The sequence below is a fragment of the Streptomyces sp. NPDC111656 genome (assembly GCF_055656965.1).
The window spans coordinates 56,655-114,325 of the sequence record NZ_JBVKCA010000021.1 but is presented as its reverse complement, the minus strand read 5'-3'; the positions used below and the strand labels follow the sequence as shown (position 1 = coordinate 114,325).

At 70.9% G+C, this 57,671-nt stretch carries 47 protein-coding genes (1 of these 47 only partly in view); 28 read left to right on the top strand and 19 right to left on the bottom strand.

Annotated features, from left to right (window positions below; translation table 11 throughout):
• The 3 genes from ACZ7M3_RS42240 to ACZ7M3_RS42230 form a co-directional block, all read left to right on the top strand.
• Positions 1-5,190 carry the 3' portion of an amino acid adenylation domain-containing protein gene (locus tag ACZ7M3_RS42240; RefSeq protein WP_472070870.1) on the top strand. 777 nt of this gene lie to the left of the window's left edge, so the window shows 5,190 of its 5,967 coding nt (coding positions 778-5,967); its start codon lies beyond the left edge, outside the window; its stop codon occupies positions 5,188-5,190.
• Positions 5,191-5,300: 110 nt separating this feature from the next.
• Complete coding sequence (gene serA, locus ACZ7M3_RS42235; RefSeq protein WP_472070868.1) at positions 5,301-6,923, top strand: phosphoglycerate dehydrogenase; 1,623 nt, start codon at positions 5,301-5,303, stop codon at positions 6,921-6,923.
• Positions 6,920-7,480 carry a YbaK/EbsC family protein gene (locus ACZ7M3_RS42230; protein ID WP_472070866.1) on the top strand — a complete coding sequence of 187 codons (561 nt, stop codon included), beginning with the start codon at positions 6,920-6,922 and terminating at the stop codon, positions 7,478-7,480. Before serA ends, ACZ7M3_RS42230 begins: the two co-directional genes overlap by 4 nt.
• Positions 7,481-7,507: 27 nt before the next feature.
• On the opposite strand, the gene ACZ7M3_RS42225 is transcribed toward ACZ7M3_RS42230, so the two are convergent.
• Positions 7,508-9,361 carry an AfsR/SARP family transcriptional regulator gene (locus tag ACZ7M3_RS42225; RefSeq protein WP_472070864.1) on the bottom strand — a complete coding sequence of 618 codons (1,854 nt, stop codon included), beginning with the start codon at positions 9,359-9,361 and terminating at the stop codon, positions 7,508-7,510.
• A 245-nt stretch (positions 9,362-9,606) separates the two neighbouring features.
• Between ACZ7M3_RS42225 and ACZ7M3_RS42220 the strand changes: the two genes are divergently transcribed.
• Positions 9,607-9,789 carry a hypothetical protein gene (locus ACZ7M3_RS42220; RefSeq protein WP_388533205.1) on the top strand — a complete coding sequence of 61 codons (183 nt, stop codon included), beginning with the start codon at positions 9,607-9,609 and terminating at the stop codon, positions 9,787-9,789.
• Positions 9,790-9,864: 75 nt separating this feature from the next.
• On the opposite strand, the gene ACZ7M3_RS42215 is transcribed toward ACZ7M3_RS42220, so the two are convergent.
• On the bottom strand, positions 9,865-12,861 hold the full coding sequence (locus ACZ7M3_RS42215; RefSeq protein ID WP_472070862.1) for an AfsR/SARP family transcriptional regulator: 2,997 nt from the start codon (positions 12,859-12,861) through the stop codon (positions 9,865-9,867).
• 257 nt (positions 12,862-13,118) lie between these two features.
• Between ACZ7M3_RS42215 and ACZ7M3_RS42210 the strand changes: the two genes are divergently transcribed.
• Positions 13,119-13,316 carry an MbtH family protein gene (locus ACZ7M3_RS42210; RefSeq protein ID WP_095853337.1) on the top strand — a complete coding sequence of 66 codons (198 nt, stop codon included), beginning with the start codon at positions 13,119-13,121 and terminating at the stop codon, positions 13,314-13,316.
• A gap of 199 nt (positions 13,317-13,515) precedes the next feature.
• On the opposite strand, the gene ACZ7M3_RS42205 is transcribed toward ACZ7M3_RS42210, so the two are convergent.
• Positions 13,516-14,979: an MFS transporter gene (locus ACZ7M3_RS42205; RefSeq protein WP_472070860.1), complete on the bottom strand. Its 1,464-nt coding sequence runs from the start codon at positions 14,977-14,979 to the stop codon at positions 13,516-13,518.
• Positions 14,980-15,235: 256 nt separating this feature from the next.
• Between ACZ7M3_RS42205 and ACZ7M3_RS42200 the strand changes: the two genes are divergently transcribed.
• From ACZ7M3_RS42200 to ACZ7M3_RS42175, 6 genes are all read left to right on the top strand, one after another.
• The gene (locus ACZ7M3_RS42200; RefSeq protein ID WP_388533196.1) at positions 15,236-15,703 is read left to right on the top strand and encodes a MarR family winged helix-turn-helix transcriptional regulator; all 468 of its coding nucleotides are present in this window, start codon (positions 15,236-15,238) and stop codon (positions 15,701-15,703) included.
• 533 nt (positions 15,704-16,236) lie between these two features.
• Entirely contained in the window at positions 16,237-16,992 is a 756-nt protein-coding gene (locus ACZ7M3_RS42195) for an NPP1 family protein (protein WP_472070858.1), read from the top strand.
• Between the two features lie 127 nt (positions 16,993-17,119).
• Complete coding sequence (locus ACZ7M3_RS42190; protein WP_472070856.1) at positions 17,120-17,416, top strand: hypothetical protein; 297 nt, start codon at positions 17,120-17,122, stop codon at positions 17,414-17,416.
• Positions 17,417-17,620: 204 nt separating this feature from the next.
• The gene (locus tag ACZ7M3_RS42185) at positions 17,621-18,067 is read left to right on the top strand and encodes a DUF3052 domain-containing protein (RefSeq protein WP_472070854.1); all 447 of its coding nucleotides are present in this window, start codon (positions 17,621-17,623) and stop codon (positions 18,065-18,067) included.
• Positions 18,068-18,208: 141 nt separating this feature from the next.
• On the top strand, positions 18,209-19,066 hold the full coding sequence (locus tag ACZ7M3_RS42180) for a glycosyltransferase family 2 protein (protein WP_373559069.1): 858 nt from the start codon (positions 18,209-18,211) through the stop codon (positions 19,064-19,066).
• A 348-nt stretch (positions 19,067-19,414) separates the two neighbouring features.
• Positions 19,415-22,609 (top strand): AfsR/SARP family transcriptional regulator, encoded by a 3,195-nt coding sequence (locus ACZ7M3_RS42175; protein ID WP_472070852.1) that lies wholly within the window; start codon positions 19,415-19,417, stop codon positions 22,607-22,609.
• 50 nt (positions 22,610-22,659) lie between these two features.
• Here the strand turns inward: ACZ7M3_RS42175 and ACZ7M3_RS42170 are convergent, their stop codons facing one another.
• Together ACZ7M3_RS42170 and ACZ7M3_RS42165 are read right to left on the bottom strand one after the other, a co-directional pair.
• Positions 22,660-24,351 (bottom strand): bifunctional 3'-5' exonuclease/DNA polymerase, encoded by a 1,692-nt coding sequence (locus ACZ7M3_RS42170; protein ID WP_472070850.1) that lies wholly within the window; start codon positions 24,349-24,351, stop codon positions 22,660-22,662.
• 47 nt (positions 24,352-24,398) lie between these two features.
• Positions 24,399-25,148: a Clp protease N-terminal domain-containing protein gene (locus ACZ7M3_RS42165; RefSeq protein WP_472070848.1), complete on the bottom strand. Its 750-nt coding sequence runs from the start codon at positions 25,146-25,148 to the stop codon at positions 24,399-24,401.
• 144 nt (positions 25,149-25,292) lie between these two features.
• On the opposite strand from ACZ7M3_RS42165, the gene ACZ7M3_RS42160 reads away from it, so the two are divergent.
• Complete coding sequence (locus ACZ7M3_RS42160) at positions 25,293-26,441, top strand: DUF2786 domain-containing protein (protein ID WP_472070846.1); 1,149 nt, start codon at positions 25,293-25,295, stop codon at positions 26,439-26,441.
• 52 nt (positions 26,442-26,493) lie between these two features.
• On the opposite strand, the gene ACZ7M3_RS42155 is transcribed toward ACZ7M3_RS42160, so the two are convergent.
• Both ACZ7M3_RS42155 and ACZ7M3_RS42150 read right to left on the bottom strand, forming a co-directional pair.
• Positions 26,494-27,045, bottom strand: coding sequence for a DUF4232 domain-containing protein (locus tag ACZ7M3_RS42155; RefSeq protein WP_472070844.1), 552 nt, complete (start codon positions 27,043-27,045; stop codon positions 26,494-26,496).
• 259 nt (positions 27,046-27,304) lie between these two features.
• On the bottom strand, positions 27,305-27,775 hold the full coding sequence (locus ACZ7M3_RS42150; RefSeq protein WP_351310120.1) for a hypothetical protein: 471 nt from the start codon (positions 27,773-27,775) through the stop codon (positions 27,305-27,307).
• Positions 27,776-28,691: 916 nt separating this feature from the next.
• Here ACZ7M3_RS42150 and ACZ7M3_RS42145 point away from each other — a divergent pair.
• On the top strand, positions 28,692-28,961 hold the full coding sequence (locus ACZ7M3_RS42145) for a DUF397 domain-containing protein (RefSeq protein WP_472070842.1): 270 nt from the start codon (positions 28,692-28,694) through the stop codon (positions 28,959-28,961).
• Between the two features lie 124 nt (positions 28,962-29,085).
• On the opposite strand, the gene ACZ7M3_RS42140 is transcribed toward ACZ7M3_RS42145, so the two are convergent.
• Positions 29,086-29,604 (bottom strand): ATP-binding protein, encoded by a 519-nt coding sequence (locus tag ACZ7M3_RS42140; protein WP_179436476.1) that lies wholly within the window; start codon positions 29,602-29,604, stop codon positions 29,086-29,088.
• A gap of 337 nt (positions 29,605-29,941) precedes the next feature.
• Between ACZ7M3_RS42140 and ACZ7M3_RS42135 the strand changes: the two genes are divergently transcribed.
• The 5 genes from ACZ7M3_RS42135 (at position 29,942) to ACZ7M3_RS42115 (ending at position 33,723) form a co-directional block, all read left to right on the top strand.
• Complete coding sequence (locus tag ACZ7M3_RS42135; protein ID WP_054237466.1) at positions 29,942-30,766, top strand: helix-turn-helix domain-containing protein; 825 nt, start codon at positions 29,942-29,944, stop codon at positions 30,764-30,766.
• A gap of 188 nt (positions 30,767-30,954) precedes the next feature.
• Entirely contained in the window at positions 30,955-32,415 is a 1,461-nt protein-coding gene (locus ACZ7M3_RS42130; RefSeq protein WP_351700210.1) for an aldehyde dehydrogenase family protein, read from the top strand.
• 54 nt (positions 32,416-32,469) lie between these two features.
• Positions 32,470-32,730, top strand: coding sequence for a type II toxin-antitoxin system prevent-host-death family antitoxin (locus ACZ7M3_RS42125; protein ID WP_472070881.1), 261 nt, complete (start codon positions 32,470-32,472; stop codon positions 32,728-32,730).
• Positions 32,727-32,978, top strand: a complete 252-nt coding sequence (locus ACZ7M3_RS42120; protein WP_472070840.1) for a type II toxin-antitoxin system RelE family toxin — start codon at positions 32,727-32,729, stop codon at positions 32,976-32,978. Before ACZ7M3_RS42125 ends, ACZ7M3_RS42120 begins: the two co-directional genes overlap by 4 nt.
• A 103-nt stretch (positions 32,979-33,081) precedes the next feature.
• Positions 33,082-33,723 (top strand): PadR family transcriptional regulator, encoded by a 642-nt coding sequence (locus ACZ7M3_RS42115; RefSeq protein ID WP_472070838.1) that lies wholly within the window; start codon positions 33,082-33,084, stop codon positions 33,721-33,723.
• A gap of 23 nt (positions 33,724-33,746) precedes the next feature.
• Here ACZ7M3_RS42115 and ACZ7M3_RS42110 read toward each other — a convergent pair whose 3' ends face one another.
• A complete protein-coding gene (locus ACZ7M3_RS42110; RefSeq protein ID WP_472070836.1) occupies positions 33,747-35,153 on the bottom strand; it encodes a glutamate decarboxylase in 1,407 nt (468 codons plus the stop codon).
• Between the two features lie 137 nt (positions 35,154-35,290).
• Positions 35,291-36,556, bottom strand: coding sequence for an ion channel protein (locus tag ACZ7M3_RS42105; protein ID WP_472070834.1), 1,266 nt, complete (start codon positions 36,554-36,556; stop codon positions 35,291-35,293).
• Positions 36,557-36,685: 129 nt separating this feature from the next.
• Between ACZ7M3_RS42105 and ACZ7M3_RS42100 the strand changes: the two genes are divergently transcribed.
• On the top strand, positions 36,686-37,453 hold the full coding sequence (locus tag ACZ7M3_RS42100; RefSeq protein WP_472070832.1) for a MerR family transcriptional regulator: 768 nt from the start codon (positions 36,686-36,688) through the stop codon (positions 37,451-37,453).
• A 73-nt stretch (positions 37,454-37,526) separates the two neighbouring features.
• On the opposite strand, the gene ACZ7M3_RS42095 is transcribed toward ACZ7M3_RS42100, so the two are convergent.
• Positions 37,527-37,892 (bottom strand): YbjQ family protein, encoded by a 366-nt coding sequence (locus ACZ7M3_RS42095; RefSeq protein WP_452974045.1) that lies wholly within the window; start codon positions 37,890-37,892, stop codon positions 37,527-37,529.
• Positions 37,893-38,058: 166 nt separating this feature from the next.
• Between ACZ7M3_RS42095 and ACZ7M3_RS42090 the strand changes: the two genes are divergently transcribed.
• Positions 38,059-39,075 (top strand): DedA family protein, encoded by a 1,017-nt coding sequence (locus ACZ7M3_RS42090; protein ID WP_472070830.1) that lies wholly within the window; start codon positions 38,059-38,061, stop codon positions 39,073-39,075.
• Between the two features lie 120 nt (positions 39,076-39,195).
• On the opposite strand, the gene ACZ7M3_RS42085 is transcribed toward ACZ7M3_RS42090, so the two are convergent.
• Positions 39,196-40,836 carry a threonine/serine exporter family protein gene (locus ACZ7M3_RS42085; protein WP_472070828.1) on the bottom strand — a complete coding sequence of 547 codons (1,641 nt, stop codon included), beginning with the start codon at positions 40,834-40,836 and terminating at the stop codon, positions 39,196-39,198.
• A gap of 118 nt (positions 40,837-40,954) precedes the next feature.
• Complete coding sequence (locus ACZ7M3_RS42080; RefSeq protein WP_054237475.1) at positions 40,955-41,446, bottom strand: inorganic diphosphatase; 492 nt, start codon at positions 41,444-41,446, stop codon at positions 40,955-40,957.
• Between the two features lie 79 nt (positions 41,447-41,525).
• Here ACZ7M3_RS42080 and dacB point away from each other — a divergent pair, with 79 nt between their 5' ends.
• The 6 genes from dacB (at position 41,526) to folE (ending at position 49,280) form a co-directional block, all read left to right on the top strand.
• Complete coding sequence (gene dacB / locus ACZ7M3_RS42075; protein ID WP_472070826.1) at positions 41,526-43,139, top strand: D-alanyl-D-alanine carboxypeptidase/D-alanyl-D-alanine endopeptidase; 1,614 nt, start codon at positions 41,526-41,528, stop codon at positions 43,137-43,139.
• Between the two features lie 121 nt (positions 43,140-43,260).
• A complete protein-coding gene (locus ACZ7M3_RS42070; RefSeq protein WP_472070824.1) occupies positions 43,261-44,385 on the top strand; it encodes a zinc-dependent metalloprotease in 1,125 nt (374 codons plus the stop codon).
• Between the two features lie 192 nt (positions 44,386-44,577).
• Positions 44,578-45,585, top strand: a complete 1,008-nt coding sequence (gene tilS / locus ACZ7M3_RS42065) for a tRNA lysidine(34) synthetase TilS (RefSeq protein ID WP_388305054.1) — start codon at positions 44,578-44,580, stop codon at positions 45,583-45,585.
• A gap of 158 nt (positions 45,586-45,743) precedes the next feature.
• Positions 45,744-46,304, top strand: a complete 561-nt coding sequence (gene hpt, locus ACZ7M3_RS42060; RefSeq protein ID WP_472070822.1) for a hypoxanthine phosphoribosyltransferase — start codon at positions 45,744-45,746, stop codon at positions 46,302-46,304.
• 198 nt (positions 46,305-46,502) lie between these two features.
• The gene (ftsH, locus tag ACZ7M3_RS42055) at positions 46,503-48,530 is read left to right on the top strand and encodes an ATP-dependent zinc metalloprotease FtsH (RefSeq protein WP_393023593.1); all 2,028 of its coding nucleotides are present in this window, start codon (positions 46,503-46,505) and stop codon (positions 48,528-48,530) included.
• 144 nt (positions 48,531-48,674) lie between these two features.
• Positions 48,675-49,280 (top strand): GTP cyclohydrolase I FolE, encoded by a 606-nt coding sequence (gene folE / locus ACZ7M3_RS42050; protein WP_472070820.1) that lies wholly within the window; start codon positions 48,675-48,677, stop codon positions 49,278-49,280.
• A gap of 36 nt (positions 49,281-49,316) precedes the next feature.
• Here folE and ACZ7M3_RS42045 read toward each other — a convergent pair whose 3' ends face one another.
• From ACZ7M3_RS42045 to ACZ7M3_RS42020, 6 genes are all read right to left on the bottom strand, one after another.
• Entirely contained in the window at positions 49,317-49,805 is a 489-nt protein-coding gene (locus ACZ7M3_RS42045) for a DUF3180 domain-containing protein (protein WP_054237482.1), read from the bottom strand.
• 56 nt (positions 49,806-49,861) lie between these two features.
• Entirely contained in the window at positions 49,862-50,473 is a 612-nt protein-coding gene (gene folK / locus ACZ7M3_RS42040) for a 2-amino-4-hydroxy-6-hydroxymethyldihydropteridine diphosphokinase (protein ID WP_452974021.1), read from the bottom strand.
• Positions 50,470-50,829 (bottom strand): dihydroneopterin aldolase, encoded by a 360-nt coding sequence (folB, locus tag ACZ7M3_RS42035; protein ID WP_054237484.1) that lies wholly within the window; start codon positions 50,827-50,829, stop codon positions 50,470-50,472. Before folB ends, folK begins: the two co-directional genes overlap by 4 nt.
• Positions 50,830-51,120: 291 nt before the next feature.
• Positions 51,121-51,615, bottom strand: a complete 495-nt coding sequence (locus tag ACZ7M3_RS42030) for a nuclear transport factor 2 family protein (RefSeq protein ID WP_351310078.1) — start codon at positions 51,613-51,615, stop codon at positions 51,121-51,123.
• Positions 51,612-52,472, bottom strand: coding sequence for a dihydropteroate synthase (gene folP / locus ACZ7M3_RS42025; protein WP_351310076.1), 861 nt, complete (start codon positions 52,470-52,472; stop codon positions 51,612-51,614). The genes ACZ7M3_RS42030 and folP overlap by 4 nt, the downstream gene beginning before the upstream one ends.
• Positions 52,473-52,729: 257 nt before the next feature.
• Positions 52,730-54,535 (bottom strand): phosphatidylglycerol lysyltransferase domain-containing protein, encoded by a 1,806-nt coding sequence (locus ACZ7M3_RS42020; RefSeq protein WP_472070817.1) that lies wholly within the window; start codon positions 54,533-54,535, stop codon positions 52,730-52,732.
• Between the two features lie 223 nt (positions 54,536-54,758).
• On the opposite strand from ACZ7M3_RS42020, the gene ACZ7M3_RS42015 reads away from it, so the two are divergent.
• Entirely contained in the window at positions 54,759-55,889 is a 1,131-nt protein-coding gene (locus tag ACZ7M3_RS42015) for an alpha/beta hydrolase (protein WP_472070815.1), read from the top strand.
• A gap of 257 nt (positions 55,890-56,146) precedes the next feature.
• Complete coding sequence (locus tag ACZ7M3_RS42010) at positions 56,147-57,616, top strand: coiled-coil domain-containing protein (protein WP_472070813.1); 1,470 nt, start codon at positions 56,147-56,149, stop codon at positions 57,614-57,616.
• The last annotated feature ends 55 nt before the right edge of the window (positions 57,617-57,671 follow it).

Here is a 57,671-nt window from a genome sequence, read left to right as displayed (position 1 = left end):
CCGCAGGACGAGGTCAGGGCGCAGCTCACCGCCGCGGTCGCCGACCGGCTCGCCGAGCACGGCCGCCCGCACGGCGTCACCGCCAACACGGTGGTCCAGTTCGCCTGGGGCCTGCTGCTCGGCCGGCTCACCGGCCGTGACGACATCGTCCTCGGCGGCACGGTCTCCGGCCGTCCGGCGCAGCTCGCGGGAGCGGAACGGATGGTGGGGATGCTCCTCAACACCGTCCCGGTCCGGATCCGGTTCCATGAGGACGAGCCGGCCCTGACCGCGCTCGCCCGGCTCCAGGCCGAACAGGCCGAACTGCTCGACCACCACCACCTCGGCCTCGTGAGCGTTCAGCGGGCCGCCGGGCACGGCACCCTCTTCGACACCACCACCGTCTTCCAGAACTTCCCGCTCGACCACACGGCCCTCGACGGCCTGCTCTCGCGCGGCGGGCTCCGCCTCACCGGCTACGGCATCGGTGACGCCACGCACTACCCGCTGCGGCTCGCCGTCACCCCCGGCGACGGGCTCGACCTCCGCCTCGGCCACCGCACCGACGTCGTCGGCGCCGCCGAGGCGACGACCCTGCTCGACCGGCTCATCCGTGTCCTGGAGGCCATCGCCGCCGAGCCCACCCGCCCGGTCGGCGCCATCGACGTACTGTCCGAGGAGGAGCGGCACCGGCTGCTCACCACCTGGAACGCCACCGAGGGCCCGAGGCCCACCGCCACGCTCATCGAGCGCTTCGAGGCGCAGGCCGACCGCACGCCCGAGGCTACCGCCGTCGTCTTCGGCGACACCTCGCTCACCTACCGCGAACTCGACGTCCGGGCCAACCAGCTGGCCCGGTTGCTGATCGCCGACGGGGCGGGCCCCGACCGGCTCGTCGCGGTCGCCGTGCGGCGCTCCCTCGAACTGGTCGTCGCCTTGTACGCCGTGCTGAAGGCGGGCGCCGCCTATCTGCCCGTCGATCCGGACTACCCGGCGGGCCGCATCGCGCAGCTCCTCGAGGACGGCGCCCCGGTCGCCGTGCTCACCACCACCGGCACGGCCGTCCGGCTGCCCGCCACCGACGTCCCGGTCCGCGACCTCGACACCCTCGACCTGTCGGGGCTGCCCCGGACCCGGCCCGCCGCACACGGCCACCCGGCCGCGTCCCTCGACGACACGGCGTACACGATCTTCACCTCGGGCTCGACCGGCCGCCCCAAGGGCGTCGCGGTGCCGCACCGGGGCATCGTCAACCGGCTCAACTGGATGCAGGAGCGCTACCGGCTCACCGCCCGGGACCGGGTGCTCCAGAAGACCCCGGCGGGCTTCGACGTCTCCGTGTGGGAGTTCTTCTGGCCGCTGCTCGAAGGCGCCACCCTCGTCGTCGCGCCACCGGACGCCCACAAGGACGCCGAGCAGCTCGCCGAGCTGATCGTCCGGCACCGGGTCACCACCGTGCACTTCGTGCCGTCGATGCTCGCCGCGTTCCTGCGCGAACCCGCCGCCGCGCGCTGCACCGGCCTGCTGCGCGTGGTGTGCAGCGGCGAGGCGCTCCCGCTCGACCAGCAGCTCCGCTTCCACGAGGTGCTGCCGGACGTCGGGCTGCACAACCTGTACGGGCCGACCGAGGCCTCCGTCGACGTCACCTCCTGGGAGTGCCGCCCCGAGCCGGACGCTCGCTCGGTGCCGATCGGCGCGCCGATCACCAACACCCAGGTGTACGTCCTGGACGGCGGCCTGCGCCCGGTCCCGGTCGGGGTCGCGGGCGAGCTGTATCTGGCGGGCACCGGCCTCGCGCGCGGCTACGCGGGCCGCCCGGGCCTGACCGCCGAGCGATTCGTGGCCAACCCGTTCGGGGCGCCCGGCTCACGCATGTACCGCACAGGTGACCTGGTGCGCTGGCGAGCCGACGGCGTACTGGACTACGTGGGCCGCACCGACCACCAGGTGAAGGTGCGCGGCCTGCGCATCGAGCTCGGCGAGATCGAGAACGCCCTGACCGCAGGCGAGTACGTCGCCCAGGCGGTCGTCGTCGTCCGCGAGGACCGGCCCGGCGCGCGGCGCATCGTCGCGTACGTCGTGGCCACCGGCTTCGACGAGGAAGCAGTACGCGGCGAACTGGCCGCGGTCCTCCCGGAGTTCATGGTGCCCTCGGCGTTCGTCGTGCTCGACGAGCTGCCGCTGACGCCGAACGGGAAGGCCGACCGCAAGGCACTGCCCGCCCCCGAGACGCCGACCGGCGGAGGGCGCAGCGCCGCGGGCGGCCGCGAGAGGGTCTTCACCGCCGCCTTCGCCGAGCTGCTCGGCCTCGCCGAGATCGGCGCCGACGACTCGTTCTTCGACCTGGGCGGCGACTCCATCATGGCGATGCAGGTCGTCTCCCGGGCCCGCGAGGCCGGACTGGTCGTCACGGCCCGCGAGGTCTTCCGGCTGCGCACCGCCGCCGCGCTCGCCGAAGCAGCGCGGGACGCCGCCGCGGAACCGGCGGCCGAAGCCCCGGACGCCGGCCTCGGCTCGGCCCCGCTGAGCCCACTCGGCCAAGAACTCCTCGCCAGGGGCGGCGAGTTCGACGGATTCCATCAGGCCGTCCTGGTGGAGCTGCCCGCCGGGCTCGACGACCGTACCCTCACCGCTGCCCTACAGGCCGTGGCCGACCGGCACGACATGTTGCGCGCCACGCTGGTGCGCGGCGACGGCGAGCCGCACTTCGCGATCCCAGCCCCGGGCGCCCCGGGCGCCACCCCGATCCGCCTGGCTCGCGCCGAGCTCCCGGACCAGGGCGCCCCGGAGCGTACGGCCGCCGTCACCGCCGCCGCCGAGGCGGCCCGTGCCGGGCTCGCCCCCGAGCGCGGTGTGATGCTGCGCGCCGTACGCCTGATCACCCCCGACGGCGAACCGGACCAACTCCTGCTCTGCGCCCACCACCTGGTGATCGACGGGGTGTCCTGGCGGATCGTCCTGCCCGATCTGGCCGCCGCCACGGCCGCCCTCACCGAGGGCCGCCCGGTTGCCCTCGCCCCGGTCCCGGCCTCCTACCGGACATGGGCCCGCGCCCGGGAGGCCGAGGACGCCCGGACCGTGGAGAGCCCCCACGGGGCGCCGCTCGGCGCGCGCGCCGTGGACCCCGGGCGGGACACCTTCGCCGCCGCCCGGCACACCCGGCTCGTCGTCCCGGCCGACCTCGCCGATGACCTGCTCGGCGCGGTGCCGGCCGCCTTCCACGGCCGCCCCGACGATCTCCTGGTCACCGCGCTCGCCCGGGCCGTCGACGCCTGGCGGGTCAAGCGGGGCGGCCCCTCGGGGTCTGTGGCCGTCGACATCGAGGGGCACGGCCGGGACACCGGTGACGCCCGCGACCTGTCCCGCACGGTCGGCTGGTTCACCGAGGTCCGCCCGGCCCTGCTCACCCCGGCGGGTGCCGACCTGCCCGGTGCGGTCAAGCGGGTCAAGGAACAGCTGCGCGCACACCCTGCGGACGCCCGACTGCCGCGAGCCCAGATCCTGTTCAACTACCTCGGCAGGATCGGCGACGACCCCGCGGCCACCGGCGGCGGCTGGCGGATCCTGCCGTCCGCGGCGCTGCCGCACGGAGCCGACCCCGGCATGCCCACGCCGTACGCCCTCGAAGTGCACGTACTGGCCCAGGAGACCCCCTCCGGCCCCGAACTGCACGCCGTGTGGACCACTCCCGGGGAGCTCTTCACCCCCGAGGAGACCGCCGAACTCACCCACCTGTGGCTCGCCGAACTGGACGCCCTCGCCCTCCTCGCCGGCCGGCCGGGCGCGGGCGGGCGCACCCCGTCCGACCTGCCGCTGATCAGGCTCACTCAGGACGACATCGAGCAGTTGGAGGCCACCGCCCCGAGCCCCGCCGACATCCTGCCCCTCACCCCGCTCCAGGAGGGCTTCCTCTTCCACGCCGCCGAGGCGGGGGAGGGGCTCGACGTCTACACCACGCAGGTACGCCTCGACCTGGAAGGCCCGCTCGACACGGCCGCGCTGCTGCGGGCCGGGGAACGCCTGGTCGCCCGGCACACCGCACTGCGGGCCGGCTTCCACCACGAGGGCCTGACCGTCCCGGCCCAGGTGGTCCACCGCGAAGTGGCCCTGCCCTGGGCCGAGGTGGACCTCGGCGCGCTCCCCGAGCGGGACCGGGCCGCCGAGGCCGCGTCGGTGGCCGCCCGTGAGCGGGCCCGTCGCTTCGACCTCACCCGGCCACCGCTGCTCCGGCTCGTCACTCTGCGGCTCGGCGCCGAACGACACCAGTTGATCATCACCGGGCATCACATCGCCTGGGACGGCTGGTCGACGCCGGTCCTCGTGGAGGAGCTGTTCACCCTGTGGGCGCGCGGCAGCGCCGAAGCCCTGCCCCGGCCCGTCCCGCACGCGGCGCACCTGGAATGGCTCGCCGGACAGGACACCGCCGCCGCCGAGGCCGCCTGGGCGGCGCACCTCGACGGACTCGAGGGCCCGCTGCTCGTCGCCCCCGAGGCGGCCGACCGCGACCCCGTCCCGCAGGAGACCGTCATCGAGGAGCTCCCCGCCGAGTTGCTCGGCCGCCTCACCGACGAGGCGCGGCGGCACGGGCTCACCCTCAACACCCTGCTCCAGGGCGCCTGGGCGCTGGTCCTGGCCCGCGCCACCGGACGCGACGACGTCGTGTTCGGCACCACCGTCTCCGGGCGTCCTTCCGAACTCGCGGGCATGGAACGCATGGTGGGCCTCTTCGTCAACACCCTGCCCGTACGGCTCCGGGTGCCCGGCGGGGCGAGCCTCCTCGACGTGTTCGCCCGCCTCCAGAGCGAACAGGCCGAACTCATCGACCACCACCACCTGGGGCTCGGCCGCATCCAGCAACTCGCCCACACCGGCCAGCTGTTCGACACCACCACCATGCTCGTCAACTACCCGCTCGACCTCGACGCTCTCTCCGGCGGCCTCGCGAGCCCCAGGCTCACCGGCATCGGGGTCGACGACGCCACGCACTATCCGCTGCGCCTGGTCGCCGTCCCAGGGCCCGGCGGCGCACTCACCATGCGCCTCGGCCACCGCCCCGACACTCATGGGGCCGACGAGGCGGCGAAGTTCCTCGGCCGCACCGCGAAGGTGCTGCGGGCCTTCGCCGACGACCCGGCGACGCCCGTGCACCGCATCGACCTGATGGACGAGGCGGAGCGCGCCCGACTGCTCGTCCAGTGGGGCGGCTACTAGATCTTCCCGGGCCCGCCGGGCCCCCAGAGGGGCGGCTGCCCCCTATGTCCGAGCACGTCAGCAGACAGCACTCACCGAGAGGCCAGACCGTGATCCGTCACCGTGCCCACGTGCGCTCCCCGCGCCCCGTCGTCCTGCTCGCCGAAGAGCTCTCCCCGGCCACCGTCGAGGCGCTCGGCTGGGACGTCGACATCCGCCGTGTCGACGGCGCCGACCGTGCGGCCCTGCTGCCCGCGCTCGCCGAGGCCGACGCCGTCCTCGTGCGCAGCGCCACCCGGATGGACCGGGAGGCGATCACCGCCGCGCCCCGCCTCAAGGTCATCGCCCGGGCCGGCGTCGGCCTCGACAACGTCGACATCCCGGCCGCCACCGAGGCCGGCGTCCTCGTCGCCAACGCCCCGACGTCCAACATCACCAGCGCCGCGGAAATGGCCGTCGGCCTGCTGCTGGCCGTCGCCCGCAACATCCCGCAGGCCGACGCGGCCCTGAAGACCGGCGCCTGGCAGCGCAGCCGGTGGTCCGGCGTCGAGCTGGCCGGCAAGGTCCTCGGCGTCGTCGGCCTCGGCCGCATCGGCAGCCTCGTCGCCCAGCGGATGGCCGCCTTCGGGATGGACGTGGCGGCGTACGACCCCTACGTGACCGCCGCGGGCGCGGCCGCCGTCGGTGTGCGGCTGCTCTCGCTCGACGAGCTGCTTGCCCAGGCCGACTTCCTCACCGTCCACCTGCCGCGCACCCCGGAGACCACCGGCCTGATCGGCTTCGAGGCGCTGCGCAAGGTCAAGCCCACCGTGCGCATCGTCAACGCCGCGCGCGGCGGCATCGTCGACGAGAACGAGCTGTACGCCGCGCTCAAGGAGGGCCGCGTCGCGGGCGCCGGACTCGACGTGTACGCCGCCGAACCGTGCACCGAATCGCCGCTGTTCGGCCTCGACAACGTCGTCGTGACCCCGCACCTGGGTGCCTCCACCGACGAGGCGCAGGAGAAGGCGGGCATCGCCGCCGCCCACTCGGTGCGGCTCGCACTGGCCGGCGATCACGTGCCGGACGGGGTGAACGTGCAGGGCGGCCCGGTCCCCGACGCGGTACGCCCGTGGCTGCCGCTGACCGAGCGGCTCGGCCAGGTCTTCACCCGGGCCGTGGGCGGCGTCCCCGCGCAGCTGGAGATCCAGCTGCACGGCGAGATCGCCGAGCTGGACGCCGGCGTGCTCGAACTCGGGGCGCTCAAGGGCCTGCTGGAGACCGTCGCCGGGGGCGCGGTCAGTCATGTGAACGCCCCGCTGGTTGCCCTGGAGCGCGGCCTGACCTCGCGGCTCACCACCCACCAGGGGGGCGGGAGCCACCGCTCCATCGTCACCCTGCGCGGCATCTTTCCCGACGGTCGCGTCGTCACCGTGAGCGGCACCCTGGCCGGTGTCCGCCTCCGGGAGAAGCTCGTCGAGGTGCTCGGCCACGAGCTGGAGCTGCCGCTCTCCGGCGACCTCGCCTTCCTGCGCTACCCGGACCGGCCGGGCGCGGTCGGCCTGATCGGCTGCGAGTTCGCCGACGAGGGCGTGAACATCGCGGCCATGCAGGTCGCCAGGGACGCCGCCGGCACCACCGCCCTGGCCGGCCTCGTCGTGGACTCGCCCGTACCGCCCACCGCGCTCGGCCGCGCCGCCGCCTCCGTCGGCGCCGACCAGAGCTGGACCGTGCCGGCGGCCACCGCCCGAACCGGCCGGACGGAGCGCGCATGAGCACCGAAGTCCTGCGTGGCGAGGTCCCGCGTATCGGGGCCTCCCGCGCCGAAGTCCCGCGCACCGACACCTCGCGTCGCCTGCTCTCCCTGCTGAACGGCGCCCACGTCCCGTACCGGCTGATCCGGCACGCCCCCGAGGGCCGCACCGACCTCGCCTCGGAGCTGCGTGGCCACCCCCTGGAACAGGCTGCCAAGTGCCTGGTGGTGAGGGTGGGCACGGGGCGCCGAAGACGCCGCTACGTGCTGGTGGTGGTGCCCGGCGACCGCCGCGTCGACATGGCCTGCGTCCAGGAGCTGTTCGGGGGTACCGACAGCGCCTTCGCGTCCCGCGAGATCGCCGAGAGGCTCTCGGGCTGCGTCAGCGGCTCGATCGTGCCGTTCAGTTTCCACCCGGAGCTGGAGCTGGTGGTCGACCCGGACCTGCTCGCCGGGGAGGAGATCTTCTTCAACGCGGCTCGCCTCGACGTGTCCCTGGCGCTCGGCGTCGAGCCGTACCGGGCGCTCGCCCGCCCGCGCGTCGCCCGCGTCGCGACCCCCGCCCCGATGCCGGCCTGAGCTGCCCCGCCGAGCTCCTGTCCCGTGTCAGCCCGCCTTGATGAGACCGAAGCCGGACGCGGGGAGCGGGGTGGAGCGAGGGGCGGAACCGGGCAGGGATCCGGACCCGACGGCGTCCTCCAGCGGCTCTTGGAAGAGCAGTCGCACCAGAGGGTGCAGCTGGTACAGCGGCAGGCCGCGGCGGTCGATGCCGCACAGGTCGAGCATCGAGAGGTCCACCAGCTGCTCCAGGACCTCCTCGGCCGCGGCCTCACCGGTGCCGAACGCCACCCCGGCCGCCGCTGCGTGGAAGGGCTCTCGACCAAGCAGCGGCAGCCGGCCGAGCAGCGCCCGGCTCGGCCGGTCGAGCCCCTCCAGCGGCCGGCCCAGGGAACGCTGTACATCGAGGTCGCCGAGGCGGAGTTCGAGCAGCCGGGTGCGCGGGTCGGCGAGTCGCTGGGCGAGCCGGTCCGGCGACAAGTGCGGCCGGGCGGCGAGCCGGGCTCCCGCGATCCGCAGCGCCAGCGGGAGCCCCGCGCAGTGCGCCACTATCTCCCGGGCCGCTTGGGGTGCGGCGTCGATCCGGCCGGGACCGGCCGCCGTGCGCAGCAGCTCGTGCGCGGCGGCGTCGTCCAGCGGGCCGAGCACCGTGGTGTGCGCGCCGACCGTCTCGGTGAGAGGGGTCCGCGCGGTGACGATGACCGCGATGTCGGGGCTGCCGGGCAGCAGTGGACCCAGCTGGAGGTCGCCGGAGGCGTTGTCGAGCACCAGCAGGAGGCGCTTGCCCGCGGTGCGGGTGCGGTAGCGGCGAACCAGCTCGTCGAGGTCGTCGGCGATGTGGCTCTCCCGGTCGAGACCGGTCTCGCCGAGCGCCCGCAGTAGCCGCAGCAGGACGTCGCAGGGGTCCTTCGGGGTGCCGTCGGGGCCGCGCAGATCGGCGTAGAGCTGCCCGTCGGGGAAGTGCTCGGTGCTGGCGTGCGCGGCCCGCACGGCGAGCGCGGTCTTGCCGATGCCGGGCATGCCGGTGATCAACAAGCGCCGGGGGCGCCAGGCGTCGCGGCCCGGCGTGGGCCTCACCAGCTCGCAGAGGGAGGCGAGTTGGTCCTCCCGGCCGGTGAAGGCGACGGTGTCGGCGGGCAGCGTCGCGGGCGCCGCGGTGGCGGGCGGCGGGGTCCGCTCGCCGCGCAGCACGATGTGGTACGCCGCTTCGAGCTCGGCGCCGGGGTCGACACCGAGCTCGTCGGCGAGGATGCGGCGACCGTGGTGGTAGGCATGCAGGGCGTCGGACTGCCGACCCGAGCGGTGCAGGGCCAGCATCAGCTGCGAGCGGAGCTTCTCGCGCGTGGGGTGGCGGGTCACCAGACCGGTCAGCTCGGCGGTGATCTCCTGGTGCCGGCCGAGGGCGAGATCGGCCTCGATCCGGTTTTCCAGGGTCGCCGCGCGGGCGTCGTCCAATTGCGGAATCTCGACTTCCGAAAGGAATTCGGTGACGTTCGCGAGCGCGGGCCCCCGCCAGAGTTCGAGTGCGTCCCTCAGGAAGTTACCGGCCGTTTCGTAGTCTCGCTGCCGCAACGCCTTCCGGCCGAGCCGGTCGAGCCGCTCGAATTCGAGAAAGTCGATGCTGCTGTTTCCGGGGCGCAGTACGTATCCTGGCTGCTGCCGCGCGATCTCGACATCGGGTCCGAGCTGCTTGCGCAGCCGCGAGACATAGGTGTAGATCTGCGAGTTCAGCGTCGCGGGCGGCGACCAGCCCCACAGCAGGTGGCTGAGGCGGCCGTCGGACACGACCCGGCCGCGGGCCAGCAACAGCGCCGCCAGCACCGTGTGGATCTTCGAACCCGACAGTGCGGCGACGGTGCCGCCCCGGCTCGCCTCGACCGGTCCTAGCAGTCGAAATTCCATGTGGGCCCCCGTTGTGAGTTCTGTGATGAACACTCTTGGAGGGTAGGACGGCTCATTTTTGACGTCTTTTCGGCTCGATTTCGTGAGGGGCAAAATCGAAACAACATCGGGTCGACAGGTGTGATCCATAACGTTTCTCCTGTCGCACCGGGCACACCGCAGACAAGGCGAGCGGTCGGGGCGGTTGACGAAACGTTCACCCGCACATGGCGTACGAATGACTGTTTTTATATGGGGGAGAAGTAATGCGCAGCAGCACCCGCACTTTCCTGGCCTCGGTTCTCGGCGCGCCCGCTCTGGGCGGTGTCCTGCTGGTCGGCGGCACAGGCGCGGTTGAGATGCCGTCCGTCCGGGCCGTCGAGGCCCCGTCGGTCGTCGTCATCGCCGACACCCCGGCGGTCGTCGACGAGAACAACCCCTGGAGCTGACCCGAGTGACGGAGCCCCGCACCTGGCGCAGGTGCGGGGCTCGCTCCGTCCAGGCGCTCTGTTTCGGCGGGAGGGTCAGTGCGCGGAGAGTAACTGCCGGAGCTCCTCGGGCGACGGCCCGTACGGGGGATGCTCCGCCGTCAACGAGTCCATGACCAGGGTGATCCGTTCGCCCTGTGGTCTGGCGCCGTACTCGGCGAAGGTGTTCCTGGCCCGGCGCAGCCGGCCCACTGCCCCGTCCCGCCCGGCCAGCAGGTCCAGGCAGCCCAGATTGGCCTCGGCCCGGGCCCGCAGCAGATGGTCGTTGATCTCGTCGGCGATCGTGAACGCCTGCTGCAGGGTCACCTCCGCCTCGGTCAGATTCCCCTGCCGCCAGAGAATCTCGCCCGCGAGCCGCAGGATGTGGGCCTCGCCGGTCCGGTCGCCGTGCTCCCGGACGATCCTCAGGGCTTCGTCGCACTCGCTCGCCGCCTCGTCGAGCCGGCCGTGCCGCATCAGTGCCTCGGCCAGGCGGAGGATGGACTGTGCGAGGCCGCGCACCAGCCCCGTCGCCCGGCTCAGGGCGATGGCCTCGGTGGACAGCCGCAGGCTGCGCTCCAGGTTTCCGCGCTCCAGCTCTATCTGTGCCAGGGCGCCGAGCCCGTGCGACTCGCCGCGGGCGTCCCCGATCTCCCGGAAGCCGAGTAGCGAGGCCTCGCCGTCCCGCAGCGCCTGGTCGAGGTCGCCGCGTACCCGCGCGTTGTGGGTGAGCATGCGCCGGGTGAGGGCGGCGCCCGCCACGTCGCCGATCTCGTCGAAGATCCGCAGAGCCGCCCTGAGCCGCCCCTCGGCGATCTCGTAACGCTGAGTGTGCAGCGCGACCCCGCCGAGCAGCCGCTGCATGCTGGCCTCGCCCTGGCGGTCGGAGCACCGCTGAGCGGCCGCCAACGCGCGCTCGGAGCAGATCTCCCACTCCTCCAGATAGTTGTGGGACTCCTGCAGCGGGTTGCTGAGCAGCGCCAACTTCCAGGCATGGGCGGCCCGGCCGGTCTCGGCGGCCTGCCGGACCGCGTCGACCAGGGCGCTGTGCTCCGCCTCCATCCACTCCATCGGATCCGTGAGCAGCTCCTCCACCAGCGACTGCGGAAGGTTCGGCCCCGGGATCCCGTCCAGGGACGCGAACTCGGCGCCGTACAACCGTTGGTAGGCGACCCAGCACAGCGAGAGCCAGCCGTCCAGGGCCCGGTCGAGGACGCCCTCGCGCTCCTCCGGGGTGTCCTCCTCCTGGGCGCACTCCCAGGCGAACAGGCGCAGCAGGGTCTGAAAGCGGTAGCGGGGCGGCTCGCCGGGGCGGCCCGAGGCGACCTCCAGGAGCTGGGCGTCGACCAGTTCCTCGATGAGGTCCTCGGCCTCGATCGGGTCGGTGTCGAGCACCGTCGCGCCGACCCATGCCGCGAAGTCGGGCATGGTCAGCAGCCCGAGCCGCCGGTACATGCGGGCCGCCGCGGGCGGCAGATCGCGGTAGCTGAGCCGGAAACCGGCTCGCACGCCGCCCTCGTTGGGGCTGAGTTCGTCGAGCCGGCGTCGCTGGTCCTCCAGGCGTCGCACCAGGTGCCGGACCGACCAGTGGGGCTTGGCGGTCAACCGGGCGCCCGCGATCCGCAGTGCCAGCGGCAGCCGGTCGCAGAGCGTGCCGAGCCGGGCGGCGGCCTCCGGGTCGGCGGCGATCCGCTCCGGTCCGGCCACCGCACCGAGCATGGCGGTCGCCTCCGCCTGGCCGAGCACGTTCAGCTCGATGCGGTGTACGTCGTAGTCGCCGGTGAGGTCGTCGATGGCGTCCCGGCTCGTGATCAGTACACAGCAGTGGCGGCCGCCCGGCAGCAACGGCCTGATCTGCGCGAACGACCGGGCGTTGTCGAGTACCACCAGGATCCGTTTGCCGTCCAGGATCGACCGGTACAGCGCGGCCCGCTCGTGCTGGTCGCCCGGTATCTGGGGCCCCGGCACGCCGAGCGCGCGCAGGAACCGGTCGAGCACGGCGGTCGGCGCCTGCGGCGAGTCCGACTCGTCGTAGCCGCGCAGGTCGGCGAAGAGCTGGCCGTCCGGGAACCGCCCGGCGACCTGGTGGGCCCAGTGCACCGTGAGCGCGCTCTTGCCGACCCCGGCAATGCCGGAGACGGCCGCCACGGCGAGCGGCGACTCCTGGCCCTCCCCGTCGAGCAGCCGGTCGAGCAGCGCAAGTTCCCGGCCGCGCCCGGTGAACGCGGCGGCCGACGAGGGGAGTTGCGCGGGCACGGTACGCAGCTCCGGGGCGGCCTGGGGCTCCGGCGGCAGGGTCAGCTCGGGGTCGTCCCGCAGGATCAGTTCGTGCAGCTCCTGCAGCTCGGCGCCGGGCTCGATGCCCAGCTCCTCCACGAGCACCTGGCGTCCCTCGCGGAAGATCTCCAGCGCCTCGGCCCGTCGCCCCGAACGGTACTGGGCCAGCATCAGATGGGCCCGGGCCTGTTCCCGCAGCGGGTGCTCGCGGACCAGTGCGGCCAAGTCGGAGATGAGTGAACGGTGCTGGCCGAGCCGCAGTTGCAGTCCCGCCTGCTCCTCGCGCAACTCCAGCCGGAACTCGGCGAGCCGGGAGGCCTCGTGGTCGATGGGTCCGCCCGCGGCCCCGTCGAGCGCGGATCCGCGCCACAGCGAGAGTGCCTCGGTGAACAGGGCGCACGCCTGGACGGTGTCGCCGGCCCGGGCCAGCTCCCGCGCCTTGCGCACCCGGGTCTCGACCTCGTGGATGTCGATCCGATGCGCGCCGAGGTCGAGGATGTAGCCGGGGTGGGAGGTGACGATCAGGTCGTCGACGCCGGCCGAGGTGCGGAAGGTCTTGCGCAGCGCGGTGACACAGATGGCGACCTGGTTCCGCGCGGTGGCCGGTGGCTCCTCGCCCCAGACGGCCTCGATGAGGGCGTCCACGGAGACCACTCTGTTCAGAGCGATGAGGAGCATCGTCAGCACGGTGCGCTGACGGCCACCACCAAGTCTGACGGGTTCCCCGTCCACCCGTACGTCCAGCGGTCCGAGCAGCCTGAAGTCGATCCGGTGCAAGACGCCCTCCACTTCCCCCGAGTCCCCCACCCGGAGTCGCCGAGACATTGTGGGCCTTGCCACGTCGCAGAATCAACCAAGATCCATAAAGCGTTCACACGGCACCCACATACCGGGTGATCATGTACCTCCTTTCTGATCCAAATCACTATATGAAGGACCGATGGAGAGGGAATATAGGTCATCGCGGAGAGTGGATTGTGACGTCCGCTCGCCGCCGCACAGGGGCGAGGCACCGCCGAGCAGAGGAAGCTGACATGGCAACGAACCCCTTCGAGGATGCCGACGGCACCTTCTCCGTCCTGGTCAACTCCGAGGGCCAGCACTCGCTCTGGCCGTCCTTCGCGGAGGTCCCGGCGGGCTGGGAGCCGACCTTGACGGGCGCCACCCGCCAGGAGTGCCTGGCCCATGTCGACGCCACCTGGACGGACATGCGCCCGGCCTCGCTCCGCTAGTTCTGCCCCTGATTCCGCCGGGCCCGGTCTGCCGTTCCCCGTGCCGGCTGCTCCGCCTCGTCCCTCCGCTCGGTCCGGGTCACGGCCCGAAATGGCGGAGAACCGCCACGGCCAGAAAACACCAGAAAACCGCAGGCCAGGGATCTGACCTGCGGTTTCTTTGATACTGCGAGAGTGTGGCCCGGGTGCGCGGGTGGGGTCAGGCCTTCGCCTCGACCGCCTCGGGGGCGGCATCCGGGAGGGAGTCCGCCTGCGGCTGGGTGGCTGTGGGGCGGGTCGGAATGAGGAAGGCGACGATCGCGGCGGCGATGCCGACGCCGGAGCCGATCAGCATGGCGACGCGGAAGCCGCTTTCGGACGGGAGGGAGACGGGGCCGAACTTCGTGGTCATCTGGGCCAGGACCACGGCCATCACGGCGGCCGAGACGGAGCTGCCGATCGAGCGCATCAGCGTGTTGAAGCTGTTGGCCGAGGCGGTCTCCGACTGGGGCACCGCGCCCATGATGAGCGCGGGCATGGCGCCGTAGGCGAAACCGACGCCCGTGCTGCAGACGATGGTCACGGCGAGCAGGCCCAAGGCGGAGCCGTTTCCGATGAGCGGCAGGGAGATGCCGTAGCCGAGGGCGATGACCAGGGCGCCGACGGTCAGGGTGATCCGGGGGCCCTTGGCGGCGGAGAGCTTGGCGCCGATCGGGGAAATGATCATCATCATGAGGCCGGCCGGGGCCATCCACAGGCCCATGGCCAGCATCGACTCGCCGAGGCCGTAGCCGGTCTCCTTGGGCAGCTGCAGCAGCTGGGGGATCACGAGGGACTGGGAGTACATCGCGAAGCCGACCAGGATCGAGGCGGCGTTCGTCATCAGCACCTGCGGCCGGCCGGTCACCCGCAGGTCGACCAGCGGATCGGCGCTGCGCAGCTCCCACCAGCCCCAGGCCAGCAGCAGGACGATCGCGGCGGCGAGCAGGCCGAGCGTGGTGCCGCTGCCCCAGCCCCAGTCCGCGCCCTTGGAGACGCCGAGGAGCAGGCAGACCAGGGCGATGCCCAGGCCGATCGCGCCGAGCAGGTCGAAGCTGCCCGAGGTGGTGTTCTCGCGGCCCGCGGGCACGAAGAACCAGATCAGTGTGGCGACCGCGACGGTCAGCGCGGCGACGACCCAGAACAGCACACGCCAGCTGGCGTTCTCGGCGATCGCCGCGGAGAACGGCAGGCCGAGCGCGCCGCCCACACCCATGGACGCGCTCATCAACGCGATGGACGAGCCGAGCTTCTCCGCCGGTACGACGTCCCGCAGCAGGCTGATGCCGAGGGGCACCACACCCATACCGAGGCCCTGCAGACCGCGTCCGGCGATCATCGGGACGACCGAGGAGGACAGGGCGCAGACCACGGAGCCCAGGATCAGTGGGACCAGGGAGGCCAGAAGCATGCGCTTCTTGCCGTACATGTCACCGAGGCGGCCGGCGACGGGGGTGATCACGGCAGCCGCGAGCAGCGTGGCGGTGACGACCCACGAGGCGTTCGAGGCGGTGGTGTCGAAGAGGGTCGGGAGTTCCCCGATCAGTGGCACCACCAGTGTCTGGGTGATCGCGGCCACGATGCCGCCGAAGGCGAGGATGCCGACAACACCGCCGGAGCGGGCTGCGGGCTGGGAACTGTCCACGGGTACTCCCTGTTGCTCTTTCCGGGCTTGTTGCTGTGCTGCGCATCCGGGCCTGCTGGGGATCCGGGCCTGCCACGTCCGCGGGCCCGCCGCGTCTCCGGATCACCCGGATCGCGGTGAGTCGCGGGCAGGGCGTACGCGAGTTGCACGCTGCATGTAATGTGCATCATGCACGTCGAATGCATCATACACATCGCGGTGGTATACCTGGCGGGAGGTAGCTTTCCTGTAGGGGAAGCGAGCCAGGAGCCGAAGGATGCCTCGCGTGGACAAGCGACTTGACCTGCTGGAATTCGAGACCATGCTGCTCGGGCGCCACATGCACATGCTCAACCCGCGGGGGCGCGGGACGAGTGAGGAGCGACTGGACCGCAGCGCGTACGTCCTGCTCAGCCGCATTCAGGTGCAGGGCCCGATGTCCATCGGTGAGCTCAGAGAGGCCTTCGGCCTGGACACGTCCACCCTCAACCGGCAGACCGCCGCGATGCTGCGGGCCGGGGTCGTCGAGCGCATGCCCGACCCCGAGGGGGGCATCGCCCGCAAGTTCGCCATCACCGCGGAGGGCGGGCGCCGGCTGGACGCCCACCGCGCCGAGAACCTGGACGGTCTGGAGAAGATCATGACCGACTGGGACCCCGAGGAGGTGGCCGAGTTCGCCGCCTATCTCAGCCGTTTCAACCGCGACATCGAGCGCCTCGACGGGCGTCCCTGGCCGCGCGGTTGAGCGGGTGAAGCGGGTGAAGGGGAAGGCGGGGGACTCGGGGCGGACCGGTTCTCGGGCCCGCCCCGGTGTGGTTCGGAGCGTCGTGTCGTCGTGTCGTCGTTCGCGGACGTCTCCGGTACCGCCTGCGTGACGTCCCGCTGCCGACGGTCTTCCCGTTCCGGACGCGGAAGAGGCCCACGACCGCGTCGAGAACATGTCGTTGCCGCCGACCGTGGACTCGGGCACGTTGTGGTCCCGCCGTGCGAAACGGTCCACGACCCTGGTGCCGCCGCGCTCGAAGACGCGGACGGCGACGGACTTCCGGTACTCCCGTCCCTGACCGGCGCGGGAGGTACGCGCGACGGGCGCGGTCGTGCCAAGCGCGGCTGTCGCCGCCCACTCGGCGGCAACTCGCCCGTCCCCTTTGTTGGTTGATCTTTCACCCCTGCGACATTCCGCACCGCTTGAGCGCTCAACGAGTCAGGTGAGGGTGATCCGGGCATGCCAAAGAAACCGCTTGCCCCACCCCCCCTCGCGGTCCTCAGGAGGACGCAGTGCAGAAGAGCTCGCGCGTACGCAGGGCCTCTCTCATCCTCGGCAGCGCCGTCGCGCTGGTCGTCGCCTTCCCCGGCAGCGCGCTCGCCGCCCCGCCCAAGGCCCTGCCCGCCAACGCGGACGACTTGGAGAAGACCTGGCAGCCCGCGTACGACTACGACACGGACGGCTGCTACCCCACGCCCGCCATCGGCCCCGACGGGACCATCAACGGCGGCCTCAAGCCCTCGGGTTCAGTCAGCGGCGAGTGCCACGACACCTCGGACCTCGACAACACCAACGGCTACTCGCGCGAGAAGTGCAACAACGGCTGGTGCGTGATCCTCTACGGCCTCTACTTCGAGAAGGACCAGGCCACGATCGGCGGGCACCGCCACGACTGGGAGCACGTGGCGGTCTGGGTGCAGAACAAACAGGCCAAGTACGTCTCCACGTCCGCGCACGGCGACTTCAACGTCTACAGCGCCGACCAGGTCCTGTGGGACGGCACGCACCCCAAGATCGTCTACCACAAGGACGGTCTGAGCACCCACGACTTCCGGCTCGCGAACTCGGGCGACGAGCCGCCGGAGAACGGCTACCACACCTGGCAGTACCCGGCCCTGGTCGGCTGGAACGGCTACCCGGCGGGTCTGCGCGACAAGCTGAGCGCCTACGACTTCGGCAGCGCCAACTTCGGACTCAAGGACGCCAACTTCGCTGCCCACCTCACGAAGGCCATGCCGGCGGGCATCTCGTTCGACCCCAACGCCTGACCGGTCGAGGATTCCTTCTTCGTCCCCGTCACACCTCCGCCTCCGGGCGCGTCAGGGAGATGGCGCCACCCACGTGGCCCCGATGGCGGTGTGCCGGGTGTGACAGGGACGAGATGGAGATGACGACATGGCTGTTCTGATGGTGCGTGCCACGGTGAGGCCCGAGTGCGTCGACGAGCTCGAAGCGGCGCTGCGGAAGATGTTCACCGCGATCGAGGCCGCGCGGCCCAAGGGCGTGCGCTACGCCTCGTACCGGCTCCCCGACGGAGTCACCTACCTCGCGGAACTCGAGATCGCGGACGGGATCGAGAATCCGCTTTCCGCGGTCCAGGAGTTCCGTGAGTTCCAGGCGGGCCTGAAGGACTGGCTGGCCGCCCCGCCGTCCGCCGAGCGTTTCGAGGTGCGGGGCGCGTACGCCGCCTGAGGCCGCGCGGGTGTGCGTCCGGTCAGGGCCGACAGCCGACAAGGGTCGGCAGGAGCCGACAAGAGTCGGTAAGAGTTGACAACAGTCGGTAAGAGTTGACGGGACTCCGGGCGCGCACCCCGTGTCGTGGCCCCCGCGCCGAGTAGGTTCCCGAGCAGGTTCGCCCCTGACCGCGTGGAAAGCAGGGGCGGGAAGGGGCCCGGTGTGAGTACGTCGCGTACGGCCGGCGGTGGGTACTCCGGTACGCCGCTCGCCAAGAAGATCGGCGTCAAGGCCGGGCAGCGGGTACGGCTGGTGCACCGCCCCGAGGGGTGGGAGATCCCCGGACTGCCGGAGGGGTGTGCCGTCTCCGGGGGCGAAGGGAGCGATGGGGGCGACGGGTCCGCGGGGGCCGATGTCGCCGTCGTCTTCCACCGGTCCCTGGGGGAACTGGTCGCCGAGGCTCCCGCGCTGGTGGGCGGCCTCGCCGATCACGCGATGCTCTGGATCGCCTGGCCACGCAGGGCGGCCGGGCACCGCAGCGACATCACCGAGAACGCCCTGCGCGAGATCTTCCTGCCGCTCGGGGTGGTCGACGTGAAGGTGGCCGCGCTGGGGGAGGACTGGTCGGGACTGAAGTTCGTACGGCGTAAAGAGCTTCGTACGACGTGAGTAAATGCGGAGAGCGCGGGGAAACGCGGCGTACGCGAGGGAGACTCCGGGTGAACGGCTAGCATCGCGGGCAGAGTTGTCGGCCTGGGATGGAGTGGTGTCGTGTCGGAGGGGCCTCGGATCGCCGTTGCCGTCGTGACCATGGGGAACCGGCCCGACGAGGTCGACGCGCTGCTCGCCTCGGTGGCCAAGCAGGACGTCGCGCCCGCACGGATCGTGATCGTGGGGAACGGGTGTCCACTGCCCGAGTTCGCCGAGCGGCTGGGACTGCCCGGTGAGGTGACCGGCATCGAGGTCGACGAGAACCTCGGCTGCCCGGGCGGGCGCAACGTGGGCCTCGCCCGGCTCAGGGAGTTCGCGGACGTGGACGTCGTCGTCGAGCTGGACGACGACGGACTGCTGGTCGACGCGGATGTGCTGCGCAAGGTGCGGGACCTGTACACCGCCGATCCGCGCCTGGGCATCGTCGGCTTCCGTATCGCCGACGAGCACGGGGAGACCCAGCGCCGGCACGTGCCCCGGGTCGGGGCCAAGGATCCGATGCGGGGCGGTCCGGTCACCGGGTTCCTCGGCGGCGGACACGCGCTGGCCATGCCCATGCTCGCCCGGATCGGGGACTGGCCCGCCGAGTTCTTCTTCGCACACGAGGAGACGGACATGGCCTGGCGGGCCATCGACGACGGGTGGACCGTGCTCTACGAGCCCGAACTGCTGCTCCAGCACCCCAAGACCTCGCCCGCCCGGCACGCCATCTACTACCGGGTCACCGCCCGCAACCGGGTCTGGCTCACCCGTCGCAGGCTGCCCCTCCCGCTCATTCCCGTGCACCTGGGAATCTGGATGCTGCTGACGCTCGCACGGACGCGGTCGCTCGGCGGGCTGCGGGCCTGGTTCGGCGGCTTCGCGGAAGGGCTGCGGCAGTCGGGCGGCGAGCGGCGGCCGATGCGGTGGCGGACCGTGTGGCGGCTGACGCGACTGGGACGCCCGCCCGTCATCTGACGGCGGCCGACGGCCGATGGGCGGCTGGCGGCAGGGCGGACGAGGGCCCCGGTCGCTCACCTCCGACGACCGGGGCCCTCTCTGTCCCCGGATCCGGCCACGGCGGCGACACTCCCCCGAGTTACGCGTAGTACGCGCGCACCGTCGGGCCAGATCCGATGGAGTGATCCCATCAGCCCGCGCCAACGGATCGCTAACATGTCGCCAACGGGTTTCCATCCGGAAACCCGGAAACCGGAAGTCGGTCGGCGTGAAGTCGTCGCAAGAAGGCGCGAAGTCGCCATGGGTGTGGTCGGTACCGGTCTGAACCGGTCGGGTCGATCGCACGGAAAGGCAGTGGGGCGGGCTATGCGGTACGGGCTGCGGTTCGGGCTGCTGGGGCCTCCGGTGTTGTACGACGCCGACGGCGAGGTTCGTTCGATCGGCGGCGGCAAGATGCGCGCCCTGCTGGTCGCGCTGCTCCTGGAGCCGGGCCGGGTCGTCTCGGTGGACGCGCTCAAGGACGCGTTGTGGGGCGGGGCGCCGCCCGCGTCCGCGCAGGCCTCGTTGCAGAACCACGTCACCCGGCTGCGGCGGCTCCTCGACGATCCGGAGCGGCTGCGGGCCATGCCGCCCGGGTATCTCCTGCGCGTCGGCGAGGGCGAGTTGGACGTGCGCGTCTTCGAGTCCCACGTCACGGCCGCGCGCGCCGCGCACGCCGGGCGCGACGGGGAGCGGGCGCTGCGCGAGGCCCTCGCGGCGCTCGCGCTGTGGCGCGGCACACCGCTCGGCGGGGTCCCGCCCGAACTCGGCGGACACGCGCTCGTCCAGCGCCTGGAGGAGGCACGGCTGCTCGTCCTGGAGTGGCGCTACGAGGCCGAGTTGCGGCTTGCGGGGCCGGGAGCCGGGGGTGTTGGTACCGGTGGTGCGGGCGAGGGTACCGGTGGGGTCGGGCGAGTCGAGGGTGCCGGGGTCGGCTGGGTTTTCGGTGACATCGGCGATATCGGGGACACCGGAGCCTCCGCCGACGCAAAAGCAACGGAAGGCACCGGTGCCCCCCACACCTCCAGCGCCCCCGGCACCACCCGACTCGCCGCTCTCGCACCCGAGTTGTCCGCACTTGTCGCCGAGTACCCCCTGCGTGAGGCCTTCCATCGGCTGCTGATGCTCGTACTGCACCGCATCGGACGTCAGGCCGAGGCACTGGCCGTCCACCGCGACCTACGGGCCCGCCTGGTCGAGGAACTCGGGGTCGAGCCCGGGCCCGCGGTGCGCGCGGCGCATGTGGAGATCCTGCGTGAGCGGGCGGGGGAGAGGGGCGAGTCCGCACACGACCGGGACGGGAACGGGGTCGCGGACGGAGACCGCGCGGAGCGGACCGCCCCGGCGGAACCGGCCCCGCCCCGGCCCGCCCAGCTGCCGCCCCCGCCCGGCCACTTCACCGGTCGCACCGACGTACGCCGGGAACTGAACGTGGCCCTCGACACGGCCCGGCACCCCAGCCCCTCCGCTCCGGCCGTCGCCGTCATCAGCGGGATGGCCGGAGTCGGCAAGAGTGCCCTGGCGCTGCATGTGGCACACGACCTGCGGGAACGTTTCCCCGACGGCCAGTTGTACGTCAACCTGCACGGCGCCACGCCCGGAATGACCCCCCTCACCCCCGGCCAGGCGCTCGCCGCGCTGCTGCGCGACCTCGGTGCCGAGCCGCGCCGTATCCCCGAACACCCGGACGCGGCCGCTGCGTTGCTCCGCTCGATGCTGGCTCCGACACGCACCCTGATGGTGCTCGACGACGCCGCGCACGCCGCTCAGGTACGGCCGCTGCTGCCCGCGGGCCCGGGGTGCGCGGTGATCGTGACGAGCCGTTCACCGCTCACCGCGCTGGACGGCGCGCGGCGCTTCCCGCTCGCGCCGCTCTCGGTCGAGGACAGCGCGGCGCTGCTGCGCGCGGTGTCCGGGCGGGTGAACGGCCTCGACGGTGCGCACCCCCTCGTCGAACTCACCGGTCGGCTCCCGCTCGCCCTGCGTGTGGTCGCGGCCCGTCTCGCCGCGCGCCGCGCGCTCACGCCGGACGTCCTGGCCGGTCAACTGGCCGCCACCGAAGGGCGGTTGCATCATCTGGAGTACGACGACCTGAGCGTGCGCAGATCGCTGGCCGTCGCGCTCGACGCGCTGCGTGCCTCGGAGCGTGAGGCCGACCAGGACGCGGCGCTCGTGCTGCGCGGCATCGGCGCGCTCGACCTCCCCGTGTACGGGGCGCCCCTGCTCGCCCGGCTCTCCGGCGTCGCCGAGTTCCGTGCCGAGGCCGCCCTCGACCGCCTCGTCGACGTCGCGCTCCTGGAGGAGACGGCGTTCGGCCGCTACGCACCCCACGACCTCGTCCGCGACTTCGCCCGGGAGATCGCGGGCGAGACGGACGGGGAACCCGGGGGCGGGGGCGCGGACATCCACGTGTCCGAGCGGGCGTTGCGCTGGTACGCCGGTGTCGCCGCCCGCTCCCTCGAAGCGATCGTCGAGCCGGGACTCGACCGCGAGGACCGCAGCCGGCCGACCAACGCGCAGCCCGCCGCGCACACGGTGGACGCCGCGGCCACGCCGCCGTTCTGCACCGCCAGGGACGCCTTCGCCTGGGGTGACCTGGAACTGGAGAACGTGGTGGCGCTGGTGGAGCGGTACGCGGACACCTCCGCGTACGTTCCCGTGCTGGTGCGGCTGCTCAACCCCTACCTCCAGCGCAGCGGCCGCGTCCCGGAGTCGGAGGTGCTCCTGCGGGCCGCGCTGGGCGCGGCGCGGCGGCTCGGGGACGAGGCCGCGCAGGCGTACGCGCTCGGGGACCTCGCTGGGCTGCACTTCATGACGGGCCGCGCGAGCGAGGCGCTGACGCTGAACGACGAGGCGCTGGCGATCTGGCGGCGGCTCGGGGTGCTGTCGTGGATCCGGCGCGGTCTGAACAACCGCGGCATGCTCCTCGAGGGGCTGGGCCGCCACGCCGAGTCCAGCGAGGCGCTGCTGCAGAGCCTCGAACTCTCCCGGGAACTGGGTGACCCGCACACCGAGGCCATCACCTACAGTCACCTCGGCAATCTGTACGAGCACACGGACGCCCGGGCCGCCATCGACCACCACAAGCGCAGTCTGGCGATCGGCGACGCGATGGACGACGTGATCATCCGGCACTCCGCGCACTGCAACATCGGCTACGCCCATCTGACGCTCGGCGAACCGGCCGCCGCCGTACCGCACTTCGAGGAGAGCCTGCGCATCCTCGGCGGTCATGGCGACTGGCACGGGGAGTCGCAGACGCGGCTCGGGCTGGTGCGCGCGCTGCGCGGGGTCGGGCATGTCGAACGGGCCGCGCGTGAGTGCGACCTGCTGCTGTTCCGGGCCGATCAGCGCGCCGACCGGTACACCGGCGGGCTCGCCCGGCATCAACTGGGGCTGCTGCTGCACGCGCAGGGTGATGCCGCAGGGGCGTACGAGCTGTGGAAGTCGGCGCTCGCGGCGCTGGACGGGACGGACACCTCGGTGGTGGGAGCGCTGAAGGAACTCCTGGAGGAGGAGTAGGTCACCTGGCGCAGGAGCAGGTCACCTGAGGGAGCGGGCCGCCGTCCGGGTCACTTCGCGTCCGCGTAGCACTCCACCACCGCCGTCGTGAACGGGAAGCGGACCGGGGTCTCGCCGAACGTCAGCCGTCCCGCCAACTCCGCGGCCTCCCGGATCGCGGCCACGACCGCGTCCGCCTCCGCGGCCGGACAGTGCACGATCACCTCGTCGTGCTGGAAGAAGACCAGCTCGGCGGCGAGGTCCGCGCAGGTGCGCCGGAGGGCGGCGAGCAGCAGCAGCGCCCAGTCGGCGGCGCTGCCCTGGACGACGAAGTTGCGTGCGAAGCGGCCGCGGGCGCGGGAGTTGGAGGAGGCGTAGCCCGGCACCCAGCCCTGGTCCACGAGGGGCTCGGCGGGTTCGTCCTGCGGGATGCCCGCCTCCTCCGAGGAGGCGTCGGACGCGCCGGCCGCCGGGGGACTCGTCCGCCCCAGCCACGTCCGTACGAGTCGGCCCTCCTCGCCGGCTCGCGCCGCGTCGTCCACGTAGGCGACGGCGCGGGGGAAGCGTCTTCTCAGCGCGGCCAGGTTCTTCAGGCCGTCGCCGGACGTCTGCCCGTACACCGCGCCGAGCACGGCGAGTTTGGCCTGTGCACGGTCGCCGGCGAAGGCCCGGTCCGACACCGACTGGTACAGGTCGCTCTCCCGGCCCGCGACCTCCATCAGGCCGGGGTCGCGCGAGATCGCGGCCAGCACCCGCGGCTCCATCTGGTCGGCGTCGGCCACCACGAGCCGCCAGCCCGGGTCGGCGACGACGGCACGCCGGATCACCTTGGGGATCTGCAGGGCGCCTCCGCCGTTGGTCACCCAGCGGCCGGTGACGGTCCCGCCGGGCAGGTACTCGGGCCGGAAGCGTCCGTCGCGCACCCAGTCCTGGAGCCAGGACCAGCCGTGCGCCACCCAGATCCGGTACAGCTTCTTGTATGCGAGCAGCGGCTTCACGGCAGGGTGCTCGATGGTCTCGATCTCCCACCGCCGGGTGGACTTGATCTTGATCCCGGCCTGCGCGAAGGCCTTGATGACGTCGGCGGGCAGGTCGGGGCGGACGCGTCTGCCGAAGGCCGCCGACACCTCGTCCGTGAGCTCGGCGAGGCGTCTGGGCTCGCCGCCGCCCGCGTACCGCTCGCCGAGCAGTTCGTGCAGGACCTCGCGGTGGACGTCCGCGCGCCACGGCAGCCCGGTGCGGTTCATCTCGGCCGCCACCAGCATGCCCGCGGACTCGGTCGTCGTCAGCAGGTGCATGCGCTCCGGGTGCGCGGTCGTGTCGTGCCGGCGGCGCTGATCGGCGTACACCGCCAGGAGGTCTTCCAGGGGTACGCGGACCGGGCGCGGCTCGAAGAGGGACGACTGCGAGCCGGGCTCGGCGGAGCGCTGCGGAGGATCCGGCGGTACGGGGCCGCCGCGCAGCCTCGCCAGCGCGGCGGCCGCCGACCGGGGCTCGCCGAGCCGGCCCTCGTGGCCCAGCAGCAGTGTCTCGGCGGCCTCGATGTCGTAACACCGCTCCACTCGCACCCCCGCGGCGAGCAGACGCGGATAGACCTCGGCCGTGGACCGCCAGACCCACCGGACCACGTCGGGTCGCCCCCGCACGGCCTCGACCAGGTCCGCCTCCCTGCGCACCGGCCCCGCGGGCAGCCCGTCGGAGCCGAGGGGGGCGACCTCCGCACCACCGTCCTCGGCCGGCCCGAGAGCCCACCGGTCGCTCATGGTTCCGAGTCTCGCAGGGGGGTCTGACAACGGCCGCGGACGCGGCCCTACTGATCTTCTTGCTGGTCCTTCGGCTGTCCCCCCACCGCGATGACCTCCAGCACGCGCGCGAGGTAGGACTCCGCCGCTGTCTTGTCGATGCCGAGGCCGCTGAGGACGCCGTTGCCGTTCTCGTACTCCAGGAGGGCCAGGAGGATGTGTTCGGTGCCGATGTAGTTGTGGCCGAGGCGGAGGGCCTCGCGGAAGGTGAGTTCCAGGGCCTTCTTGGCGGCGGGGCCGTACGGGATGAGCTCCGGGACCTCGTCGGCGGCCGGCGGGAGCGCCGCGGTCGCGGCCTCGCGGACGGCGTCCAGGGTCACGCCCTGCGCGGTGATCGCCTTCGCGGCGAGTCCCTCGGGCTCGGAGAGGAGGCCGAGGACGAGGTGCTCGGTGAGTCCCTCCGCGTTGCCCGCGGCCTTCGCCTCGTTGTGCGCGGCCATGACCGCGTTCCGGGCGCGGGGCGTGTAGCGGCCGAAGCCCTGGCTGGGGTCGAGGTCCGACTCGGCCTTGGGGACGAAGCGCTTCTGCGCCGCCTGCCGGGTGACCCCCATGCTCTTGCCGATGTCCGTCCAGGACGCGCCCGATCGCCGGGCCTGGTCCACGAAGTGGCCGATCAGGTGGTCGGCCACGTCACCGAGGTGGTCCGCCGCGATCACCGCGTCCTGGAGCTGCTCGAGCGCGTCGGTGTGGACCTTCTTGATGGCCTCGATGAGGTCGTCGAGACGTACGGATGCCTTGGCAGGTGGGTTCGTCGTCATGCGTCAACCGTAGGTTGACGGATGGAGGGTGTCAACCCGGAGTTGACACCCTCCAGGCTCCCGTCCAGGCTTCTCCGTCCTCTCCGCCCTCTCTGTCCACAGGGTGTGGACGGTCCGGTTCGGCGGGCGTGACACGATCGACGCATGAGCAGTACGCCCAGCACCGTGGAGCGCGCCTTCGAGGCCGCGCTCTACGCCGACAGCGACGCGGCCCTCGACACGGGCGCCTCGCTGCTCGCCGCCGACCCCGCCTCCGACGCCGAACTCGCCCGCCGAGGCGAGGAGTTCGTCGCCGCGGCGTGGCGTCGCGGCTGGCAGCCGGCCGACGTCGTACGGATCGTGCGGCGCGAGTTGGACGACGTACACCTGCAGTTGGTGTCGGAGCTGGTGCGCGCGGAGGCCGACCGGGACCGGCGGCCCCGAGGCCCGCGCTGGGCGGCGCAGCTCGAAGAGCTGGACGCCCGCGCCCCGCGCACCGACCGCTTCTCGCTCGCGACCGCCGCACTGGAGCTGTACCGGCTGCTGCTCCGCCTCCCCACCCTCGAACCCCTCGACACGCACCTGTCCGACGTCACGTCACGGCACCCGGCCGCCTCCCAGGACTCCCGCATGCTCACCCGTATCCGCGCGCTGCTCGCCAAGGCCGAGGCGACCGGATTCCCGGAGGAGGCGGAGGCGCTGAGTGCCAAGGCCCAGGAACTGATGGCCCGGCACAGCATCGACGAGGCGCTGCTCGCGGCCCGTACGCACGCCAAGGACGCGCCCGGCGCCTGCCGCATCGGTGTCGAGCCGCCGTACGAGACGGCCAAGGCGGTGCTGCTGGACGCGGTGGCCGACACGAACCGCTGTCGCGCCGTGTGGAACGAGTCGCTCGGGTTCTCGACCGTCGTCGGCTTCGAACCCGATCTGGAGGCCGTCGAACTCCTCTACACCTCGCTGCTCGTGCAGGCCACGGCCGCGATGACGAAGGCGGAGGCGGCCCAGCGGGCCGGGGGAAGGAAGCGGACGAAGAGCTTCCGGCAGTCGTTCCTGGCCGCGTACGCGCACCGGATCGGCGACCGGCTGGCGACCGCCGCCGAGGGGGCCGAGGGGGAAGCCGCGTCGCAGGCCCCGGTGGCGGAGCTGCTGCCCGTCCTGGCGGCCCGTGACGTGGCGGTCAACGACCACATGGAGCGGATGTTCCCGGACACCGTCACCACCCGGCTGCGCGGGGTCAACGACGCGGCCGGGTGGCAGGAAGGGGCCGCGGCGGCGGACCGCGCCCAGGTCGGAGCACGTCCGCCGCTTCGCTGACGCCCGGCTTGCGCGGGGCGGCTGAGCGCTCGCGGCTTGTGCCGGGAGCCGCTCAGTCGCCCGCGGGCTGGAACGAGCTCACGGAGGCGTTCGGGTCGTTCGGACCGGTCTTGCCCGCGAGGGCACCGTACGACCACTTGAAGCTCTGGGTGGTGGCGGCGCCGGGCAGGCCGATCTTCAGCGTGGTCGCGGCGAGGCTCTTCCCGTCGCCCGCCGTGCCCCGTACGTAGGTGATCGTGAAGGAGGCGGTACCGCTCGCCGCCAGCGTCAGCTTCGGCGGAGTCGCGGACTTCTCCTCGGGCACGTCCGTACCCGTGCCCCCGTCCAGCACCTTGACGGCGGGGAAGCCCTGAAGGGTGCACTCGGCGCCCTTGTTGGTGAGTGTGACGGGCACGTTGCCGGTGTCGCCGGCGGCCGGGGCGGCGTTGGCGGGGCCGACCTGGATGCCGATCCGGTCGATCTTGCAGGCCGTGGAGGCGGCGGCGGAGGAGGCGGTCGAGGCCTTCTTGCCGCCGTCACTGTCGCTGCTGCTGCCGCCGCTGTCGCAGGCGGTGAGGGTGAGTGCCGCCGCGGCGACGACGACGGCGATCGGAAGGGCGCGCATGGGTTTCCCCCTGGGTTCGTGAAGGTGCTCATGGATCATCACGCAGACCGCTGGGCGCGCGTTGCGCGGCCCCCCTGTCGCGCACCTCTCCCGTGCCGCATATATCCCGAATGCGAACCGAAGGCCGCCCCGCGACGACGGTATGAGCGACGGACACACGAACGGGCCGCGGAGTCTCAGGGATTCCGCGGCCCACCGCCAAGCGTCGACCGGGGTAGATCGGTGCAGGTCAGGGAGGGTCAGGAAGGGGTCGGGCCGGTCAGGAGCCCAGGCTCGCCGTCGGCAGTCCCGACGGGAGCTGACCGCCCTCGGCCTTCGTGTACGACTCCTTGCCGAGGTTCCCCGACCAGGTGACCTTCAGCGTCGTGCTGTTCACGGAGTCGACCATGCCCGTCGCGCGGTCCTTGTTCCCGTCCGTGCACTTGAGGTGGATCATCTGCATGCCCGCCTCGTCACCGGCGGTCCCGGTGCACACGGTGCCGCCCGTCGTGAAGAGCCCGGCCTGCTTGCCGGTGATCACCAGCGCCACGGCCTTGCCGCCGGTCGTGGCCACCCAGCTGCCCTCCAGCTTGCCGGCGGCGGCCGACGGAGTGCCCGAGTCGCCGCCCGTGCCGGCCGTCCCCGAGGCGGACGCGCCGGGACTAGCGGATCCGTCCGCGGAGCCGGACCCCGAGTCGCTGCTGCACCCGGTCAGGGCGAGCGTGCCCGCCAGACCCGCGGCCAAGGCCATGGCCGCGCCCCGGGTCCGCCGCCGCGGAAGGGTCGCCGAAGTCGCCGATGTCACTGAAGCCCCCAAGGGTGATGGTGTCGCTGGGGTCGCCGGAACGACCGCAGCAAGCTATCAGCCACACTCACGAACACCCTGAGCGAGACATCGGGAGAACTTACGAATCTTCTGAGGGAGTTGTCGCGCGCCCTCAACCCGCTGGACCGCGACAGGATCATGTACATCGACTACAAGGACACCGACCTGCTGCGGACGGGGAGCGCTTCGCTCGCCCACCTGCAGAACCGGCTCCACCGTACGAACGCTCCCGGCACGACCGCCTCAAGGGCCTCGGTGAACTCCTCGACCCCATGGGCGCCGAACCCGAAGCGGGGACCGAGGCCGAGACTGAACCTGGCGTCGGCACGTCATCAACCCCGTCCGGACAGATCCCCGCCCCCCGCTGCGGAGGACGATCCGCTTCTCCGGCGCCGTCGACGTGCGGCTTCTCGCGTACGAGCCGGAACGGATGCCGCGCGTCCGGTGGGCGACGCCGATCCGGTGACCCCTCCGGATTGGGCCATTACGTGAACGTTGAAACTCGAAGGGCCCGGTACGCGTCTCTTCTTATTGCATGAGGGATTCGACCCGGACGACCCAGCACGGATGATGGCGTGGAAGATCATGCACGGGGGCCGGAGAGCGCATGTCATGCGTTCCCCGGGGCAGACGCTGGACCAGATGCAGCCCGGCGATTACCAGACAGTAGTCGGGCGGTCAACACTCGGTAGTCAAATGGCGGTAAAAGCTGTAACCGTGGGACCACCCCCCGTGCACGTGCATCTGCCCATGCATCTGCACATGAACAGAGCTATGATCCGGGGCAGTTGGCCACTGCATCAATGGCCACATCGGCCACTGCACGACCGGGGAGCGACTTGTGGACCACGACGTGTACGACGTGGATGACCTGGAAGACGTGTACAACGGCATGGCTGCGACCGCGCTGACCGGGGTGGCCTGGCAGAAGAGCAGGCACAGCAACTCGCAGGGCTCCTGCGTGGAGTTCGCGAGGCTGCCCGGAGGCGACGTGGCGGTGCGGAACTCGCGGTTCCCGGAAGGGCCCGCGCTCGTCTACACCCGCGCCGAGATCGAAGCCATGCTCCTGGGCATCAAGGACGGCGAGTTCGACCACCTGATCGCCGGCTGACGTGAGTCGGCGCCGCACACCCGGGCACACCTTCGGGTGGGGCAACCGGCATAACTGACGGCAACGACCTTCTCGCGGCGCGTAACGCGCGTAGAACCGCGGCGCCAAAAAGCGCCGCGGTTCTCTATTCGGCCGAAACCCCGCCGGCGGCCGGCTGTGGAAGTCTGAAGAGCGCCCACACGACCTTGCCGCTGAGCGTGCCCGCGAGCGGGTGCCAGCCCCAGCTGTCGGCGAACGAGTCGACCAGGAACAGCCCCCGGCCCGACTCCGCCGAGAAGTCCTCCGAGTCGCCCGCGACCGGACTGTCGTGACTGGGGTCGCGCACCGCGCACACCAGACGTGAGGTCCACCGCATCAAGTGCAGCCGCACGGGCGCGCCTTGGTCGTCCGAACGGGGCGTGTCCGAGGGCAGGGCGTGCCGCAGGGCGTTGGTCACGAGCTCGGAGACCACCAGGCAGACGTCGTCGAAGCGCTCGCCGATGTCCCACTGGTCCAGCGTTCCGCGGGTGAACTGCCGAGCTTCGCGCACCGCTTCGTAGCGCGCCGGCAGGGCGCAGGAAGCGGCGCTGGACACAGCCGCGGGGTCGAGCGGCGGAAGTCCCTGCCGTAAGGGCTCGAGCATGGTCGATCCATTCGTCCCCATGCGAGGCACTCCCGGGTGTTCGCGGTCGTTGCGATGCAGCGGTGGCGCGAGGACCATGGTTCCGAATGCGTACAGCAGATGCAAGGGCAGATGCACGTGCACGCGCCCGAATTGGACCTTCCTCCACCCTTTCTTGGTCATTTCTTCTGTCACCTTCTTCCCGCTTGTTGACGCTCTACTGATCTTTTCCTGTGTGGCCCCTTTGGACTCTTTCCGTTTCTGTAACTGAACGAGTACTGCTTGAAGTGTTTTAGTGGCAGACTTCGGCCCTTGAAGACGGTTGGGGAGGCGGACGAACGTGAGCGCTGGTGAGTCGAGTGGCTCGGTGGTGCGGCGCATGCTGCTGGGATCACATCTGCGGCGCCTGCGGGAGTCGCGCGGAATCACCCGGGAAGCGGCCGGTTACTCGATCCGTGCCTCCGAATCGAAGATCAGCCGCATGGAGTTGGGACGGGTGAGCTTCAAGACGCGCGACGTCGAGGACCTGCTGACGCTGTACGGCATCACCGACGAGGCCGAGCGCACGTCGCTCGTCTCCCTCGCCAAGGAGGCCAACGTCGCGGGCTGGTGGCACAGTTACTCGGACGTGCTGCCCAGCTGGTTCCCGACCTACGTCGGCCTGGAGGGCGCGGCCCATCTGATCCGCTCGTACGAAGTCCAGTTCGTGCACGGCCTGTTGCAGACGGAGGCCTACGCCCACGCGGTCGTCGCGCGCGGCATGCGGGGCGCCTCGCCCGCCGACATCGAGCGGCGCGTCGCGCTGCGCCTGGAGCGGCAGAAGTACCTCGTCTCCGAGAAGGCCCCGGAGTTCCACATCGTCCTCGACGAGGCCGCGCTGCGCCGCCCCTACGGCGACCGCGAGGTGATGCGGGGGCAACTCCAGCATCTGATCGAGGTGTCGGAGCGTCCCAACGTACGACTTCAGGTCATGCCGTTCAGCTTCGGCGGCCATTCGGGCGAGAGCGGTTCCTTCACCATCCTGAGCTTCCCCGAGTCCGACCTGTCGGACGTCGTCTATCTGGAGCAGCTCACCAGCGCGCTCTACCTGGACAAACGCGAGGACGTCACCCAGTACGAAGGCGCGCTCAAGCAGTTGCAGCAGGACAGCCCCGGGCCCTCCGAGAGCCGCGATCTGCTGCGGGGGCTGCTCCAGCTCTCCTGACCTTCTCCCCACCGCCTCCGGCGAGTCTTCGCGGTCTGTTCGCCTGTGAGACTTCGTGGACTCTTCGGAGGTGCTCTCCAACTCCCTTTGGACGCAAGTACGATGACGTCTGATCAGACGTTGATCGGATGTGTCTGCTGACTCAGACTCGGATGTCTGCCTCGGCAGCAAGGGGATTGAGGGAGCACATGTCGTCCTACTTCACCGACTTGGCCCAGCAGTACATCGACGGCGAGTGGCGCCAGGGCACCGGCTCCTGGGACATCATCGATTTCAACCCGTACAACGGCGAGAAACTGGCGTCGATCACCATAGCCACGGTCGACGAGGTCGACGAGGCCTACCTCGCCGCCCGGCGCGCCCAGAAGGAATGGGCCGCGACCAACCCGTACGCCCGTCGCGCCGTCTTCGAGAAGGCCCTGCGCATCATCGAGGAGCGCGAGGCCGAGATCACCGAGGTGATCATCGCCGAGCTCGGTGGCACCCACCTCAAGGCGGGCTTCGAGCTTCACCTCGCCAAGGAGTTCCTGCGCGAGTCGATCCAGCTGGCGCTGCGCCCCGAGGGCAAGATCCTCCCCTCGCCGATCGACGGCAAGGAGAACCGCCTCTACCGCGTCCCCGTCGGCGTCGTCGGCGTGATCAGCCCCTTCAACTTCCCCTTCCTGCTCTCCCTGAAGTCCGTCGCGCCGGCCCTGGCGCTCGGCAACGGCGTCGTCCTCAAGCCGCACCAGAACACCCCGATCGTCGGTGGCTCCCTGGTGGCGAAGATCTTCGAGGACGCGGGCCTGCCCGGCGGTCTGCTCAACGTCGTCATCACCGACATCGCCGAGATCGGCGACGCCTTCATCGAGCACCCCGTCCCGAAGGTCATCTCCTTCACCGGTTCCGACAAGGTCGGCCGCCACGTCGCCACCGTCTGCGCCTCGCACTTCAAGAGCGTGGTGCTGGAGCTCGGCGGCAACAGCGCCCTGGTGGTCCTCGACGACGCGGACATCGACTACGCCGTCGACGCGGCGGTCTTCAGCCGCTACGTCCACCAGGGCCAGGTCTGCATGGCCGCCAACCGCGTTCTCGTGGACCGCTCGATCGCGGACGAGTTCACCGAGAAGTTCGTCGCCAAGGTGAAGACGCTGAAGGTCGGCGACCCGAGCGACCCTCAGACGATCATCGGCCCGGTCATCAACTCCTCCCAGGCGGACTCGATCACCGGCGCCGTCGACCAGGCGATCGCCGAGGGCGCCACGGCCCTGGTGCGCGGCGCCACCACCGACAACCTCGTCGAGCCGACCGTCCTGACGGACCTGCCCGCCGACTCCGCCATCCTCCGGCAGGAGATCTTCGGCCCGGTCGCGCTCCTCGTCACCTTCGACGGCGAGGAGGAGGCCGTCCGCATCGTCAACGACACCCCGTACGGGCTCAGCGGCGCCGTGCACACCGCCGACGTCGAGCGCGGTGTCGCCTTCGCCAAGCAGATCGACACCGGCATGTTCCACGTCAACGACGGCACCGTCCACGACGAGCCGCTGGTCCCCTTCGGCGGCGAGAAGCACTCCGGCATCGGCCGCCTGAACGGCGAGACGACCGTCGACGCCTTCACCACCCAGAAGTGGATCTCGGTCCAGCACGGCCGCAGCTTCTTCCCGTTCTGAGTCGTCGGCTTCGACGTAGGCAGACATGCATCCAGGTGTAAACAGGGTGCATGTCTGCCTACGTATTCCCTCGTCGAGGCGAGGGGCAAGCTCGGCGACCTCGTCCGCCGAGCCGCCCAGCACGAGCACATCACTCTGACGGATCGCGGCATCCCGGCGGCCGTCCTCATCTCGTCCGCCGAGTTGGAGGACCTCGAGGACGCTCTGGCCCTGGCCCGCCTGGAGCGTGACCGCGCCCTTGGGCTTACCGAGGCTCCCATCCCCCACGAAGAGGCCCGCCGGGCACTGCTCGAAGTGGCGGGGAGGGGCGAGTGACCTGGCGCGTTCTCTGGGAACCGGCCGCCCTCAACGCTGCCACAGGGCACCTCAAGGACGACCCCCAAGGCGTCGACGCCCTCCTTGGGACCACTGACCAACTCGCCGAGAACGAGAGGCCCGAGGGGTCGCGCGCATGGGGCGTGGACCACCGTCGCCTCCATCACGGCCCCTGGCACATCCTCTACCGGATCGACGCGGACGCGCGCACACTCCACATCGAGCACATCGGACGCACCGTGATGTGACCTGGCCGCGAACCCCTGGACGGCGCCACCGCCCTCGAGCTGGTCGCCCGCGCGCAGGAGGGTTGACCTCCGCGCCCTCATCTGCCCCCATAACCTGGACCGCATGTCAGCGATCCGTCTCCTGGTGCTGGGTGCCGTCCGCCAGCACGGGCGGGCCCACGGCTACCAGGTGCGCAACGACCTCGAGTACTGGGGCGCGCACGAGTGGTCCAACGCCAAGCCCGGCTCGATCTACCACGCGCTCAAGCAGATGGCGAAACAGGGACTGCTGCTCGCCCACGAGATCGCCCCGTCCACGGCGGGCGGCCCGCCGCGCACCGAGTACGAGATCACGGACCAGGGCACCGAGGAGTACTTCACGCTGCTGCGCCGGTCGCTGACCGCGTACGACCAGAAACCGGACATCCTCTCGGCCGCGCTCGGCTTCATGGTCGACCTCGGCCGTGCGGAGACCCTCGAACTCCTCCAGGAGCGGGTGCGCGCCATCGAGGAGTGGCGCAAGTCCGTCACCGGGTACTACACCCCCGAGGGCGGCCCCGGACAGCTCGGCCACATCGGCGAGATCATGAACTTCTGGGTCCACTCCGCCGACTCCGGCGCGCAGTGGACCCGGGGCCTGATCGAGCGCATCCAGGGCGGCGCGTACACCTTCGCCGGGGAGGGCGAACCCTTCGTCGGCGTCCTGGTCGACGGCGAGGAGAACCCGTACGCCACGGGAACCCCACACCCCGGCGACCGGGAGTAGCCACGCCCTCTGCCGGAGGGACCCTAGTGATGGAAGCCCGTCGCCGCCTCCTTGTCCTGGGTCAGCGGATGCGGCAGCCTGCGCAGTTGGGGCACCAACCGGCTCAGGTCCTCGATGAACTGGTCGGCGAGATCCACCGAGAAGCCGTTGCGGCACACCACACGCAGGACGGACAGGTCCTCCCGGTTGGCCGGGAAGGTGTACGCGGGCACCAGCCAGCCGCTCTCCCGCATACGCCGGGACACGTCGAAGACGTCGTACGAGGTCACATGGGGTGCCGTGGTGAAAGCGAAGACGGGCAACTCGTCGCCCCGGGTGAGGAGTCGGAAGTCTTCCAGCGCCTCGATCCGCGCCGCGAGCCCGCGGGCCAGGTCTCTGGTCGTCTGCTGCACGGTCCGGAAGCCCTCCCGGCCCAGCCGTAGGAACGTGTAGTACTGCGCCACGACCTGCGCGCCCGGACGGGAGAAGTTGAGGGCGAAGGTCGGCATGTTGCCGCCCAAGTAGTTGACTCGGAAGACGAGCTCCTCGGGCAGCTCGGCCTCGGTCCGCCACAGCGCCCAGCCGACGCCCGGGTAGACCAGTCCGTACTTGTGGCCCGAGGTATTGATCGAGGAGACCCGCGGCAACCTGAAGTCCCAGACCAGGTCCGGGTCGAGGAAGGGCGCGATCATCGCGCCGGACGCGCCGTCGACATGGACGGGGATGTCCAGACCCGTACGCTCCTGGAGCTGGTCGAGGGCCGCGCACAGCTCGGCGATCGGCTCGTAGGACCCGTCGAAGGTGGAGCCGAGGATGCCGACGACCCCGATGGTGTTCTCGTCGCACAGCTCGGCCGCCGCCTGTGGATCGAGATGGAACCGGTCGCCCTCCATGGGCACCTGGCGTGCCTCGACCTCCCAGAAGTTGCAGAACTTCTCCCAGCACACCTGGACGTTCACCCCCATCACGAGATTGGGGCGTGCTCCGGGGTAGCGGTCCGCGTTCCGCCGCATCCAGCGCCGCTTCAGCGCCATGCCGGCGAGCATGCACGCCTCGCTCGACCCGGTCGTCGAACAGCCGACGGTGGACGCCGGATCCGGAGCGTTCCACAGGTCCGCGAGCATCGCCACGCAGCGGCGCTCCAGCTCGGCGGTGCGCGGGTACTCGTCCTTGTCGATCATGTTCTTGTCCTGGCACTCGCCCATGAGCAACCCGGCCTGGGGTTCCATCCAGGTGGTGACGAAGGTGGCGAGGTTCAGCCGCGCGTTCCCGTCCAGCATCAGGTCGTCGTGGACGACCTGATACGCGGTGTTGGGTGGCAGCGGCCCGTCCGGAAGCCGGTGCTTGGGCGGGGCCTCGGTCATGCCCCCGACCGGATTCGCCTCCCCGAAGAAGGGGTTGACGGACACCGGTCGCTCGTCGGGCTTCTCGGGACCTTGGTGGAGCGGCATGGGATCTCCCATCGAGTCGGCGGTCGGACGGTCCTACTGGTTGATCGGAGGGTCCTACTGGTTGAGCGGATCGGGGGCCCTACTGGTTCATCGGATCGGGATTCCACTAACTCATCGGATCGGAGGGGCCTGTCGGTTCACCGGATCGAGCTCCCGTCGGCGCGCAGCTGCATCTGCGGGCGTCCGGTGACGATCAGCCAGGCCGGTACCGAGGCCAGCACCAGCAGGGGCAGCACGGCGGGCTGGGCCACCAGGACGGCCGCCGTGAACAGACTGATCCAGCCCTGCCGGGTGACGGCCAGGAGCACACCCAGGACCGCGCACACCACGGCGAGCGTGGGATTCACCTGCGGTACCAACGCGTGCGCGCACAGCCCGAGAGCTACCCCGGCGAACACGGAGGGAAAGATCCGGCCGCCCCGGAAGCCGCACGAGGTGGCGACCACCAGCGCGGCCAGCTTCACCGCGAACATCAGCGCGAACCGTCCCGCCGACCAGCCCTCCGGGTTCGCCGCGAGGGTCTTCACCTCGTCCAGGCCCTTGAAGAGCGTCAGAGGCCCACCCAGCGCCCCCAGCAGCCCCAGGACGAGACCGCCCAGGGGAAGTGCCACCATGGGGTGCCTGAGCCGCGAGAAGGCGTCGTGGACGTAAGGGAGGGCGCACACCGCGGTCATCCCGATCGCCGCGGCCAACGAGGCGACCACCAGGGCGCTCAGCAGGTCGCCCCAGTGGGGGCCCGCGTAGGCGGGCAGCGCGAGGTCGAAGCTCGGGTGCTCCAGCAGCGCCATGGTCAGCGCGCCCGTGCCGCCCGCGAGCAGCGGCGGCAGCAGCCGGTCCCAGAGGGGGCCGGGCCCCGGCTGCCCGGCCAGTACCTCGGAGAAGATCAGCGCGGCGGCCACCGGCGTGCCGAACAGGGCGCCGATCGTGCCCGCGACCGCCAGGCCCACCCACAGCCCCACCGCGGAGCCCGGGATCACGCGGGTGCCGAGCCAGTAGGCGAGGGCCACATTGACGGCCGTGATCGGGTTCTCGGGGCCCAGGCTCACCCCGCCCGCCAGCGTCAGGACGGTGGCGACGAGCAGGCCGGGCAGGACGCGGGGCGGCAGGGGAGCGTCGACCAGGCCCGTGGTCGCCGGATCCGGCCCCGCGTGCCCCGGTACCTTCCACACCACCAGACCCACCGCGATGCCGGTCGCCGTGAGCATCACGACCATCCAGAGCACGGAGTAGCGGCCCACGCCCACTGCGTCAGGAAGGGTCTCCCACAGGACGTCCTCGAACCGGTCGGCGAGCAGGCTGACGCCCAGCAGGACGAGCGCCGAGGCCACACCGACCACCACGGAGGGCACGATCAACGGCAGCAGACGCCGTAAGGGCGTCGCCGTGGACGCATCGGTGCTCACGGCCACACCCTAAGCGGGCAAAAGCCGCACAACATCCCGAAGGGTGCGCTCAGGTGCCTGGGCATTCCGGCTTGCACCTCACGTGGCGTGAGGGCTGATGGTGGGACGCGTACCGAGGAAGGAGCGGAAGTGGGCTACTCAGTGGGCCAGGTCGCCGGTTTCGCCGGGGTCACGGTGCGCACCCTGCACCACTACGACGAGATCGGCCTGCTCGTTCCGAGCGAGCGCAACCACGCGGGGCACCGGCGCTACAGCGACGCCGACCTCGACCGGCTGCAACAGATCCTGTTCTACCGGGAGCTGGGCTTCCCGCTCGACGAGGTCGCGGCCCTGCTCGACGACCCGGAGGCGGACCCGCGCGCGCACCTGCGCCGCCAGCACGAGCTGCTGACCGCCCGGATCGAGAAGCTGCAGAAGATGGCCGCGGCCGTGGAGCACGCCATGGAGGCACGCACGATGGGCATCAACCTCACGCCTGAGGAGAAGTTCGAGGTCTTCGGGGACAAGGATCCCGAGGAGCACGCGGAGGAGGCGGAACGGCGGTGGGGCGGCACGGCGGAGTACGCCGAGTCACAGCGCCGCGCCGCCCGCTACACCAAGGACGACTGGCAGCGCATCCAGGCCGAGGTCGCCTCCTGGGGCGAGCGCTACGGCGCCCTCATGGAAGCGGGTGAGCCCGCGACCGGCGAGCGGGCCATGGACATGGCCGAGGAACACCGGCGGCACATCAGCAAGTGGTTCTACGACTGCTCGTACGAGCTCCACGGCTGCCTCGGCGCGATGTACGTGTCCGACGAACGCTTCAAGGCGTACTACGACTCCATGCGCCCGGGTCTCGCCGAGCACCTCAGGGACGCGATCACGGCGAACGCGGCCCGGCACTCCCAGGAATCCTGACGGCAAGACGGTAAGGGGCACCCGCCCTTGCGGGTGCCCCTTACCGGATTCCGGTTCTGCGGCCGGTCGCGCCCTACTCCTTCGCCAGGACCACCGCCGTGCCGTACGCGCACACCTCCGTGCCCACGTCCGCCGCCTCGGTCACGTCGAACCGCATCATCAGCACGCCGTTCGCCCCGCGCGCGCGTGCCTGCTCGACGAGTCGCTCCATGGCCTCGTTACGGGTCTCCACGAGGGTCTTGGTGAGCCCCTTGAGCTCGCCGCCGATCATCGACTTCAGACCCGCGCCGATCTGGCTGCCCAGATGCCGGGATCGCACGGTGAGGCCGAAGACCTCGCCGATGACCTGCTGGACGCGGTAGCCGGGCGCGTCGTTCGTCGTCACGACCAGGACGTCCGACTGGGGTCCCTGGCCGCCTCCGTATTCACCGATGCCCATGGTCCACAGCTTTGTCCCAGTGGGCGCACAGTGCATCCTGGGGGCACTGGTGGAACCTGGCACGGACACTGTGCGTTGATAGCTTTGGCCGACAGTACTGATGTGCTGTCGTACTGCCGTCCCAGGACCGCCGTACTCTTCCTTCACCCCTCAGGAGCCCGGAACCGTGACGACGCTTGCCCTTGGTCCAAGCTGGCTGGATCCGAACACGCTCCTGGACAACTTCGGCATCTGGGGCCTGCTGCTCATCGTCTTCGCCGAGTCCGGCCTGCTGATCGGCTTCTTCCTGCCGGGTGACTCGCTGCTGTTCACCTGCGGCCTGCTGATCACGTCGAACCAGCTGGACTTCCCGCTGTGGGCGGCCGTCGCCCTGATCTGCGTCGCCGCGGTCCTCGGCGACCAGGCGGGTTACCTGTTCGGCAAGAAGGTCGGCCCCTCGCTCTTCACCCGCCCGGACTCCCGCCTCTTCAAGCAGGAGAACGTGGTCAAGGCCCACGAGTTCTTCGAGAAGTACGGGCCCAAGTCCCTGGTCCTCGCCCGCTTCGTGCCCATCGTGCGCACCTTCACGCCGATCATCGCGGGCGTCAGCGGCATGAAGTACCGCTCCTTCCTCACCTTCAACATCATCGGTGGTGTCCTGTGGGGCGCGGGCGTCACGCTGCTCGGCTCCTGGCTCGGCAAGATCGACTTCGTCAAGAACAACATCGAGGCGATCCTGATCCTGATCGTCCTCGTCTCGGTGGTCCCGATCGCCATCGAGTTCCTGCGGGCGCGCTCCAAGGCCAAGAAGAACCCGCCGGGGCCGCAGGCCCCCCAGGGCCCGGCCGCCCACCAGCAGCAGCCCACGCCCCCCGCCATGGACGACGCGACGCGCCCGCTGCGCATGCACCAGCCGCAGCAGAGCCATGACCCGTACCAGCAGGACCGGCACCAGCAGGACCAGTACGCCCAGGGATACCCGCAGCAGCAGCCCCAGCAGCCGTACGGCAATCAGGACCAGGGTTACTACCAGGGCCAGGGCCAGGGCTACGACCAGAACTACGGTCAGAACTACGACCCGAACTACGACCCGAACTACGACCAGGGCCAAGGCCAGACCTACCCGCCCCAGCAGGGCCACCCGCAGCAGCAGCCTTACGGCAACCAGGACCAGAGCTACCAGCAATACCCGTACGGCAACTGAGCGCCCCGAAAGGGGCGCGGGGCTGTGACATATGCGGCTCCGCCGCGTGGGCGCGACCAGCCACAACGAACCCGCAGTCGCCGTCCTGCGAACAGCACCGAGTTCGTAGGCACCCGGCGCTCAGAACCCCCGCGTCCGCTTCGCGGCCCTGCGCCCTCCGGCGGCGCCCCCCGGCACCCGCAGGAACAGCCGGGAGATCTCCGACCCCAGGTTCACACCGATGGCGATGGCCATGGCGAGCGCCGCGGCCTTGGAGAGCGAAACGAGGCCCTTGTCGACGTTGCTCTGGGCGATCGACAGCAGCCCGAAGTACGTGGCCGACCCTGGGAGCAGGGGCCCTATCGCGGCGGTCGTGTACGGCAGCGCGGACGCGAACCGGTAGCGGGACAGCAGCTGCCCGAAGAGGCCCACCAGGCCCGCGGCGACGGCGGTGGAGGCGACCGGCGAGATACCGCCCGCGTAGTGCATCGCCCCGTACACCGACCAGGCGACGCCTCCGTTGAGGGTCACCGCGAGCACGGTGGATCGTTCCTGCTGGAGCAGGACGGCGAAGGTCAGCGACAGCAGCATGGCGGCGGCGATCTGCACCAGGGGCCGCTCGGAGATGCTGAGCGCCTGGTCCGGATTGAGCGCGGCGCCGAACTTCACACCGAAATAGAGCACGATGAGGACGCCGATGATGATGCCGACGAAGAGGTACATGACCTCCAGGAGGCGCGCGGACGCGGTGATGTAGAAGCCGGTCAGTCCGTCCTGGACGCCCGCGACGAGCGCCCGCCCGGGCAGCAGCGCGAACAGTCCACCGGTGATCACCGCGGACGAGTTCGCGTCGACGTGCGCGAGCTGGAGCGCGACACCTATCGCGGCCGGCGGCATCGCGGCCACCGTGAACTGGTAGAACTCCGGCAGCCCGCGCCCCGCGCAGAGCCAGGCCAGCCGGTCGCCCAGCATCGCGCCGAGCGCCGCGGCGACGAACACGATCGCGTCACCGCCCACGAGTACCGAGGCCGCACCCGCCAGCAGCCCGGTGCAGCCGGTCAGCACCCAGCCGGGATACGGGTGCCGGTTGCGCCGCATCTCCGCGAGGCGCCGGTAGGCCTCCTCCAGGGAGAACGCGGTCTCCGGGTCGCTCAGGTCGTCGACGAGCCGGTAGACGGCCGCGAGCCGCGTGTAGTCGGTGCCCCGGCGGCGTACGGTCCGGGAGGCCGTCACGGGATCGTCCACCAGGGACGGCTGGTGCGAGATCGACAACAAGGTGAAGGTGACGTTCGGCTCGCAGCGGTCCAGGCCGAACGAGCGGCAGACGGCGAACATCGCCGTCTCCACGTCCTCGGCGCCCTCACCGCCCGCGAGCAGCAACTCGCCGATACGCAGCGTCAGGTCGAGCACGCGGGGGACGGCCGGGCCGGCCTCGTCCTCCTTGTGCAGCAGTTCGGGTGCCGGACGCTCGGCCACCGGCATGCGCAGCATCGTGCGCATCCGGTCCTGCCAGGGCACGTCCTTGGTCAGGCTGACCACGGGGATGCCGGTCGCCGGTGTGAAGGCGGGCGGGGCGTGCTTCGCGCTGTACGTGCGCGGGGTGCTGAACGCCGACCCCTCGGACTCGGTGTCGGCCGTCTCGGGCGGCACGAGCCCCTTGGGGACCGCGAACTCCGACGTGGTCCCCGATTCGTCCTCGACCGCCGGTGCCACGCCGTCCGGCTGTGCGAAGGCACTCCTCGCCTCGTCCGACTGCGGTTTGCGGTCCTCCGCCTCCGTCACCCACCACTCCCGCTGTTGCCGACCGTGCACCTCCCGTACGCCCCAGTATGCGCACGGATACGCGAACGGGCCGCGCCACCCCGGGAGGGGTCACGCGGCCCGCGGGGCTCAGGAGGGATCAGTGACCGCCCTGCTCCTTCAAGCGCTTGTAGGAACGCTCGATCTCGGCCTCGGCCTCCGCGCGGCCGACCCAGTTGGCGCCCTCGACGGACTTGCCGGGCTCGAGGTCCTTGTAGACCTCGAAGAAGTGCTGGATCTCCAGGCGGTCGAACTCCGACACGTGGTGGATGTCCCGCAGGTGCTCCACACGCGGGTCGTGCGCCGGGACGCACAGCAGCTTGTCGTCGCCGCCGGCCTCGTCCGTCATACGGAACATGCCGATCGCGCGGCACTGGATGAGGCAGCCCGGGAAGGTCGGCTCGTCCAGGATGACCAGCGCGTCCAGCGGGTCGCCGTCCTCGCCGAGGGTGTTCTCGACGAAGCCGTAGTCGGCCGGGTAGCTGGTCGAGGTGAAGAGTCGACGGTCCAAGCGGATCCGACCGGTCTCGTGGTCCACCTCGTACTTGTTCCGCGAACCCTTCGGAATCTCGATCGTGACGTCGAACTCCACCGGTGGCTCCTCCATGATCAACACATAGTTCTGGTGGTTAAGTGTCCCTCACGCAGGTGTGTGATCGCGAAAGGGGCTGGTGGTCGTGCCAGAGCTGAGGGCTTGGCGGGCCGCGAGACCGCATGTGGTGCGGATCAAGCGGACCGTGCAGCCGCATGTGACGCGGGTCGCGCAGGCCGTGCAGCCGCGTGTGACGAGGGCTGCGCAGTCCGTGCGACCGCATGTGGTGCGGGCTGCTCGAGCCGTGCGGCCGCGTCCCGTGAAGGTCACGACCCCGCGGCTCACAGCCGTCGCCGCCACCGCGGGCCTGGCACTCGCGGCCGGGGCGGTGGCCTTCGCCGGCCCCTGGGACTCCTCCGGTCAGCGTACGGCCGAGCGTGACTGGGCCGCATCGCGAGAAGGGGAGGGTGGCGCAGATCACGGACGTAGTTCCGATACGTCCCCCACGGCGCCGAAGCCCGCGCCCAGCGCCGCCTCCGTGCTGACCGGTCTCGGCGGCTCCACCGTCTCGGTGCCCGCACCCACCCAGAAGGCCCTCACGAGCACCCTCGACCGGCTCCTGGGCGACCCCGCGCTCGGCGGGCGGCGCACGGCCGTGGTCGTCGACGTGGCGACCGGCAAGCGGCTGTACGGCAAGGGCGCCGACGACGCGCAGACCCCGGCCTCCACCACGAAGATCGCCACCGCGGTCGCCGCGCTCTCCGCGGCGGGCGCCGACCACCGCATCGAGACCCGCGCGGTCCTGGAGCCCGGCACCAAGGAGGTCGTGCTCGTCGGCGGCGGCGACCCCACACTGACCGCCCGCAAGGAGGCGGCGGGCTGGGCGAGCCTGCGCACCCTGGCCGACGAGACGGCGACCGCCCTGAAGGCCCGTCATCTGAACCAGGTGACGCTCTCGTACGACACCTCGCTCTACACCGGTCCCGCCCTGCACCCCATCGGCTCCAACCCCAACCTCGCGCCGGTCAGCGCCCTGATGGTCGACGAGGCCCGCACCGACGACTCGGCCAGCGGACCGGTCACCCGCGCCGCGGACCCGGCGGCGGACGCGGCCGTGAGGTTCGCGGGGCTGCTGGAGGCCAAGGGCATCAAGACGACGACCCCCGGCCCCTCCAGGGCGACGAACCGCTCGCAGTCCCTCGCCTCGGTCTCCTCGCCGCCCCTGTCCGCCCTCATCGAGCGGATGCTGACGAACAGCGACAACGACATCGCGGAGGCCATGGCCCGCCAAGTCGCCCTCGCCACCGGCCGGGCGGCCGACTTCGACGGCGGCGCGGCGGCGATCGACGCCGAGCTGAAGAAGCTCGGACTCCCGCTGTCCGGCGCGCACTTCACGGACGGCAGCGGTCTGAACCGGAACGACAGACTGACGGCGGACCTGCTCACGGCCCTCCTGGTCAAGGCCGGTGACCCCGCGCACCCCGAACTCCGGCCCATCCTGACCGGTCTGCCGGTCGCGGGCTTCACGGGCACCCTCAGCGACCGTTACGCCGACGACGCGTCCGGCACCGGCCTCGTACGCGCCAAGACCGGCACGCTGACCGGGGTGAACACCCTGGCGGGCACGGTCGTCGACGCCGACGGTCGCCTGCTGGCCTTCGCCTTCCTGGCCTCCGACACGACCGACCCGTCGGCGGCCCAGTCGGCCCTGGACCGCACGGCCTCGGCACTGGCGGGCTGCGGCTGCCGTTAGGGCCTGCCCGGCCAGGTCCTGGGGTACCACTCGTACCAGGAGCCCCGTGAGCCCCGGAGCACAGGCGCATCCGGTGCCTTACCCCTCACCGCACTTGGACCCGCTCACGTACGGTTGACGCATGACGAGCATCGGTGGTGCCGAGATGGTCGACTGGAATCTCGCGGTGGCGACCGCGACACGGCTTGTGCGGCCTGGCCCCGAGGTGAGCCGCGACGAGGCCCGAGAGGTCGTCGCGGAGCTGCGCCGGCATGCGAAGGCCTCGGAGGAACACGTCCGGGGCTTCACTCGTATGGGCACGGACGACATCCACGACACCCCCATCCTGGTGGTGGACCGCCCGGGCTGGGTCCGGGCGAACGTCGCGGGGTTCCGGGAGCTCCTGAAGCCCCTGTTGGACAAGATGCAGGAACGGCGGGGGACCACCCCGGGCGGGGCCGTCCTCGGCGCCGTCGGCGGCAAGGTCACCGGCGTGGAGCTGGGCATGCTGCTGTCGTTCCTGTCGTCGCGCGTCCTCGGGCAGTACGAGACCTTCGCCCCGGCGACGAGGGAACTCCCGGCGGGTGAGAACGGCGGCGGCAGGCTCCTCCTCGTCGCGCCGAACATCGTGCACGTGGAGCGCGAACTCGACGTGGAGCCCCACGACTTCCGCCTGTGGGTGTGTCTGCACGAGGAGACGCACCGTACGCAGTTCACGGCCGTGCCCTGGCTGCGCGACCACCTGGAGGGCGAAATCCAGTCTTTCTTGGGCGAGACCGAGGTCGACCCCATGACGGTCCTGGAGCGCATCAGGGAGGCGGCCCAGTCGCTCGCGGGCGGCCGTCCCGAGGGCGAGGAGGACGACGGGGGCCGGTCCCTGGTCGAGATCGTGCAGACGCCGGCCCAGCGGGAGATCCTCGGCCGCCTCACCGCCGTGATGTCCCTCCTGGAGGGCCACGCGGACTTCGTGATGGACGGCGTGGGACCCGATGTGGTCCCGTCCGTGGGCGAGATCCGCGAGAAGTTCCAGCAGCGCCGGGCCAAGGGGGCCTCGCGGCTCGACCTCGCCCTGCGCAAGCTGCTCGGTTTGGATGCCAAACTGAGGCAGTACAGGGACGGTGAGCGGTTCGTGCGCGCGGTCGTCGACCAGGTGGGCATGGACGGCTTCAACCGTGTGTGGACTTCCCCGAACACCCTCCCGACCAAGACGGAGATCGCCAAACCGGCGGACTGGGTCGCACGGGTGCACCGCAAGGCGGAGTCGTGAAGCCTACGGCAAGGTCGTGAAACGAATTCGGCCGACGGCAGGTGAACGCCCCTCCAATCACCCGTCCGAGGGACCGTGAGCCAACCGTAGGCGTGCAATGCTCGGGGAACGGCCCGTTTCTGTCACCATCTACACACTCTGCGTGACCAGACTCGGGCTCACCCCCCGAAAACTTCATGAAGGGAACCGGACATGGGTCCCCATCCTGCGGTCGCGGCGATACGCCTGGCGGTCCGCCGCGTACTCCACGACGTCCTCACCGACCACACCCGTCCTCCAGGCGAGTCCTCCCCGCTCGTCCTCGTCGCCTGCTCCGGCGGCGCCGACTCCATGGCGCTCGCCTCGGCTCTCGCCTTCGAAGCCCCCAAACTCGGCATCCGCGCCGGTGGCATCACCGTGGACCACGGTCTGCAGCCCGGCTCCGATCTGCGTGCCGACGACGTCGTCTCCCGCCTCGTCGAGCTCGGCATGACCCCCGTCGAGTCCCTCGCCGTCACCGTGGGCCGCGACGGCGGCCCCGAGGCCGCCGCCCGCGACGCCCGGTACGCCGCCCTGGACGCCGCCGCCGAGCGCCACGGCGCCTCCGCCGTCCTGCTCGGCCACACCCGTGACGACCAGGCCGAGACGGTTCTGCTGGGCCTCGCCCGCGGCTCCGGCATCCGCTCCCTGTCCGGCATGGCCGCGGTCTCGGGGGCCGGCGGCCGTTACCGCCGACCGTTCCTGCACCTGGACCGGCAGACCGCCCGCAAGGCCTGCATGGTCCAGTCGCTGCCCGTCTGGGACGACCCGCACAACGCCGACCCGGCCTACACCCGCTCCCGGCTGCGCCACGAGGGCCTGCCCGCCCTGGAGAAGGCGCTCGGCAAGGGAGTCGTCGAGGCCCTCGCCAGGACGGCACAGCTGTCCCGTGACGACGCCGACGCCCTCGACTCCTGGGCCCGCCAGGCCGAGACCTCCGTACGCGACACGGCGGGCCTCCTGGAGTGCGCGAAGCTCTACGCCCTGCCGCCCGCCGTACGCCGCCGCATCCTGCGCCGCGCCGCCATCGAGGCGGGCGCCCCGGCCGGTTCGCTGTTCGCCCGCCACATCGAAGAAGTCGACCGGCTGATCACCGGCTGGCGCGGTCAGGGCGCCATCAATCTCCCCGGCAAAGTCGTCGCTCAGCGACAGGGTGGCAGACTGGTGATTCGGCAAGGCTGAAACCGGACCCTCCATCGGGACCGCTCACGCGGCTCTCCGGGACCCCTGACTCGGGTCACGGGCGGTCCGGGCGGCCGAGCGAGTGAGCCGAAGGGGAGCGACATCGGCGCCCCGTAGGCGAACGAGCCCGGGAAGAGTGGGACGGACGACCGAAAGTGATGCGGGTGGACTCGAAAGACATGGGCACCGACCTCAAGTCGGTGCTCATCACCAAGGAAGAGATCGACGCCAAGCTGGCTGAGCTGGCTGCGAAGATCGATGCGGAGTACGTGGGCAAGGACTTGCTGATCGTCGGTGTCCTCAAGGGCGCCGTCATGGTCATGGCGGACCTCGCGCGTGCGCTGTCCACCCCCGTCACCATGGACTGGATGGCGGTGTCGTCGTACGGCGCGGGCACCCAGTCCTCGGGTGTGGTGCGGATCCTCAAGGACCTCGACACCGACATCAAGGGCAAGCACGTCCTGATCGTCGAGGACATCATCGACTCCGGGCTGACCCTGTCCTGGCTGATCTCCAACCTCGGCTCCCGCGAGCCGGCCTCCCTCAAGGTGTGCACGCTGCTGCGCAAGCCGGAGGCGGCCAAGGTCGCGATCGACGTGGAGTGGGTCGGCTTCGACATCCCGAACGAGTTCGTGATCGGCTACGGCCTCGACTACGCGGAGAAGTACCGCAACCTCCCGTTCGTCGGTACGCTCGCGCCTCACGTCTACGGCGGCTGAACCTCCGGGTCCCAGTCCTCGTAAGACGATCGGGAACCCCAGCGGGTTTCGCGCCGTTGGAGCATGCGTGGGAGGGATTCCCAGTCGTCCCCTGCAGCTTCGGGTGACAATGCTGGGGTACCGTCCGAAGAACAGTCTTTATAAGTCTTTATCAAACTCACTATGGCAGGAGGGACGGGGCGACACCGCTCCGTATGGATGGACGTGAAGCGATACTTCCGTGGGCCGGTCATGTGGATCGTGCTGGCCGTCCTTGCCGTGGTCGTGTTGATGCAGGTCGTCGGCTCGTCCGGCGGCTACAAGACAGTGGACACCGGCCAGGTCGTCCAGGCGATCAATGACAACAAGGTCCAAGAGGCCAAGCTGACCACCGGTGACGAGCAAGTCATCAAGGTGCAGCTCAAGGATGGCCAGAAGGTCTCCGGCAGCTCCAAGATCCAGGCGAGCTACATCGGTGACCAGGGCGTCAACCTCGCCAACACACTCCAGGACAAGTTCCAGAACAAGCAGATTCCGGACGGCTACACGGTCTCGCCGTCCAAGCAGAACCCGTTCCTCGGCATCCTGCTGTCTCTGCTTCCCTTCGTCCTCATCGTCGTCGTCTTCCTGTTCCTGATGAACCAGATGCAGGGCGGCGGCTCCCGGGTCATGAACTTCGGGAAGTCCAAGGCGAAGCTCATCACCAAGGACACCCCGAAGACGACGTTCTCGGACGTCGCGGGCTCGGACGAGGCGGTCGAGGAGCTCCAGGAGATCAAGGAGTTCCTCCAGGAGCCGGCGAAGTTCCAGGCCGTCGGGGCGAAGATCCCCAAGGGTGTGCTCCTGTACGGGCCTCCTGGAACCGGTAAGACGCTGCTCGCACGCGCTGTCGCGGGCGAGGCGGGCGTCCCCTTCTACTCGATCTCGGGTTCCGACTTCGTCGAGATGTTCGTCGGTGTCGGTGCCTCCCGAGTCCGTGACCTGTTCGAGCAGGCCAAGGCGAACGCTCCGGCGATCGTCTTCGTCGACGAGATCGACGCGGTCGGCCGCCATCGCGGCGCCGGCCTCGGCGGTGGTCACGACGAGCGCGAGCAGACGCTGAACCAGCTGCTCGTCGAGATGGACGGCTTCGACGTGAAGGGCGGTGTGATCCTCATCGCCGCCACGAACCGGCCGGACATCCTCGACCCGGCGCTGCTGCGTCCCGGCCGCTTCGACCGTCAGATCGCGGTCGACCGCCCGGACATGCAGGGCCGTCTGGAGATCCTCAAGGTTCACCAGAAGGGCAAGCCGGTCGCGCAGGACGTCGACCTCTCGGCCGTCGCCCGTCGCACCCCCGGCTTCACGGGTGCCGATCTCGCCAACGTGCTGAACGAGGCCGCGCTTCTGACAGCCCGCAGCGACATGAAGCTGATCGACAACTCCATGCTGGACGAGGCGATCGACCGCGTGGTCGCGGGCCCGCAGAAGCGGACCCGGATCATGTCGGACAAGGAGAAGAAGATCACCGCGTACCACGAGGGCGGCCACGCCCTGGTCGCGGCGGCGTCTCCGAACTCCGACCCGGTCCACAAGATCACGATCCTGTCGCGTGGCCGTGCCCTCGGTTACACGATGGTCCTGCCGGACGAGGACAAGTACTCCACGACGCGCAACGAGATGCTGGACCAGCTGGCCTACATGCTGGGTGGCCGCGCGGCCGAGGAGCTCGTCTTCCACGACCCGACCACGGGCGCTGCGAACGACATCGAGAAGGCCACCGCAACGGCCCGCGCGATGGTCACGCAGTACGGCATGACCGAGCGGCTGGGCGCGATCAAGTTCGGCGGCGACAACACCGAGCCCTTCCTGGGCCGGGAGATGTCGCACCCGCGTGACTACTCGGAAGAGGTCGCCGCGCTCGTCGACGAAGAGGTCAAGAAGCTCATCGAGAACGCGCACAACGAGGCCTGGGAGATCCTGGTCGAGAACCGTGACGTCCTCGACGCGCTGGTGCTCCAGCTGCTGGAGAAGGAGACGCTGAGCAAGGAGCAGATCGCCGAGGTCTTCGCTCCGATCCACAAGCGCCCGGCCCGCCCCGCGTGGACCGGCTCCTCCCGGCGCACCCCGTCCACCCGCCCGCCGGTGCTCTCCCCCAAGGAGCTGTCGCTGACGAACGGGGCGAACGGATCGACGCCGGCCATCGCCAATGTGACGGAGTCCGTCCCGGCGAAGGAAGTGGCTCCGGAGGACCGCTCCGAGAGCTGATCCGGCTCCCGGTGTGGCCCCACCAGGCCCGGAATGGATGCCGCGCCCCCCAGGTTCTAGCCTGGGGGGCGCGGCATTTTGGCACGACCGCACGTTTTGGACGCGTCGACCAGCACGCGCAAGATCCACAGGAACGAGGACCACATGACCGACCCCGTGACGCTGGACGGCGAAGGTGTGATCGGCGAGTTCGACGAGAAGCGCGCGGAGAACGCCGTGCGAGAGCTTCTCATCGCGGTAGGCGAGGACCCGGACCGCGAGGGGCTGCGCGAGACACCCGGGCGGGTCGCCAGGGCGTACAGGGAGATATTCGCGGGGCTGTGGCAGAAGCCCGAGGACGTACTGACGACCACCTTCGACCTCGGACACGACGAGATGGTGCTCGTGAAGGACATCGAGGTCCTCAGCAGCTGTGAGCACCACCTGGTGCCGTTCGTCGGCGTGGCCCATGTCGGCTACATCCCGTCCACGGACGGCAAGATCACGGGCCTGTCGAAGCTGGCCCGGCTCGTGGACGTCTACGCCCGGCGGCCACAGGTGCAGGAACGGCTCACCACGCAGATCGCCGACTCCCTGATGACGATCCTGGAGCCGCGCGGGGTGATCGTCGTCGTGGAGTGCGAGCACATGTGCATGTCGATGCGCGGGGTACGCAAGCCCGGCGCTAAGACCATCACCTCGGCCGTACGCGGCCAGCTGCGCGACCCCGCCACCCGCAACGAGGCGATGAGCCTGATCATGGCGCGCTAGCGCACCGGCCCGTACGCCCGCTGCGCGCCCCGTCCGTCAGGCGACCGGGGCCGCGCCGCCGTGGTCGTTGTCGTCGTCCTCCGGGAGCTTGCAGACGCGCTCCAGGAAGAAGGCGGCCGCTATCACGGCGATGCCGGCGAGGACCGAGAAACCGGCGTAGATGGCCTGGTCGCGACGGGCGGGGATGTCCAGGGACTCGAGCAGGAACGCGCCCGTACCGCCGTACATGCCCGACACCAGGGCGGCGACCAGGGCGCTCGCCTGGCCGAAGACGACCGCGCGGGCCGCCATCAGGGGGTCGACGCCCTTGGCGCCGGGGCGGCGTTCCCGCTGGGCCTTGAGGCGGGCGCGCAGCGAGAGCGCCGTGGACAGCAGGACGACGGCGATCAGGGCCAGGACGATGGGGGCGGCCAGCGGGACCCGCGGGAGGGTCCCCACCGCGCTCCACAGGCGTGCGCCCGCCCAGGACAGCACACCGGCCACCACGAACACGGCTGCCAGCGTCCTGATGCGCAGCTGTTTCACGTTGTTGTCCCTTTGCCCCTCTTGTAAGCCCGTCTTGGTCGTCCTGACCTTAACGACTACTCGGGCAGCCGGAGTTCCAGGTCGGGCCGGGGCAAGACACCTTCCCGGGTGACGGCGGTGAGCAGGTGGTGCACGGGGCCGCGGCCGGGCAGCTGGGCCTCGGGCTCCACGTCGTGCCAGGGGGCCAGCACGAAGGCCCGTTCGTGGGCGTGCGGGTGAGGGAGGGTCAGGACCGGGTCGCCGGAGACGGCATCGGCGTACGCCACGATGTCCACGTCGATCGTGCGCGGGCCCCAGCGCCCGTCCCGTACGCGGTGGAAGGCCTCCTCGATCGCGTGTGCCCGCTCCAGGAGCGAGGAGGGCGGGAGGGTGGTCTTGAGGACCACGACCGCGTTGAAGTACGTCGGCTGGCTGCCCGGCTCGACGCCCCAGGGCTCCGTCTCGTAGACGGGGGAGACCGCCTTGACGCGGACGCCAGGGGTGTCCTCCAGGGCGTCGATGGCGCCCTGGAGGGTCTCCAGGCGGTTGCCCAGGTTCGAGCCGAGGGAGAGCACCGCCCGTTTCGGGTTCTGCAGGGTCGTGTCGGCGGCGTCCACCTGCTCGACCACGGACGCGGGCACCGGCTGTACGGTCGGGTCGCTCTGACCCTCGGTGAAGTAGGCGGTCATACTCGGCTCCGGGTGATCGTGACGGTCACGTCGTCGAAGGGGACCGTGATCGGCGCGTCCGGTTTGTGCACGCAGACCTCGACTTCCTGGACCCCGTCGTGCTTCAGGCAGGTCTGGGCGATGCGCTCGGCGAGGGTCTCGATGAGGTTGACGGGCTCGCCCTCGACGACGGCCACGACCTCCTCCGCCACGATGCCGTAGTGCACGGTCTTCGACAGGTCGTCCTCGGCCGCGGCCGGTCGGGTGTCCAGGCCCAGTGTCAGGTCCACGATGAAGGTCTGGCCTTCCTCGCGTTCCTTCTGGAAGACACCGTGGTGCCCGCGGGCCTTGAGGCCGCGCAGCGCGACACGATCCACGCGAATCACTCCTGCAATCGTCGGTAGCGGCCGATGTCCACCGAGTGCGGTCGGCTCACCGGCCTCAAACGAATCTACCTGCGGGCACTGACAGCGCTCACCCACGGGGACACGCGCCCACATGATGGTCACGAGGCTTCATCGGGCGTTTCCCCTGGGGAACACGGCGGCTCACGGGTTGGTAGCCGCCCCTACCCAGCGGTTCGTGATTCCAACCACTCCTTGGTACCCGTGGACCGCCCGCCCACCCGACCGGGGGTGTCCAGGGGCTCAGCTGGGGTGTTCTCGTCCTCAGCCGGGGGTGTCCTCGTCCTCCTCCTCGCCCGATTCGGCGAGTACGGGTGAGGCGTGGTGCGACCAGAGCTTCCAGCCGTCGGCCGTGCGGCGGAACACGTTCGTGGCGACGACCAGCTGGCCGACGAGTGGGCCGAGCTCGTCGCTGTCCTCGGGGGCGGGGCCGCCGCTGAGGATGTTCTCGGTGCAGGTCACCAGCGCGGTGTCGCCCGTGACGGAGACGTGCACGTCCGTGAGGAAGAACTGGATGTACTCCGTGTTCGCCATGATCAACGCGTACGAGCGCAGGACCTCGCCACGGCCGTTGAGGACCGGCCAGCCGGGGTGGACGCAGGAGACCACCGCGCCGTCGCCCTCGATGTCGTCGTCGGCGGTGTCCAGGGGAGCCAGCCACAGCGACGACAGTTCTTCGAAGTCACCCTGCTCGAGTGCCTCGTAGAAGGCTGTGTTGGCGCGTTCGACCTGCTCGATGTCGGTGCGGGGTGCGCTCACTGGGCTCCCTCTACGGCCCGGGCGACTCGTACGGCGTCGGAGGTGGCCCGTACCTCGTGGACCCGGACCGCCCAGGCACCCTGGTGGGCGGCGAGCGCGGAGACGGCGGCGGTGGCGGCGTCCCGCTCGCGGGCCGGCGGCGGGGCGCCCTCAGGGCCCGCCAGTACGCGGCCCAGGAACCGCTTGCGGGAGGCGGCGACGAGCAGGGGGTGGCCGAGTTCGCTCAGCCGGTCGAGGTGGGCGAGCAGCGACAGGTCGTGCTCGGAGTCCTTGGAGAAGCCGAGGCCCGGGTCGACGACGATGCGGTCGGGGGCGATGCCGCCCGCCAGAACGGCCTCCACACGTGCGTGCAGCTCGTCGACGACTTCGGAGACGACGTCCGCGTACGTCCCCCTCACGTTGCCGCCCTCGAGGAAGCCGCGCCAGTGCATGACCACGAAGGGTGCGCCGGCCGCGGCGACGGCGGGGATCATCGCGGGGTCGGCGAGACCGCCGCTCACGTCGTTGACGAGGGCGGCGCCCGCGGCGAGCGACTGCTCGGCGACGGATGCGCGCATGGTGTCGACGGAGACGGTGACGCCCTCCGAGGCGAGGCCGCGGACGACCGGGATGACGCGCTTGAGCTCTTCCGCCTCGTCGACGCGGGTCGCGCCGGGGCGGGTTGACTCGCCGCCGACGTCCACCAGGTCGGCGCCCTCGGTGACCAGGTGGAGGCCGTGTTTGACGGCGGCCGTCGTGTCGAACCAGCGGCCGCCGTCGGAGAAGGAATCGGGGGTCACGTTGACGACCCCCATGACCGCGCAGCGGTCCCAGGTCGGCAGTCCCGCGACGTGGCCGCGGCGGCGCTCGGAGTTCATACGTCCAGCCTAGGCCTCCGGCGGGGGGCCGAATCGTCTGCGGGTTCGCTCCGGCGGGGGTCTTTTGGCCGCTTCGCGGCCTGTTTCCCGCCCACCCACCCGACTCGGCCGGCCAAGCAGCCCCGTCGGGGCGGGGTCTCGGGCGGGTGAGTAGTCGCCTCGAAAAGGGCGGGAGTGTTGATATCGGGCCCCAGGAGAGGCCGCGGCCCGAGCGAGGGCCCCAGGGCTGGGGTATCGCTCGGGCCTGTTCAGGGGGACTACGCCGCCCTGACCCCGCGTTCCGCCACGGCGTGGGCGCACGGGCGTGGAGCCGGTGTGCGGCGGCGCAGCAGGCTCGGGAGGGCCAGGTTCACGAAGCCCTCGGCCTGCATGGCGGCGATGCCGATGCGCGGGAGGTCGCGGGAGGAGCGGTAGACGACGAAGCGGGGCTCCCAGCGGGGGCGGAACTTCGCGTTGAACTTGTACAGGGACTCGATCTGGAACCAGCGCGAGAGGAAGACGAGCAGGCCACGCCAGGCCCGCAGCACCGGCCCCGCGCCGATCTTCTCGCCGCGTGCCAGCGCCGAGCGGAACATCGCGAAGTTGAGCGAGATCCGCTTGATGTCCAGACGCGGGGACGCCTCGAGCGCCGCCACGATGAGGAGCTCGTTCATGCCGGGGTCGGCCGAGCGGTCGCGGCGCATGAGGTCGAGGGAGACACCGTCCGTGCCCCAGGGGACGAAGTGCAGGACGGCCTTCAGATCGCCGTACGGGCCGAGCGCGTCGTCCGCCTTGTGGGCGGTGGCGATCAGGCAGTCGCCGTCGGACGGGTCGCCGATGCGGCCGAGCGCCATGGAGAAGCCGCGCTCGGTGTCCGTGCCGCGCCAGGCCTCCGCCGCACGGCGTATCCGCTCCAGCTCGCCCTCGCTGAGGTCACGGATGCGCCGCACCCGGGTCTCGTAGCCAGCCCGTTCGATGCGCTTCACCATTTGACGCACGTTGCGCATCGCGCGTCCGGACAGGGAGAAATCCGCGACGTCCACCACCGCCTCGTCGCCCAGTTCGAGGGCGTCGAGGCCGGTCTCGCGGGTCCACACCTCGCCGCCCGTCTCCGAGCACCCCATGACGGCGGGGGTCCAGGAGTGGGCCTTGGCCTCGTCCATGAAGCGTTCGATCGCGCCGGGCCAGGCCTCGACGTCGCCGATGGGGTCGCCGCTGGCGAGCATCACGCCGGAGACGACGCGGTAGGTGACGGCCGCCTTGCCGCTGGGGGAGAAGACGACGGCCTTGTCGCGGCGGAGCGCGAAGTGGCCGAGCGAGTCACGGCTGCCGTGCTTGTCCAGCAGGGCCCGCAGCCGGGTCTCGTCGTCCTCCGTGAGGCGGGCGGCGGGGTGTTCGGGCCGGAAGGCCAGGTAGATCGTGGTGACGGCGGTCAGCCAGCCGAGCGCGCCGAGCGAGAAGGCGACCGTCCAGGACGTGGATCCGGCGTAGTCGACGGGGCCTTCGAAGCCGACCAGGCCGTACAGGACGTGCGAGATGCGGTCGGCCAGGCTCGGGTCGCCGACCATCCGGTTCTGGTGGGCGCTGACGATGACCAGTCCGAGGAGGAGGGAACCGGCGCCCATCAGCACGAAGTTGGCGAGCGCGCGCCAGCGGCTGCGCGGATCGGGCAGAGCGGCGAACTCGCTCCGGTGGCGCAGCAGCGGCGCGAGCAGCGCGAGGGAGATGACGACGCCGATGATCGAATGGCGGTACGCGAACTGGGCGACGGCACCCGCCGGCAGTAGGACCACGGCGGCCCGCCACGCCCGGCGCTTGCGGCGCCGCAGCCCATGAGCGAGCAGCAGCAGGAGTACGCCCGCGCTGAGCGACAGCGCGGCGGCGAAGGGGCCGAACGAGCCGGGCAGTACCTCGGCCATGGCGTGCATTCGGCTGCGCCGGAAGCGCGGGAAGACCCCCGCGGCGATGTCCAGGACCCCTACGAGTGTGCAGGCCCTGGCGACGAGGGCGGGAACGGCATCTGGGCGCGGACCACGGAGTATGCGTCGCGTCCTGCCCGTGCGGTCTGGAACCTCGCTCGACATTTCCCCATCTATCCTGACAGACATCGCATCCCGTAGTTCTGCGAGAGACCTTGAATCCGGCGCCATTCCGGCATCCGGCGACATTGCGCCCTCTAGGACGGTGTCTTGGGGAGTCAGGTTCACTCCCCAGCGGAAAGCCGGTTCAAAAGGCAAGGAAAGTCCAGGGCAAGGCCTCGCGAAGCAGCAGGGCGGCCAGGGGCGGAAAGCGCAGGCAGGACAGCTCATGGGTCTCACGAGCAACAAGGTGCTGGTGCTGGCGGTTCTGTTCGCCGTGCTGCTGTTCGTCGGCACGGTGTGGTGGTGGCCGCGGCTGGCGCGGCGTCACTGGCGGGCCGTCAGCGGACGGATCGGACTGCTTCTGGTCACCCAGGTGGCGATCTTCGCTTCGATCGGCCTGTTCGCCAACCAGGCGTTCGGGTTCTACGCGAGCTGGGCGGACCTCTTCGGTCAGGAGAGCGGCCAGGGCGTGGTCGTTTACCACGGTGGCCAAGGCGGCTCCGCCGGCGGGCCTCTCCAAGTGGTCGGCACCCAGCCGGTGAGCGTGTCGGGCGGGACCCGGCCGACGATCGGCGGCCAGATCCAGAAGGTCGACATCGTCGGCCGTACGACGCACATCGCCACGCCCGCGTACGTCTACCTTCCCCCCGAGTACTTCCAGTCGCGCTACCGCACCCGCACTTTTCCGGCGGTCACGATCCTCACCGGCTACCCGGGCACCGCCGCGGCGCTCATCAAGGGCCTGCACTATCCGCAGACGGCCCACGAGTTGTCCAAGAACGGGCAGATGCAGCCGATGATCCTCGTCATGATGAGGCCGACGGTCGCGCCGCCGCGGGACACGGAGTGCGTGGACATCCCGGGTGGTCCGCAGACCGAGGAGTTCTTCGCCAAGGACCTCCCCGATGCCGTGTCGGCTCACTACAGGGTGGGCAAAAAGCCCGGAAGCTGGGGCATCGTCGGTGACTCCACGGGCGGCTACTGCGCGCTGAAGCTGGCCCTGCACCATCCCGAGGCGTACGCCGCCGCGGCGGGACTGTCGCCGTACTACAAGGCGCCGATCGACCCCACGACGGGCGACCTCTTCCACGGGAACAAGGAGCTGCGCAACAGCGCGGACCTGCGCTGGTTCATGCAGCACAAGCCCGCCCCCGACACATCGCTGCTGGTCACCAGCAGCAAGGTGGGCGAGCACAACTACAAGGAGACCCTCAAGTTCATCAGCCTCGTGCAGTCCAAGCACCGCACCCGGATCGCGTCGATCATCCTCGACAGCGGCGGCCACAACTTCAACACGTGGCGGCGGGAGATCCCGTCGACGCTTCAGTGGCTCAGCGGGCGGCTGAGCGACCGCTGACCGTCGTCCCCGAATAGGTGGCGGCCCTCGTGATCCGCGCCGAGCCTCCTGGAATTCATGGAGCCCCTCGAATCTCTCGAATCACGCGCACTCAAGGGAATTGATCAACAAGTAGCCGCTTTGCGGGGCAAGCGGGAGCCCTTGTGGGACAAGGAGTTGCCCTTATAGGCGGCTGAGGCGGTGTGAAGCCCCTGGGGTAGCCGTGTTTTTACCGGGCGGGGCTCCAAGATTCGCCTACGCGCGGTAAGTTTCTGGCCATGCCACGTGGACGTCACCGCCATTCCCCACCTCTGCACCGGCTGCTGCCTCCTTCGGCGATCGCAGGCGTCTCGCTCGTCTGCGCCGTGGGGCCCTGGCTGTTCACGGAGCCAACGGTGCTCCGCGCCTTGGCCGCGGCCGCCGCGGTGACCGCCGTCGTGGGCGGCATCGTCATGCGCCGCTGGGACACGGCGGCGGGCAAGCGCGTCGCGGACCTCACGCGCGCGCGGGCGAGTGACGAGTGGCGTCACGAGGAGCGTGTCGCCGAGCTCGAGACCGACCTCGACGAGTCGCGCGAGCTGCGCACCAAGCTCGAGCACAAGCTGCGCGCGAAGCGGGCGGAGCTGGCGGGCCTGCGCAACGAACACGCGGCGCTGCTTCGGCGGTACGCCACGGCGGAGACCGAGCGGGCGAGCGCCCTGGAGGGTCGCCGGCTGCTCGAGATAGAGACGGTGGCCCCCGCTCGCGCGCTGACCGCCGCGACGGAGACCGTGGAGTCCGCGGAATCCGTGGACGCCGTGGACTCGGCGGAGCCGGAGGCTCCCGAGGGCGTGGCTGTCACGGACGAGGACATGAACGAGGGCGCGGGCGAGGGCGCCGCGGACGGCCCCACCGCCGAAGACGTGACCACCGCAGAGGCGGAGAACGCCGCCGAGGAGCCGACGGACGCGCCCGCGTCTCCCCAGGTCTTCTCCCCGGCCGGGTCGTCGCTCTTCCTGCGCGCCGACGCCGCGCTGAGCCGGATCACGCACGGCGACGCGGCGACCGATGTCTCCGACGCGGACGCCGATCCGGACACCGACCCGGACACTGATCCGGACGACGATGCGAAGCCCGAAGCCGAAGTCGACACCGATGCCGATGCCGATGCCGATGCCGATTCCGAAGCCGAGGTCGAGGTCGAAACCGCGACCGCCTCGGATTCCGAGGCCGATGCGGATGCCGCCGCCTCCGGTTCCCACGAGCGCGAGCCCGCCAAAGGAGAGTCCGACAAAGGGGAACCCCCGACGGACGGTCCTCCGAAGGGCAACCGCCCCCTGACCGACGCCAGGACAGCGGCGCTGCCCGTCCCCGCCGCACGCGCGGTGTCCGCCCCGGCGGAGCCGGCCGCTCCGGCGGCCCACCCCGTGAAGCCGACGAAGCCCGCCCGTGCCTCCGGGCACTTCACCGTGCCGACCGCGGTGGCCGTCGCCCCGGCCGCGCCCGTGCGGCGCCCCTCGGTCGAGGGCGGGTTCGACTTCTTCGGTACGCAGAAGGGGGCGTCCTCGGCAGCCATGGACGCCATGCAGAACGAGGACCTCGCGGACGTGGTCGGACAGGAGGCGCTCGCCCTGCACAAGGCCGAGGCCGAGTCCGGTTTCAAGCCCGTCGACGAGGGGTCTCGCGGTGTCGGCCAGGTCATCGACCTGACCGCGCACGACGAGACCGAGCACATCGACCTGACGGAGCTGCGGACCGCGGCTTCCTGAGGCGCCCGTACGTGGGTACGTGGCCCAAGCGGACGAGGGCAGTGGCTCGGGCCAC

Excerpts from the sequence above, each read along its gene's own strand:
- ACZ7M3_RS42135 (WP_054237466.1), top strand. The coding sequence starts at position 29,942 with ATGCTGCTGGGATCACATCTGCGGCGCCTGCGGGAGTCGCGCGGAATC.
- ACZ7M3_RS42170 (WP_472070850.1), bottom strand. The coding sequence starts at position 24,351 with ATGAGCGACCGGTGGGCTCTCGGGCCGGCCGAGGACGGTGGTGCGGAG.
- ACZ7M3_RS42115 (WP_472070838.1), top strand. The coding sequence starts at position 33,082 with ATGTCAGCGATCCGTCTCCTGGTGCTGGGTGCCGTCCGCCAGCACGGG.
- ACZ7M3_RS42220 (WP_388533205.1), top strand. The coding sequence starts at position 9,607 with ATGCGCAGCAGCACCCGCACTTTCCTGGCCTCGGTTCTCGGCGCGCCC.
- folP (WP_351310076.1), bottom strand. The coding sequence starts at position 52,472 with ATGAACTCCGAGCGCCGCCGCGGCCACGTCGCGGGACTGCCGACCTGG.
- folK (WP_452974021.1), bottom strand. The coding sequence starts at position 50,473 with ATGACCGCCTACTTCACCGAGGGTCAGAGCGACCCGACCGTACAGCCG.
- ACZ7M3_RS42190 (WP_472070856.1), top strand. The coding sequence starts at position 17,120 with ATGGCTGTTCTGATGGTGCGTGCCACGGTGAGGCCCGAGTGCGTCGAC.
- ACZ7M3_RS42130 (WP_351700210.1), top strand. The coding sequence starts at position 30,955 with ATGTCGTCCTACTTCACCGACTTGGCCCAGCAGTACATCGACGGCGAG.
- ACZ7M3_RS42225 (WP_472070864.1), bottom strand. The coding sequence starts at position 9,361 with ATGGAATTTCGACTGCTAGGACCGGTCGAGGCGAGCCGGGGCGGCACC.
- ACZ7M3_RS42175 (WP_472070852.1), top strand. The coding sequence starts at position 19,415 with ATGCGGTACGGGCTGCGGTTCGGGCTGCTGGGGCCTCCGGTGTTGTAC.
- ACZ7M3_RS42015 (WP_472070815.1), top strand. The coding sequence starts at position 54,759 with ATGGGTCTCACGAGCAACAAGGTGCTGGTGCTGGCGGTTCTGTTCGCC.
- ftsH (WP_393023593.1), top strand. The coding sequence starts at position 46,503 with ATGGACGTGAAGCGATACTTCCGTGGGCCGGTCATGTGGATCGTGCTG.
- ACZ7M3_RS42070 (WP_472070824.1), top strand. The coding sequence starts at position 43,261 with ATGACGAGCATCGGTGGTGCCGAGATGGTCGACTGGAATCTCGCGGTG.
- ACZ7M3_RS42180 (WP_373559069.1), top strand. The coding sequence starts at position 18,209 with ATGGGGAACCGGCCCGACGAGGTCGACGCGCTGCTCGCCTCGGTGGCC.
- folE (WP_472070820.1), top strand. The coding sequence starts at position 48,675 with ATGACCGACCCCGTGACGCTGGACGGCGAAGGTGTGATCGGCGAGTTC.
- tilS (WP_388305054.1), top strand. The coding sequence starts at position 44,578 with ATGGGTCCCCATCCTGCGGTCGCGGCGATACGCCTGGCGGTCCGCCGC.
- ACZ7M3_RS42200 (WP_388533196.1), top strand. The coding sequence starts at position 15,236 with ATGCCTCGCGTGGACAAGCGACTTGACCTGCTGGAATTCGAGACCATG.
- ACZ7M3_RS42160 (WP_472070846.1), top strand. The coding sequence starts at position 25,293 with ATGAGCAGTACGCCCAGCACCGTGGAGCGCGCCTTCGAGGCCGCGCTC.
- ACZ7M3_RS42010 (WP_472070813.1), top strand. The coding sequence starts at position 56,147 with ATGCCACGTGGACGTCACCGCCATTCCCCACCTCTGCACCGGCTGCTG.
- ACZ7M3_RS42230 (WP_472070866.1), top strand. The coding sequence starts at position 6,920 with ATGAGCACCGAAGTCCTGCGTGGCGAGGTCCCGCGTATCGGGGCCTCC.
- ACZ7M3_RS42150 (WP_351310120.1), bottom strand. The coding sequence starts at position 27,775 with ATGGCCTTGGCCGCGGGTCTGGCGGGCACGCTCGCCCTGACCGGGTGC.
- ACZ7M3_RS42210 (WP_095853337.1), top strand. The coding sequence starts at position 13,119 with ATGGCAACGAACCCCTTCGAGGATGCCGACGGCACCTTCTCCGTCCTG.
- ACZ7M3_RS42155 (WP_472070844.1), bottom strand. The coding sequence starts at position 27,045 with ATGCGCGCCCTTCCGATCGCCGTCGTCGTCGCCGCGGCGGCACTCACC.
- ACZ7M3_RS42165 (WP_472070848.1), bottom strand. The coding sequence starts at position 25,148 with ATGACGACGAACCCACCTGCCAAGGCATCCGTACGTCTCGACGACCTC.
- hpt (WP_472070822.1), top strand. The coding sequence starts at position 45,744 with ATGCGGGTGGACTCGAAAGACATGGGCACCGACCTCAAGTCGGTGCTC.
- ACZ7M3_RS42095 (WP_452974045.1), bottom strand. The coding sequence starts at position 37,892 with ATGGGCATCGGTGAATACGGAGGCGGCCAGGGACCCCAGTCGGACGTC.
- ACZ7M3_RS42110 (WP_472070836.1), bottom strand. The coding sequence starts at position 35,153 with ATGCCGCTCCACCAAGGTCCCGAGAAGCCCGACGAGCGACCGGTGTCC.
- ACZ7M3_RS42020 (WP_472070817.1), bottom strand. The coding sequence starts at position 54,535 with ATGTCGAGCGAGGTTCCAGACCGCACGGGCAGGACGCGACGCATACTC.
- ACZ7M3_RS42140 (WP_179436476.1), bottom strand. The coding sequence starts at position 29,604 with ATGGGGACGAATGGATCGACCATGCTCGAGCCCTTACGGCAGGGACTT.